At 72.4% G+C, this 54,677-nt stretch carries 53 protein-coding genes and 2 pseudogenes (2 of these 55 cut by a window edge); 23 read left to right on the top strand and 32 right to left on the bottom strand.

Annotation, left to right across the window (positions count from 1 at the left end):
* On the top strand, positions 1-384 hold the 3' portion of the coding sequence (locus tag ACFO3J_RS01940) for a nucleotidyltransferase family protein (RefSeq protein ID WP_386425343.1). 369 nt of this gene lie to the left of the window's left edge; only the last 384 of its 753 coding nucleotides appear in the window; the start codon falls outside the window, past its left edge; it ends in the stop codon at positions 382-384.
* Positions 385-498: 114 nt separating this feature from the next.
* Here ACFO3J_RS01940 and ACFO3J_RS01935 read toward each other — a convergent pair whose 3' ends face one another.
* The 7 genes from ACFO3J_RS01935 to ACFO3J_RS01905 all read right to left on the bottom strand — a co-directional run bounded on the left by ACFO3J_RS01935 (position 499) and on the right by ACFO3J_RS01905 (position 7,557).
* The gene (locus ACFO3J_RS01935) at positions 499-2,175 is read right to left on the bottom strand and encodes a DoxX family membrane protein (protein WP_449343635.1); all 1,677 of its coding nucleotides are present in this window, start codon (positions 2,173-2,175) and stop codon (positions 499-501) included.
* A gap of 150 nt (positions 2,176-2,325) precedes the next feature.
* A complete protein-coding gene (gene rlmB / locus ACFO3J_RS01930; protein ID WP_386425339.1) occupies positions 2,326-3,285 on the bottom strand; it encodes a 23S rRNA (guanosine(2251)-2'-O)-methyltransferase RlmB in 960 nt (319 codons plus the stop codon).
* A 168-nt stretch (positions 3,286-3,453) separates the two neighbouring features.
* Positions 3,454-4,845 carry a cysteine--tRNA ligase gene (cysS, locus tag ACFO3J_RS01925; protein ID WP_386425336.1) on the bottom strand — a complete coding sequence of 464 codons (1,392 nt, stop codon included), beginning with the start codon at positions 4,843-4,845 and terminating at the stop codon, positions 3,454-3,456.
* 179 nt (positions 4,846-5,024) lie between these two features.
* Positions 5,025-5,414, bottom strand: a complete 390-nt coding sequence (locus ACFO3J_RS01920; protein ID WP_386425333.1) for a PPOX class F420-dependent oxidoreductase — start codon at positions 5,412-5,414, stop codon at positions 5,025-5,027.
* 144 nt (positions 5,415-5,558) lie between these two features.
* Positions 5,559-6,113 (bottom strand): 2-C-methyl-D-erythritol 2,4-cyclodiphosphate synthase, encoded by a 555-nt coding sequence (gene ispF, locus ACFO3J_RS01915; protein WP_386425331.1) that lies wholly within the window; start codon positions 6,111-6,113, stop codon positions 5,559-5,561.
* Entirely contained in the window at positions 6,103-6,834 is a 732-nt protein-coding gene (gene ispD / locus ACFO3J_RS01910; RefSeq protein ID WP_386425367.1) for a 2-C-methyl-D-erythritol 4-phosphate cytidylyltransferase, read from the bottom strand. Before ispD ends, ispF begins: the two co-directional genes overlap by 11 nt.
* Positions 6,835-7,074: 240 nt before the next feature.
* A complete protein-coding gene (locus ACFO3J_RS01905) occupies positions 7,075-7,557 on the bottom strand; it encodes a CarD family transcriptional regulator (RefSeq protein WP_033174074.1) in 483 nt (160 codons plus the stop codon).
* A gap of 517 nt (positions 7,558-8,074) precedes the next feature.
* Between ACFO3J_RS01905 and ACFO3J_RS01900 the strand changes: the two genes are divergently transcribed.
* The gene (locus tag ACFO3J_RS01900) at positions 8,075-8,689 is read left to right on the top strand and encodes a DUF461 domain-containing protein (RefSeq protein ID WP_386425328.1); all 615 of its coding nucleotides are present in this window, start codon (positions 8,075-8,077) and stop codon (positions 8,687-8,689) included.
* Between the two features lie 130 nt (positions 8,690-8,819).
* On the opposite strand, the gene ACFO3J_RS01895 is transcribed toward ACFO3J_RS01900, so the two are convergent.
* Both ACFO3J_RS01895 and ACFO3J_RS01890 read right to left on the bottom strand, forming a co-directional pair.
* Entirely contained in the window at positions 8,820-9,500 is a 681-nt protein-coding gene (locus tag ACFO3J_RS01895; RefSeq protein WP_093716893.1) for a response regulator transcription factor, read from the bottom strand.
* A complete protein-coding gene (locus ACFO3J_RS01890) occupies positions 9,497-10,819 on the bottom strand; it encodes a sensor histidine kinase (protein WP_386425325.1) in 1,323 nt (440 codons plus the stop codon). The genes ACFO3J_RS01895 and ACFO3J_RS01890 overlap by 4 nt, the downstream gene beginning before the upstream one ends.
* Positions 10,820-11,001: 182 nt before the next feature.
* On the opposite strand from ACFO3J_RS01890, the gene phoU reads away from it, so the two are divergent.
* On the top strand, positions 11,002-11,682 hold the full coding sequence (gene phoU / locus ACFO3J_RS01885; protein WP_386425322.1) for a phosphate signaling complex protein PhoU: 681 nt from the start codon (positions 11,002-11,004) through the stop codon (positions 11,680-11,682).
* A 498-nt stretch (positions 11,683-12,180) separates the two neighbouring features.
* On the opposite strand, the gene ACFO3J_RS01880 is transcribed toward phoU, so the two are convergent.
* Positions 12,181-12,882: an LAETG motif-containing sortase-dependent surface protein gene (locus ACFO3J_RS01880; RefSeq protein ID WP_386425319.1), complete on the bottom strand. Its 702-nt coding sequence runs from the start codon at positions 12,880-12,882 to the stop codon at positions 12,181-12,183.
* Between the two features lie 242 nt (positions 12,883-13,124).
* Between ACFO3J_RS01880 and ACFO3J_RS01875 the strand changes: the two genes are divergently transcribed.
* Positions 13,125-13,682, top strand: a complete 558-nt coding sequence (locus ACFO3J_RS01875; protein ID WP_386425365.1) for an isochorismatase family cysteine hydrolase — start codon at positions 13,125-13,127, stop codon at positions 13,680-13,682.
* A 45-nt stretch (positions 13,683-13,727) separates the two neighbouring features.
* Here the strand turns inward: ACFO3J_RS01875 and ACFO3J_RS01870 are convergent, their stop codons facing one another.
* Together ACFO3J_RS01870 and ACFO3J_RS01865 are read right to left on the bottom strand one after the other, a co-directional pair.
* Positions 13,728-13,850: a hypothetical protein gene (locus tag ACFO3J_RS01870; RefSeq protein ID WP_386425317.1), complete on the bottom strand. Its 123-nt coding sequence runs from the start codon at positions 13,848-13,850 to the stop codon at positions 13,728-13,730.
* 261 nt (positions 13,851-14,111) lie between these two features.
* The gene (locus ACFO3J_RS01865; RefSeq protein ID WP_386425314.1) at positions 14,112-14,870 is read right to left on the bottom strand and encodes a phosphoglyceromutase; all 759 of its coding nucleotides are present in this window, start codon (positions 14,868-14,870) and stop codon (positions 14,112-14,114) included.
* Positions 14,871-14,962: 92 nt separating this feature from the next.
* Here ACFO3J_RS01865 and ACFO3J_RS01860 point away from each other — a divergent pair, with 92 nt between their 5' ends.
* The 3 genes from ACFO3J_RS01860 (at position 14,963) to ACFO3J_RS01850 (ending at position 18,277) form a co-directional block, all read left to right on the top strand.
* Positions 14,963-16,222 carry an MDR family MFS transporter gene (locus tag ACFO3J_RS01860; protein ID WP_386425311.1) on the top strand — a complete coding sequence of 420 codons (1,260 nt, stop codon included), beginning with the start codon at positions 14,963-14,965 and terminating at the stop codon, positions 16,220-16,222.
* 64 nt (positions 16,223-16,286) lie between these two features.
* Positions 16,287-17,630: an amidase gene (locus tag ACFO3J_RS01855; protein WP_386425308.1), complete on the top strand. Its 1,344-nt coding sequence runs from the start codon at positions 16,287-16,289 to the stop codon at positions 17,628-17,630.
* 338 nt (positions 17,631-17,968) lie between these two features.
* On the top strand, positions 17,969-18,277 hold the full coding sequence (locus tag ACFO3J_RS01850; protein WP_449343634.1) for a DUF7677 family protein: 309 nt from the start codon (positions 17,969-17,971) through the stop codon (positions 18,275-18,277).
* On the opposite strand, the pseudogene ACFO3J_RS01845 reads toward ACFO3J_RS01850, so the two are convergent.
* Together ACFO3J_RS01845 and ACFO3J_RS01840 are read right to left on the bottom strand one after the other, a co-directional pair.
* Positions 18,271-18,417, bottom strand: a pseudogene (locus ACFO3J_RS01845) (IS5/IS1182 family transposase); the annotation flags it as partial. The gene ACFO3J_RS01850 and the pseudogene ACFO3J_RS01845 sit on opposite strands and share 7 nt — an antisense overlap.
* A 1,087-nt stretch (positions 18,418-19,504) precedes the next feature.
* Positions 19,505-19,924: a GlcG/HbpS family heme-binding protein gene (locus tag ACFO3J_RS01840; RefSeq protein ID WP_386425303.1), complete on the bottom strand. Its 420-nt coding sequence runs from the start codon at positions 19,922-19,924 to the stop codon at positions 19,505-19,507.
* 160 nt (positions 19,925-20,084) lie between these two features.
* Here ACFO3J_RS01840 and ACFO3J_RS01835 point away from each other — a divergent pair, with 160 nt between their 5' ends.
* On the top strand, positions 20,085-20,819 hold the full coding sequence (locus ACFO3J_RS01835) for a DUF6348 family protein (protein ID WP_386425301.1): 735 nt from the start codon (positions 20,085-20,087) through the stop codon (positions 20,817-20,819).
* Between the two features lie 232 nt (positions 20,820-21,051).
* Complete coding sequence (locus ACFO3J_RS01830) at positions 21,052-22,095, top strand: extracellular catalytic domain type 2 short-chain-length polyhydroxyalkanoate depolymerase (RefSeq protein ID WP_386425299.1); 1,044 nt, start codon at positions 21,052-21,054, stop codon at positions 22,093-22,095.
* Positions 22,096-22,173: 78 nt separating this feature from the next.
* On the opposite strand, the gene ACFO3J_RS01825 is transcribed toward ACFO3J_RS01830, so the two are convergent.
* Entirely contained in the window at positions 22,174-23,013 is an 840-nt protein-coding gene (locus ACFO3J_RS01825) for a helix-turn-helix transcriptional regulator (RefSeq protein WP_386425296.1), read from the bottom strand.
* A 103-nt stretch (positions 23,014-23,116) separates the two neighbouring features.
* Between ACFO3J_RS01825 and ACFO3J_RS01820 the strand changes: the two genes are divergently transcribed.
* Positions 23,117-23,824, top strand: coding sequence for an SDR family NAD(P)-dependent oxidoreductase (locus tag ACFO3J_RS01820; protein ID WP_386425294.1), 708 nt, complete (start codon positions 23,117-23,119; stop codon positions 23,822-23,824).
* A gap of 18 nt (positions 23,825-23,842) precedes the next feature.
* On the opposite strand, the gene ACFO3J_RS01815 is transcribed toward ACFO3J_RS01820, so the two are convergent.
* Together ACFO3J_RS01815 and mshA are read right to left on the bottom strand one after the other, a co-directional pair.
* Positions 23,843-24,445 (bottom strand): type III secretion system chaperone family protein, encoded by a 603-nt coding sequence (locus tag ACFO3J_RS01815; protein ID WP_386425292.1) that lies wholly within the window; start codon positions 24,443-24,445, stop codon positions 23,843-23,845.
* Positions 24,438-25,781 carry a D-inositol-3-phosphate glycosyltransferase gene (gene mshA, locus ACFO3J_RS01810; RefSeq protein WP_386425290.1) on the bottom strand — a complete coding sequence of 448 codons (1,344 nt, stop codon included), beginning with the start codon at positions 25,779-25,781 and terminating at the stop codon, positions 24,438-24,440. Before mshA ends, ACFO3J_RS01815 begins: the two co-directional genes overlap by 8 nt.
* Positions 25,782-25,961: 180 nt before the next feature.
* On the opposite strand from mshA, the gene ACFO3J_RS01805 reads away from it, so the two are divergent.
* Together ACFO3J_RS01805 and ACFO3J_RS01800 are read left to right on the top strand one after the other, a co-directional pair.
* Positions 25,962-26,765, top strand: coding sequence for a class I SAM-dependent methyltransferase (locus ACFO3J_RS01805; RefSeq protein WP_386425287.1), 804 nt, complete (start codon positions 25,962-25,964; stop codon positions 26,763-26,765).
* A 911-nt stretch (positions 26,766-27,676) separates the two neighbouring features.
* Positions 27,677-28,981 carry a PP2C family protein-serine/threonine phosphatase gene (locus tag ACFO3J_RS01800; protein ID WP_386425285.1) on the top strand — a complete coding sequence of 435 codons (1,305 nt, stop codon included), beginning with the start codon at positions 27,677-27,679 and terminating at the stop codon, positions 28,979-28,981.
* A 45-nt stretch (positions 28,982-29,026) separates the two neighbouring features.
* On the opposite strand, the gene ACFO3J_RS01795 is transcribed toward ACFO3J_RS01800, so the two are convergent.
* The 4 genes from ACFO3J_RS01795 to rox form a co-directional block, all read right to left on the bottom strand.
* Complete coding sequence (locus tag ACFO3J_RS01795) at positions 29,027-29,392, bottom strand: DUF2516 family protein (RefSeq protein ID WP_386425282.1); 366 nt, start codon at positions 29,390-29,392, stop codon at positions 29,027-29,029.
* A gap of 183 nt (positions 29,393-29,575) precedes the next feature.
* Positions 29,576-30,151, bottom strand: coding sequence for a hypothetical protein (locus ACFO3J_RS01790; RefSeq protein ID WP_386425280.1), 576 nt, complete (start codon positions 30,149-30,151; stop codon positions 29,576-29,578).
* Positions 30,148-30,681, bottom strand: a complete 534-nt coding sequence (locus ACFO3J_RS01785; RefSeq protein ID WP_386425278.1) for a helix-turn-helix domain-containing protein — start codon at positions 30,679-30,681, stop codon at positions 30,148-30,150. The genes ACFO3J_RS01790 and ACFO3J_RS01785 overlap by 4 nt, the downstream gene beginning before the upstream one ends.
* Positions 30,682-30,808: 127 nt before the next feature.
* On the bottom strand, positions 30,809-32,245 hold the full coding sequence (rox, locus tag ACFO3J_RS01780) for a rifampin monooxygenase (RefSeq protein ID WP_386425362.1): 1,437 nt from the start codon (positions 32,243-32,245) through the stop codon (positions 30,809-30,811).
* Positions 32,246-32,799: 554 nt separating this feature from the next.
* Between rox and ACFO3J_RS01775 the strand changes: the two genes are divergently transcribed.
* From ACFO3J_RS01775 to ACFO3J_RS01750, 6 genes and pseudogenes are all read left to right on the top strand, one after another.
* Positions 32,800-33,156 carry a VOC family protein gene (locus ACFO3J_RS01775; RefSeq protein WP_386425275.1) on the top strand — a complete coding sequence of 119 codons (357 nt, stop codon included), beginning with the start codon at positions 32,800-32,802 and terminating at the stop codon, positions 33,154-33,156.
* A gap of 43 nt (positions 33,157-33,199) precedes the next feature.
* On the top strand, positions 33,200-35,629 hold the full coding sequence (locus ACFO3J_RS01770) for an ATP-binding cassette domain-containing protein (protein WP_386425272.1): 2,430 nt from the start codon (positions 33,200-33,202) through the stop codon (positions 35,627-35,629).
* A gap of 146 nt (positions 35,630-35,775) precedes the next feature.
* A complete protein-coding gene (locus ACFO3J_RS01765) occupies positions 35,776-36,204 on the top strand; it encodes a helix-turn-helix transcriptional regulator (protein WP_386425269.1) in 429 nt (142 codons plus the stop codon).
* Positions 36,205-36,214: 10 nt separating this feature from the next.
* Positions 36,215-36,631, top strand: a complete 417-nt coding sequence (locus ACFO3J_RS01760) for a VOC family protein (protein ID WP_386425266.1) — start codon at positions 36,215-36,217, stop codon at positions 36,629-36,631.
* A gap of 182 nt (positions 36,632-36,813) precedes the next feature.
* Positions 36,814-37,770, top strand: coding sequence for a sigma-70 family RNA polymerase sigma factor (locus tag ACFO3J_RS01755; protein ID WP_386425263.1), 957 nt, complete (start codon positions 36,814-36,816; stop codon positions 37,768-37,770).
* Between the two features lie 92 nt (positions 37,771-37,862).
* Positions 37,863-38,936: pseudogene (locus ACFO3J_RS01750) on the top strand (protein phosphatase 2C domain-containing protein); the annotation flags it as partial.
* A gap of 15 nt (positions 38,937-38,951) precedes the next feature.
* On the opposite strand, the gene ACFO3J_RS01745 reads toward ACFO3J_RS01750, so the two are convergent.
* Positions 38,952-39,845, bottom strand: coding sequence for an oxidoreductase (locus ACFO3J_RS01745; protein WP_386425261.1), 894 nt, complete (start codon positions 39,843-39,845; stop codon positions 38,952-38,954).
* Positions 39,846-40,506: 661 nt separating this feature from the next.
* Here ACFO3J_RS01745 and ACFO3J_RS01740 point away from each other — a divergent pair.
* Positions 40,507-41,796, top strand: coding sequence for a M14 family zinc carboxypeptidase (locus ACFO3J_RS01740; RefSeq protein ID WP_386425258.1), 1,290 nt, complete (start codon positions 40,507-40,509; stop codon positions 41,794-41,796).
* A 36-nt stretch (positions 41,797-41,832) separates the two neighbouring features.
* On the opposite strand, the gene ACFO3J_RS01735 is transcribed toward ACFO3J_RS01740, so the two are convergent.
* Positions 41,833-42,957, bottom strand: a complete 1,125-nt coding sequence (locus ACFO3J_RS01735) for a HesA/MoeB/ThiF family protein (protein WP_386425359.1) — start codon at positions 42,955-42,957, stop codon at positions 41,833-41,835.
* A 385-nt stretch (positions 42,958-43,342) separates the two neighbouring features.
* On the opposite strand from ACFO3J_RS01735, the gene ACFO3J_RS01730 reads away from it, so the two are divergent.
* Positions 43,343-44,719 (top strand): M14 family zinc carboxypeptidase, encoded by a 1,377-nt coding sequence (locus tag ACFO3J_RS01730; protein WP_386425255.1) that lies wholly within the window; start codon positions 43,343-43,345, stop codon positions 44,717-44,719.
* Between the two features lie 63 nt (positions 44,720-44,782).
* On the opposite strand, the gene ACFO3J_RS01725 is transcribed toward ACFO3J_RS01730, so the two are convergent.
* On the bottom strand, positions 44,783-45,838 hold the full coding sequence (locus ACFO3J_RS01725) for an aspartate-semialdehyde dehydrogenase (protein ID WP_386425252.1): 1,056 nt from the start codon (positions 45,836-45,838) through the stop codon (positions 44,783-44,785).
* A 330-nt stretch (positions 45,839-46,168) separates the two neighbouring features.
* Between ACFO3J_RS01725 and ACFO3J_RS01720 the strand changes: the two genes are divergently transcribed.
* Positions 46,169-46,579 (top strand): GNAT family N-acetyltransferase, encoded by a 411-nt coding sequence (locus ACFO3J_RS01720; RefSeq protein ID WP_386425249.1) that lies wholly within the window; start codon positions 46,169-46,171, stop codon positions 46,577-46,579.
* Positions 46,580-46,616: 37 nt separating this feature from the next.
* On the opposite strand, the gene ACFO3J_RS01715 is transcribed toward ACFO3J_RS01720, so the two are convergent.
* The 3 genes from ACFO3J_RS01715 to ACFO3J_RS01705 form a co-directional block, all read right to left on the bottom strand.
* Positions 46,617-47,339, bottom strand: a complete 723-nt coding sequence (locus ACFO3J_RS01715) for an HAD family hydrolase (protein ID WP_386425247.1) — start codon at positions 47,337-47,339, stop codon at positions 46,617-46,619.
* 69 nt (positions 47,340-47,408) lie between these two features.
* Complete coding sequence (locus tag ACFO3J_RS01710; RefSeq protein ID WP_386425244.1) at positions 47,409-48,476, bottom strand: phosphotransferase; 1,068 nt, start codon at positions 48,474-48,476, stop codon at positions 47,409-47,411.
* 182 nt (positions 48,477-48,658) lie between these two features.
* Positions 48,659-49,582: a GntR family transcriptional regulator gene (locus ACFO3J_RS01705; RefSeq protein WP_386425241.1), complete on the bottom strand. Its 924-nt coding sequence runs from the start codon at positions 49,580-49,582 to the stop codon at positions 48,659-48,661.
* Between the two features lie 238 nt (positions 49,583-49,820).
* Here ACFO3J_RS01705 and ACFO3J_RS01700 point away from each other — a divergent pair, with 238 nt between their 5' ends.
* Positions 49,821-49,988, top strand: coding sequence for a hypothetical protein (locus ACFO3J_RS01700; protein ID WP_386425238.1), 168 nt, complete (start codon positions 49,821-49,823; stop codon positions 49,986-49,988).
* Positions 49,989-50,035: 47 nt separating this feature from the next.
* Here the strand turns inward: ACFO3J_RS01700 and ACFO3J_RS01695 are convergent, their stop codons facing one another.
* Together ACFO3J_RS01695 and ACFO3J_RS01690 are read right to left on the bottom strand one after the other, a co-directional pair.
* A complete protein-coding gene (locus ACFO3J_RS01695) occupies positions 50,036-51,292 on the bottom strand; it encodes a GNAT family N-acetyltransferase (RefSeq protein ID WP_386425235.1) in 1,257 nt (418 codons plus the stop codon).
* Between the two features lie 111 nt (positions 51,293-51,403).
* Positions 51,404-52,129 carry an RsiG family protein gene (locus ACFO3J_RS01690; protein WP_386425232.1) on the bottom strand — a complete coding sequence of 242 codons (726 nt, stop codon included), beginning with the start codon at positions 52,127-52,129 and terminating at the stop codon, positions 51,404-51,406.
* Between the two features lie 198 nt (positions 52,130-52,327).
* On the opposite strand from ACFO3J_RS01690, the gene dtd reads away from it, so the two are divergent.
* The gene (gene dtd / locus ACFO3J_RS01685) at positions 52,328-52,753 is read left to right on the top strand and encodes a D-aminoacyl-tRNA deacylase (protein ID WP_386425229.1); all 426 of its coding nucleotides are present in this window, start codon (positions 52,328-52,330) and stop codon (positions 52,751-52,753) included.
* A 42-nt stretch (positions 52,754-52,795) separates the two neighbouring features.
* On the opposite strand, the gene ygfZ is transcribed toward dtd, so the two are convergent.
* From ygfZ to ACFO3J_RS01670, 3 genes are all read right to left on the bottom strand, one after another.
* Positions 52,796-53,764 (bottom strand): CAF17-like 4Fe-4S cluster assembly/insertion protein YgfZ, encoded by a 969-nt coding sequence (gene ygfZ / locus ACFO3J_RS01680; RefSeq protein WP_386425226.1) that lies wholly within the window; start codon positions 53,762-53,764, stop codon positions 52,796-52,798.
* A 20-nt stretch (positions 53,765-53,784) separates the two neighbouring features.
* On the bottom strand, positions 53,785-54,237 hold the full coding sequence (locus ACFO3J_RS01675; protein ID WP_386425223.1) for a Fur family transcriptional regulator: 453 nt from the start codon (positions 54,235-54,237) through the stop codon (positions 53,785-53,787).
* A gap of 81 nt (positions 54,238-54,318) precedes the next feature.
* Positions 54,319-54,677, bottom strand: partial view of an FABP family protein gene (locus tag ACFO3J_RS01670; protein WP_386425220.1) — the 3' portion only. The gene runs 205 nt beyond the window's last position; only the last 359 of its 564 coding nucleotides appear in the window; its start codon lies beyond the right edge, outside the window; its stop codon occupies positions 54,319-54,321.

Genomic DNA, 54,677 nt, shown 5'->3' with positions numbered 1-54,677 from the left:
ACCAACGGCGACATCTGGACGCGCTTCTCGCTGCGGGAGATGGCCGACTTCCATCGGGAGCGGGACGCCGTCGCGACGCTCGCGCTGGCCCGGCCGCGGATGCCGTGGGGCGCGGTGGAGACCAATGAGTTCGGGCAGGTGCTGGACTTCATCGAGTCCCCGCCGTCGCCGTATCTGATCAACGCCGGGGTGTACGTCTTCGCCCCCGCTTTCGCCGCTCTGCTGCCGGATCTCGGCGACCACGAGCGCACCACCTTCCCGCACTTGGCCCGCGAACGCCGGCTGGCCGGCTTCCCGATCCCTCAGGGCGCCTACTGGCGGGCGATCGACACGGCGAAGGACCTCAACGAGGCCGCGAAGGAACTGGACGCTCTCCGGGGCTGAGGCGCCCTTTCTCCTGCCCGGCGAAGCTCCCCCCGCACAAACGCGACCGCGACCCGCACCGGGGAAGGGCCGGTGCGGGCCGCGGTCGTCCTGCCGCGATGGTGCGCGGTGGTTCTAGGCCATGCCCCGCCCGCTGTGGGAGGCGGCGCCGCCCGGCTCCATGCCGAGCAGCAGGCCGGTCGGCGAGTGGCTGCCGAGCAGGCCGCCGATCGCCCCTTGGGTCGGCTTGGCGGTGGGCGGCGCAGGCGCCGGAGCCTCGGCGGTCGGCTGGGCCGGGGTCTGCGGGACCGACGAGCCGCCGCCCGAGGACGAGGAACCGGACTCCGAGCCGGACGACCCGGAACCGGACTCGGGGTTCGAGCCGGTGTGCGAGGGGGCGCTGCTCGCCGCGCCTCCGCCGGCGTCACCCGCCCCGCCCGTACCGCCGCCGGTCGCGTCGTGGTGGGTCGGCGCGGTGGTGGGCGCCTGGGTGGCCGGCTGCTGATGGCGCCCCTTCGCCTTCTGGGCGGCGGCGGTGGACTGGGACGGGCTCGGCGAGGGACCGCTGGTGGCGCCGGGCTCGCCGGACACCTCCGGCAGCGGGGCGCCGGGCAGGCTGTTGGTGGGTGTGACGCTCGGGCCCGGCGTCTCGTCGCGCACGGTGGTGGCGCGGACGGCCGCGCCCAGCACCGAGCCGATCAGCAGTGTCGACCCGGCGATCACCGCGGCCAGCACCGCGCCGCGCCGCAGCACCCGGCGGCGCAGGTCCCACAGCGAGGCCCGGGGGCCGAGCCGCCGCCAGGCGTCGCCCGCCAGGTGGGCGTCGATCGAGTAGACGGGGGCGCCGGCGATGATCAGCGGGCTCCACGCGGCCAGATAGATGAAGTCCGGGGCGTCGTAGACCGGGACGGTCCGCCAGCTCACCGTGACCAGCAGCGCGACCGACAGCGCCGCGCCGAACGCGCCGGCGACCCGCTGCCACAGGCCGCAGACGGTCAGCACGCCGACCACGACCTGGAGGAACGCGATGCTGAGTCCGGCGCCCACCGGATGGTTGAGCGCGGCGTCCCGCAGCGGCTCGGCGAGGGCCCAGGGGTGCAGCGAGGAGAGCCAGGTGACCATCGAGCCGCGCTTGCCGCCGTCGAAATAGACGCGGTCGGAGAGCTTGCCCATGCCGGCGTAGACGGAGATGAGGCCGAGGAAGACGCGCAGCGGCAGCAGCACGATGCCGAGATTGAGCCTGCGATCCGGATACCAGGCGTGCTTGGCGGAGTCGCGACGGTCCCGGGGCTTGCGGATCTCCGCGTCCTGATCGCCGTCACCGCCGGCCCAGCCGGTCGACGGGCCCCTGTCCGCCGGGTCGTACGCGCCCCTGGCCGGCCGCACGCCGCCGAGCGGCCCGGTCGACGAGGAGGCGGAACGCTGGCCCACGACGGTCGGCAGCACCGTCGTCTCCCCCACCCGGGGCAGGACCTGCGTAGCGGCGCCCGCGCCGGCCGGACCCGCGCCGCGGAGCGCCTGCATCAGCTCGCCCGCCAGCGTGTCGTCGGGGGCGGAGTTCCCGGACCAGACCAGGGGCGCGGGGCGCCGCCTCCCGGCGGCCGACCCGCCCGTCACCACGGGGATCTCCCTCGTGGCGTCCAGGCCGAGGGCACGCCCCGAAGTCGCCCCGAGCTGGACCCGGAAGCTCGCGTGATTGACGATGACCTGGGCGGGATCGCTCGGGACCCGTGCCATGGTCATCACACGCTCATCAAATCCCGGCGTGCCTCCCCCCGTGGGAGTGCGCGGTGTTCTGGTGTCCACACTCATCTAACCGAGTGACGCCCGATTAGGACACTGCCTGACGGTCCCCCGTCAGCGTCCCCCGCCGGGCAAGGGCCCGGACCAGCCCCGGACCCGCCCGGACCCGCCCCGCACACCTCCGCGCGCGCCCATATACGACGAGGCGCCCGCCGAAACCTAGCCCCGGCGCCGTGACGCCTCGTAGAGCACGACGCCCGCGGCCACGCCCGCGTTGAGTGATTCCGCGCCGCCGCCCGGCATCGGGATCCGTACCAGTACGTCGCAGGTCTCGCTGACCAGGCGGGACAGGCCCTTGCCCTCGCTGCCGGCCACGATGACGACCGGGCCGGCCAGGAGTTCGAGGTCCTGGAGCTCGATGTCGCCGTCGGCGGCGAGGCCGACGACGGTGAGCCCGGCCTTCTGGTACGTCTCCAAGGTGCGGGTGAGGTTGGTGGCGCGGGCCACCGAGACCCGGGCCGCGGTGCCCGCCGAGGTCTTCCAGGCGCCCGCGGTCATGCCCGCCGCGCGCCGCTCGGGCACGACGACGCCGTGGCCGCCGAAGGCCGCCACCGAACGGACGACCGCGCCGAGGTTGCGCGGGTCGGTGACGCCGTCGAGGGCCACGATCAGCGGGTCCTCGCGCTTCCTGGCGGCGTCGGCCACCAGATCGTCGGGGTGCGCGTACTCGTACGGCGGGATCTGCAGCACCAGTCCCTGGTGGTTGAGCCCAGCGGTGATCCGGTCCAGTTCCGGCCTGGGGGCCTCCAGCAGCGGCACCCCGCGGTCGCTGGCGAGCTTGATCGCCTCGCGGACGCGGTCGTCGTTGTCGATGAACTGCTGGACGTAGACCGCCGTCGCCGGGATCTCGGCGCGCAGCGCCTCCACCACCGGGTTGCGGCCGACGACCATCTCCGAGCTGGCCTTCGCGCCGCGGCCGGAGGGGCGGCGGGACTGCGACGAGACCGTGCGCTTGGCCTGCGCGGTGGCGACGCGGTTCTTCTTGTGGCCCTTGCGCGCCTCGGCGGGCGGTGTCGGGCCCCTGCCTTCGAGGGCCCTGCGCCGCTGCCCGCCGCTGCCGACCGTGGCGCCCTTCTTGTTGCTCGTACGGCGGTTCCTGCGCTGGCTGTTGCCGGCCATGGGACTCTCTCACTTCTTCAGTCGAACTCGACAAACGTCCAGGGGCGCGGGACAACGCGCCGTGCGGGTCGGCCTCCTACGGACCTCGTGGGAGCAGGCCCTCAGCCGTGGGCCGGCCACCGACCACCGGCCGTCAGCAGCCGACGGTCAGCAGCCGACAGTCAGCGGTCAACCGTGCAGGATCCACCGCGAGCCGGTCGGGGTGTCCTCGATCTCCAGGCCCGACTGCACCAGCCGGTCCCGGATCGCGTCGGCCGTCGCGTAGTCCTTGCGGGAGCGGGCCGACTGCCGCTGTTCCAGCACCAGCTGGACGAGCGAGTCCACCACGCCGTGCAGATCGTCACCGCGGTCGGTGCCCGCCCAGCGCGGGTCGAGCGGGTCGAGGCCCAGCACCCCGAGCATCGCACGGACCTCGGCCAGCCGGGCGACCGCCGTTTCCTTGTCGTCGGCGGTGAGCGCGCTGTTGCCCTGCCGGACGGTGGTGTGCACGACGGCGAGCGCCTGCGGGACGCTCAGGTCGTCGTCCATCGCCTCGGCGAAGGCGGGCGGCACCTCGGCGGCGGCGTCGACCGGGCCCGCCTTCTCGATGACCCGCTGGACGAAGCCCTCGATCCGGGCGAACGCGGATTCGGCCTCCCGCAGTGCCTCCTCGCTGTACTCGATCATCGACCGGTAGTGCGGGGTGCCCAGGTAGTAGCGCAGCACGATCGGCCGCCAGCGCTGCACCATCTCGGAGACCAGCACCGAATTGCCGAGCGACTTGCTCATCTTCTCGCCGCTCATGGTGACCCAGGCGTTGTGCACCCAGTAGCGGGCGAACTCGTCGCCGAATGCCTTGGCCTGCGCGATCTCGTTCTCGTGGTGCGGGAAGATCAGGTCGATGCCGCCGCCGTGGATGTCGAAGGCGCCGCCCAGGTACTTGTGGGCCATCGCCGAGCACTCCAGGTGCCAGCCGGGTCTGCCGCGTCCCCACGGGGTGTCCCAGGACGGCTCGTCGGGCTTGGCGCACTTCCACATCGCGAAGTCGCGCTGGTCGCGCTTGCCGGTCTCACCGTCGCCCTCGGGCTGGCGGAGGTTGTCCAGCTCCTGGTTGGAGAGCTTCAGATACTCCGGGTACGAGCGCACATCGAAGTAGACATTGCCGTCGGCGACGTAGGCGTGACCGCGTTCGATCAGCGCCTGCATCATCTCGATCATCTCCGGCACATGGCCGGTCGCCCGCGGTTCGTACGTGGGCGGCTCGCAGCCCAGCGCGTCATAGCCGGCGGTGAAGGCGCGCTCGTTCTCGTAACCGATGGCCCACCAGGGGCGACGCTGCTCGGCGGCCTTCTTGATGATCTTGTCGTCGATGTCCGTGACGTTGCGGATGAAGGTGACGTCGTAGCCGCGGTAGCGGAACCACCGCTGCATGATGTCGAAATTGAGGCCGGACCTGACGTGGCCGATGTGCGGGGCCGCCTGCACCGTGGCGCCGCACAGGTAGATCGAGACACAGCCCGGTGTGAGCGGGACGAAGTCACGGACCTGGCGTGCGTCGGTGTCGTACAGGCGAATAGTCACGCCTCAAGGGTAGTGGGCGCGAGCGTGTGCCCCACGCCCCAGGGCCCAGAGCACACACAGGCGTCACAATCCGGCGGGGTTCAGCCTTTCGGGGGAGCCACCGCGGCTCCGGTTCCCGCTGCCGTACGGCCGCGCCAGCCGCCCCCGGGAGCCGCCCCGGCCGCCTCGGCCGCCGCCGCTCAGCCGTGCTCGACGATGTGGTTCGCGCTCACCCGGACGACGACCCGGACGGCGCCGGGGAGGTCGCTGTCGTACGGCTTCCCGGTGTACTTGAGGCTGAGGGTGTTTATCAGCTCGTCGCCGCCCTCGGTGTCCAGGGTGGCGGTGCCGCGGATCTCCAGGTAGGAGTACGGGGTCTCCGGCAGCGTGATCAGCACGGTGATCCGGGGGTCGCGGACCAGGTTGGTGTGCTTGCGGCGGCTGGCCAGGGTGGAGAACAGCACGTCGTCACCGTCACGGGTCACCCACACGAGGGACAGTTGCGGCTGGCCGTCAGGCTGGATGGTGCCGACGGTCGCGTAGCTGTTGGCGTCGATCAGCGCGCGGGCGGAGTCGGAGAGGGCGGCCATGGTGGTCCTTTCGCGGGGCTCAGAAGTCAGGGTCCAAGATCGCAACACCCGGACCCGGTGCTGAATTCCCCACCGGGGCGGCGGAGTCGGACGATGAACTCCCGTCCCTCGCCGCACTCCGCCACCAGGCATCCCGCCGGCCGCTCAGGCCCCTACCCGCACCACCAGCGCCGTGGCGATCGCCGCCAGGCCCTCGCCACGCCCCGGGAAACCGAGTCCGTCCGTGGTCGCGCCGCTGACCGCGACGGGCGCGCCGACCGCGGCCGACAGCACCCGCTGCGCCTCGTCGCGCCGCTTGCCGACCTTGGGCCGCTGCCCGACCACCTGCACCGCGACGTTGCCGATGACGTAGCCCGCCGTACGGACGATCCTGGCCGTCTCGGTGAGCAGCGTCAGACCGGAGGCGCCGGACCACTCGGGGCGGCCGGTGCCGAAGTGGGCGCCGAGGTCGCCGAGGCCCGCCGCCGAGAACAGCGCGTTGCAGGCGGCGTGGGCCACCACGTCGGCGTCGGAGTGCCCGGCGAGGCCGGGACCCTCGCCCTCCCAGCGCAGGCCCGCGCACCACAGCTCACGGCCCTCCTCGAAGGCGTGGATGTCGGTGCCGATGCCGACCTGGGGCAGGACGTATCCGGCCGGCAGCCCGGCGGCGGGCTCGGCAGGGGGCTGCGCGGCGGGTTCCGGGGGCGGCTCAGTAGCCATCGGTGGCCCTCCTGCGGGCGAGTACGGCCTCGGCGAGCACCAGGTCCAGCGGCCGGGTCACCTTGAAGGCCTCTTCGTGCCCCGGCACGACCAGTACCGGCACACCGAGCTGCTCGACCATGCTCGCGTCGTCGGTGACGTCCTGGGTGACGGTGGCGTGCGCCTTGGCCAGGGTGGCCCGGTCGAAGCCCTGCGGGGTCTGTACGGCCCGCAGCAGGGCTCGCTGGGGGGTGCCGGTCACCTCGCAGGTCTCCGGGTCGACGCTCTTGACGGTGTCGGCGAGCGGCAGACCGGGGACGACGGCGAGCGCGCCGGCCCGTACCGCCTCGACGACCGCTTCCACGGTCTCGACCGGTACGAGCGGCCGGGCCGCGTCGTGGACCAGCACCACATCGACGTCCTCGGGCAGGACGGCGATTCCCAGCCGTACCGAGTCCTGGCGGACGTCACCGCCGGCCACGACCATGATGTCGGTCGAATCCGGCAGGCCGTGGGTGTCGAGCAGCGCTCTGACCTCGGCGACTCCCTCGGGGGGAGCCACCACGACGATCACCTGTACGGCGCGGGCGCGGGCCATGGCGCGCACCGCGTGGACGAGGATCGGGACCCCGCCCAGGGTGCGCAGCGCCTTGGGCGCGCCGGGGCCGAGCCGGAGACCACGTCCGGCGGCGGGAATGACGGCTGCGGTACGCAGGTTTGTGTCCTTGTGTGAGGTGGGTATCGCATTCAAGGTGCCGGGCGTGGCGTTCTTCCGGACCCCTTCCGTGAAGTCCGGGGGGCCGCGCCCTGGCAAGGCATAAGCATGCCGCAGCACCCGGTCATGGCGCTCAACCGGGTGCCGCGGCAAGGACCCCCGAGTATGTCCGGGGGATGCGTCTTCGTAGGTCGGGTACGTCACATCGGCGCAGGTTGTTGTGCCGTCGGTCGTCGCGATTACGAGAACGTCCGAAAGGGGACGGTCTTACGACGCGAGGACTTCGTCGAGCAGCGCCTCTGCCTTGTCCTCGTTGGTGTTCTCCGCCAGGGCCAGCTCGCTGACCAGGATCTGCCGTGCCTTGGCGAGCATGCGCTTCTCGCCGGCCGACAGGCCGCGCTCACGCTCCCGACGCCACAGGTCACGGACGACTTCCGCGACCTTGATGACATCACCTGAGGCGAGCTTCTCCAGATTTGCCTTGTATCGGCGGGACCAGTTGGTGGGCTCCTCGGTGTACGGCGCGCGCAGCACCTCGAAGACCCGGTCCAGACCCTCCTGACCGACCACGTCGCGTACTCCGACGAACTCCGCATTGTCCGCGGGCACGCGTACCGTCAAGTCGCCCTGGGCGACCTTGAGCACCAAGTAGGTCTTGTCCACGCCTTTGATCTGGCGAATTTCGATAGCCTCGATCAGCGCGGCCCCGTGATGGGGATAGACCACGGTGTCGCCAACCTTGAACGTCATGTGACAGGTACCCCTTCCGTGGCTATCCAGAGTAACACGGGAACGGCCTCATCTGAATGGCGTTTTCGCAGGTCAGGGCACATCTCGGGGCTTGACAAGGGCCCCTGGGACGTGCTGGAGGGGGCGGCCCGGAAGGGGTATTCGCAGGTCGGAGCGGGTATACGGCAGGGTCGAAACGTGCCCGTTACAGCCCCCGAAGCCCAGGAACAAGGGGCCATACGTCCGCATTTGTCTCTCCCGGACGAGTGGCTCTTCGCTACTCCGTTCGGGTTCTCGATGGTTGAAGATCCAATTTTGCCGAGTCGTGGAAATCGGCGTAGTGATCAGGACGGGATCAGTGCGGGATCAGCGGGTGATCAGTGCGGCGATCAGTACGGGATCACCGCGGTGATCAGTGCCGGAGAGCCGCTTCTGATGTGGTCACGTAAAGGCGGGCCCGGTGCGCGGACCGCTGGGCGGCTCGGTAATCTAAGGCCGCCAGAAGATCTTCCCTTCCTGCCCAAGGAGATGCGCCGCCGTGGTCCGCAGCTTCCGTCGCGCCGCTTTCCCCGTCCTCGTCGCGCTCTCGCTCGCCCCGCTGGCCGCCTGCGGCGCCGGGGAAGGCGCCAGGACGCTGGAAGTCCACCCGGACAGCGAAGCGGTCAGCGTCGGCGTCATCAAGGTGCAGAACGCCTTCGTCCTCACCCAGTCCAGCGGTCCGGCCACCGTCTCGGCCCGGCTGTTCAACAACGGCACCACCGCCCAGACGCTCCAGTCGCTGCGGCTGTCCGGCTCCCTGACCGCGCGGCTGACCGGCGCGAAGGGCGGGTCCTCCATCACCGTCCCGGCGAACGGCTCCGTACTGCTGGGCGGCAAGGGCAACCCGACGGCGGTCATCGACAGCGGCGCGGAGGCGCTGCGGGACGGCGACGTACAGACCGCGGTGTTCCTCTTCAGCGGCACCGGGCCGGTCTCCCTGCCGGTCAATGTGACCCCGGCCAGGGGCTACTTCGAGGCGTACGGTCCCGGTTCGCTGCCGGCCAGCGCCACCCCGTCACCGAGCGCGAGCCCGAGCACGACGGCGACCCCGGGCTCCACCGACACCGCGACGCCGACGGGCACGCCGACCGACACGACCACCACCACTCCGTAAGCGGAAGCGGAAGCGTCAGCAGCACCGTGAGCGGCGCCGTGGGCGCGCATGCGAAGGGGGCCCGGCGGACCGCCGGGCCCCCTTTCGCGGCAGCTCACCGCGGCCGCCGCGCTCATACCGCGGCGGGTGTTTACGGCTCGAACTTGTAGCCGAGCCCGCGGACCGTCACCAGATAGCGCGGCGCGCCCGGGTCCGGCTCGATCTTGGCGCGCAGGCGCTTGACGTGCACGTCGAGGGTCTTGGTGTCGCCCACGTAGTCGGCGCCCCAGACCCGGTCGATGAGCTGCATCCGGGTCAGCACCCGGCCGGCGTTGCGCAGCAGCATCTCCAGCAGGTCGAACTCCTTGAGCGGGAGGTCCACCTTGCCACCGCTGACGGTGACCACGTGCCGGTCGACGTCCATCCGGACCGGGCCCGCCTCCAGCGCGGCCGGGGAGATCTCCTCGGGCTCGCCGCGCCGGCGCAGTACGGCACGGATGCGGGCGACCAGCTCCCGCGAGGAGAACGGCTTGGTCACATAGTCGTCCGCGCCTATTTCGAGGCCGACGACCTTGTCGATTTCGCTGTCCTTGGCGGTGACCATGATCACCGGGACATTGGACTTGAGACGCAGCTGACGGCATACCTCGGTGCCGGGCAGACCCGGCAGCATCAGGTCGAGCAGTACCAGGTCGGCGCCATTGCGCTCGAACTCGTCCAGCGCGTCGGGCCCGGTCGCGGAGATGGCGACCTCGAAGCCCTCCTTGCGGAGCATGTACGACAGCGCGTCGCTGAAGGACTCTTCGTCCTCTACGACGAGTACGCGGGTCACGGAAGGACCTCCGGGGCGGGGATGTGTTCGGGCAGGGTCTGGAAAAGCTGGTCGTCCGACGGCTCGTCGGCCGGGTCTGCGTCCGCTTCGGCCTCGGGATCGGTGCCTGGCGGAAGCGCGCGGTCGCGGGCGATCCCGGCCTCGGGAAGCCGCAGTGTGAAAGTGGAGCCCTGGCCTTCGGCGCTCCACACCGTGACCTCCCCGCCGTGCGAGGCGGCCACGTGCTTGACGATGGACAAACCGAGCCCGGTGCCACCGGTCGCCCGCGAGCGCGCCGGGTCCACCCGGTAGAAGCGCTCGAAGACCCGGTCGCGGTCCTTCTCGGAGATGCCGATGCCCTGGTCGGTGACGGAGATCTCAATGAGATCGCCTCCCCCGGAGCCTGCGGCCCGGGAGGTGCCCCCAGTGGCGGGGATCCGGCGTCCGGCGATCCCGACCCGGGTGCGGGCCGGGCTGTAATTGACGGCGTTCTCCACCAGGTTGCCCAGTGCGGCGGCGAGCTGGCCCCGGTTTCCCCAGATGAACAGATCCGGGGTGGTCCCGGTGGCCATGGTGATCTGCTTGGTGTTGGCCTGGTGCCGGCACCGGTCGACGGCCTCGGTCACCAGGTCTTCGACGGCGACGGGTTCGGCGTCGTCGAGCAGGTCGTCGTTCTGCACCCGGGACAGGTCGATGATCTCCTGGACCAGGCTGGTCAGCCGGGTGGCCTCGATCTGCATCCGCCCGGCGAACCGGTTGACGGCCTCGGGGTCGTCGGCCGCGTCCATCACGGCCTCGGAGAGGAGCGAGAGCGCGCCGACCGGGGTCTTGAGCTCATGGCTGACATTGGCCACGAAGTCACGGCGCACGGCTTCGATCCGCCGGGCCTCGGTGAGGTCCTCGACCAGCAGCAGCACCAGCCGCGAGCCCAGCGGCGCGACCCGGGCCGAGACCGCGAGCCCTTCGCCGCGGCCGGCGCCACGGCGCGGCAGGTCGAGTTCCACCTGCCGTATCTCGCCGTCCCGCCGGGTTTCACGGGCCATCTGCAGCATCTGGTCGACGGCCAGCCGTCCGCCGCGTACCAGTCCGAGGGCATATGCCGCCGAGCTGGCCTTGACCACTATGTCACCCTCGTCCAGGACGACAGCCGACGAGCGCAGAACCGACAATACGGTGTCCACGCCCGGGGGCAATACTGCAGTCATATGATCCGGTCTCAATGCGGTTCGGGTGGGGCGGGCTTGTTCCCGCTCGCTCCAGCGGAACGCGAGCACGGCGATCACACCGGTCAGCAGACCGGCTATCGCACTGGCTGCGGCGACTGCCGCGTTCACGTCCATGGCTCCAGATTAGGTGGCTCGCTCAAACACTCCACAAGCCTGAGAGATACCTCTCGGATGTACGTTGCCAAGAGTTCACCTTCACGTAGGTGCCGATTCACTCTGGGTGCGCGGCCGGTACGCGTACGCCCGAGAGCGTGGCAGCGTGGAGGAGAAGCCTCTGTTCGGACGGAAGGAACGCGATGCGGGACGCATACCACGAGGAGCTGGACTCGATCGGTGACAGGCTGGTCGAGATGGCCCGCCTCGTCGGCTCCGCGATCGGCCGGGCCACCACCGCACTGCTCGACGCCGACCTGAACGTCGCGGAGAGCGTCATCGCGGCGGACGAGAAGGTGGACGCCCTGCAGCGTGAGCTGGAGAACCGGGCGATCACCCTGCTGGCCCGGCAGCAGCCGGTCGCCACCGACCTGCGGATCGTCGTCACCAGCCTGCGGATGAGCGCGGACCTGGAGCGCTCCGGCGACCTGGCCCGCCATGTCGCCAAGCTCGCCCGGTTGCGCTTCCCCAACTCGGCGGTGCCCGGCGATCTGCACGCGACCATCCTGGAGATGGGCCAGCTCGCCCAGCGGCTGATGGTGAAGTGCGCCGAGGTCATCGTCACCAAGGACGTCGACGAGGCGCTCCAGCTGGAGGCGGACGACGACCGCATGGACGAGCTGCACCGCAGCCTCTTCCAGCACCTGCTGGACGACCGGTGGAAGCACGGCATAGAGACCGCGGTGGACGTCACCCTGGTCGGCCGCTACTACGAGCGGTTCGCCGACCACGCGGTATCGGTCGCCAAGCGGGTCGTCTACCTGGTCACCGGCGAGCACGCGGACGAGATGACGCCGGCGCCGACGGTGGTCGAGGGGGCGTAGCCCCGCGGGGGCCCTCGCGGGCCGGGCGGGCTCGTACGGGTGCGGCGCGGGGCGTGCCGGACGGGGCGTGCCGGACGGGGGCGTGACGGGTCGGGCGGGAGGCGCGCCGGCAGGCGGACGGCGCATCGCGCAACGGGGCGTAAGCGAAACGCCCTTGTGCGCCCTTGAAGCTCCGGTTCGTGGCGGGGTTCACTGACGTGAGGCAAGTCCGAGGAGGCTGCACTGATGTCGGAATCTCCCACGCCACCGCCCGCCCGCCGCGCCCGTCCCGTACCGGCCGACACCGCCCCGGCCGCGCTGCGTACGCCGCTCCCCCTGATAGCCGCCTGCGGCTGCGGCTCGGGTTGCGGCTGCGGCTGCCAGTCCGGCGCCCCCTGCCAGTGCAGCGGCTGCTCGCATTAGAGCCCTGCCATCGGGCCCTGCCGCCGGGGCCTCCGACGAAGCGGGCCCCACCCGGAACACCCCGGGTGGGGCCCGCTTCTCGCTGCGGAGCCGGGATCAGTGGCGGCCGGCCGCGGTGCGGCGGCGTAGCGCGACCAGCGTGCCGGCTCCCGCGAGGACGACCACCGCCGCCGCGCCCGTGATGAGCCCGGTATCGGACCCACCGCCGCTCTCCGCCAGCGTCGATCCCCCGGTCGCGGTGGCGGACGCGGACGGCTCGGAGGGGGCCGACATCGTGGGCGCCGCGTCAGCCGGGGCCGACGGGGAGGTGGAGGTGGAGCCGGACCCGGTCGGCGAGGGAGCGCCGGCGCCGCCCGCGGGCGTGGTCGCCGACGGAGTGGAGGAAGCGGGCACCGAGCAAACGGTGTCGTCGGAGATCGGCAGCGGGCTCAACAGCGCTTCGTCGAGGCCGTCGCCGGTCGCTCTGACGTTCCACTGGTAGCCGGTTTCCCAGTCCACCAGCAGCGTGACGCTCACCCCGGCGGCGGTCGGGTGCTCGATGTGCGCCGTGGCCAGGTCCCCGCCGACGTCCCTTCCGTCGGCCAGCCTGATCCGCACCACGATGTCGGCCGGGGCGCCCGAGGCGTCCTTGTCCGTGACGGTGATGGCCGCCTTCGGAGCACCTGTGCTGGTGTCGCACACCGCCCGCGGATTGACGACGAAGTCACTGGTACTGGTGGCGAAGGCCGTACCGCTGCCCATCATGACCACGCCCACGGCGGCCGTACCGGCAGCCGCCACACCGAACTTGAGCAACACGAGCTTCCCCCACCGGAACACCGGAACACTTGCCGACCGGACCGCTCCGGTCGAAGGCCGCCCATCATCAAGGTCCGGCGAAAACCCTGTCAACTCGGCGTCGGGGCCGGTGAACAGCGCGGCGGGCGCGGGCGGACAACACGGACGGAGGAATCCTGTAGGCCGGGCCGCCGTCCGGCGAGCGGCGTGACGTAAAGTACGGGCGCGCGACCGGCGCGGCGGCGAGGAGAAGCACGGTGAAGGTGAACGACCCGGCCACCACGGCTCTGCTGCTCATGGACTTCCAGCAGGGCATCGTCGAACGCCTCGGCGACCCCGGCGTGCTGGCGGCCGCCGGCAGCGCGCTGGCCGCCGCCCGTGAGGCGGGGTTGCTCGTGGTGCACGTACGGGTCGCGTTCCGGCCCGGCTATCCGGAAGTGTCCCCGGCCAACGCGTCCTTCGCCGCGCTCGCAGGCTCCGGGGCCGACTTCACCGAGTCCGCGGCGCCGACCCAGGTGCACGCCGACCTCGCCCCCCGCGCGGGCGAACCGGTCGTCGTCAAGCGCCGGGTGAGTGCCTTCACCGGCAGCGACCTGGAGGTGATCCTGCGCTCGCGCGGTATCCGCGCCCTCGTGCTGGCCGGCCTCTCCACCAGCGGTGTGGTGCTCTCCACCCTCCGCGAGGCCGCCGACCGCGACTACGCCCTCACCGTCCTGGCCGACGCGTGCGGTGACGGCGACCCCGAGGTGCACCGCGTGCTGACCGAGAAGGTCTTCCCCCGCCAGGCCGGCGTCACGACGGTCGCGGCCTGGACAGCCTGAGCCGCCGCGCCCGGGCGGGGCGAGGCGGTGACGCGGGGCGCCGGCTCAGCGGAAGGCGTAGGTGACGTGAGTGAGGCGCTCGGACAGCTCCCACAGGGCGCGGCCGACGCTCTCGTCCGCCGCCCCGCGGGGCAGCCTCACCGGGCCCGGCGCGCCGCGGGTCTCCATCCGCCTGGTGGGACCGATGAACGCGGCGGCCTCTACGCCGGGCTTCGTGGCGGCGTAGAGCGTGGTTCGTGCCGGGGTCGTCCAGGCCGCCCGCCGCGTGGTCCCGCGGCAGCCGTCCCCCCCGGCGCCCCGATCCTGCCCTGCTCGGCGGCCGGGTCCGGCGAGGGACACAAGGGCCCGTCCACGGCCGGCCCAGCACGACACGATGCCCCCGGCTCGCGGGAGAACCCGCGGGCGGGGGGCATGGGTCGGAGAAGAGGGCTACTTCTTGCCCTGGTTCTTCACGGCCTCGATGGACGCCGCCGCGGCGTCCGGGTCCAGGTAGGTGCCGCCGGAGATCAACGGGTGGAAGTCCGCGTCGAGTTCGTAGGCGAGCGGGACGCCGGTGGGGATGTTGAGGCCGGCGATGTCGGCGTCGGAGACGTTGTCGAGGTGCTTGACCAGGGCGCGCAGGGAGTTGCCGTGGGCGGCGATCAGGACGGTGTGGCCGGAGATCAGGTCGGGGACGATGCCGTCGTACCAGTAGGGCAGCATCCGGTCGACGACGTCCTTGAGGCACTCGGTGCGGGGGCGCAGCTCCGGGGGGATCGCGGCGTAGCGCGGGTCGTCGGACTGGGAGAAGTCGGCGCCGTCCTGGAGGACCGGCGGCGGGGTGTCGTAGGAGCGGCGCCACAGCATGAACTGCTCCTCGCCGAATTCCGCGAGGGTCTGCGCCTTGTCCTTGCCCTGGAGCGCGCCGTAGTGCCGCTCGTTCAGCCGCCAGGAGCGCCGGACCGGGATCCAGAGGCGGTCGGCGGCGTCCAGCGCGATCTGGGAGGTGCGGATCGCCCGCTTGAGGACCGAGGTGTGCACCACGTCGGGGAGCAGGCCGGCGTCCTTGAGCAGCTCGCCGCCGCGGACCGCTTCCTTCTCCCCCTTCTCGTTGAGGTTGACGTCCACCCAGCCGGTGAACAGGTTCTTCGCGTTCCACTCGCTCTCGCCGTGGCGGAGCAGGATCAGCTTGTACGCAGCAGCAGCCATGGGACCGAGCCTAATCGAAATGCGGTGGCGCCCAGCGACCGCCCTCTGTAACCTGCGCGAGGCATCAGAGGGCATTACCGGGAGGGCATCGTATGAGGGCGGCCGCACAGGCGGGTCAAGCGGTACGGGAAACGGTCTCCGGTCTCCCCCGCCAGTTCTGGTGGCTGTGGACGAGCACCCTCATCAACCGTCTGGGCGCCTTCGTCGTCACCTTCCTGGCCCTCTATCTGACCGTGCGGCGCGGCTACTCCCCCTCGTACGCCGGCCTGGTCGCCGCCCTCTACGGGCTCGGCGGCGCGGGCGGCGCCATGCTCGGCGGGGTGCTGGCCGACCGGGTCGGCCGCCGCCGGACGCAGCTGGTCGCCCAGGTCACCGCCGCCCTCATCACCGCCGCGCTCGGCTTCGTCGCCGATCCGCTGGGCATCGCCGCGGGAGCCGCGCTGCTGGGCCTGGCCAGCAACTCCTCCCGGCCGGCCCTCCAGGCGATGATCGCCGACCTCGTACCCGGCCGGGACCGGGTCCGCGCCTTCTCGCTCAACTACTGGGCGGCCAATATCGGCTTCGGCGTGTCGGCGGCGGCGGCCGGCTTCATCGCCGCCGAGGGATACGTATGGCTCTTCCTCGGCGACGCCTTCACCACGCTGCTGTGCGCGGTGGTCGTCTTCGCCAAGGCCGAGGAGACGCTTGCGGCGCCCGCGCCCCGGAGCGCTACGGAGAAGGCACCCGCCGCCGTGACCCTCCGCGATGTGCTGCGCGACCGCCGCTTCATGGCCGTGGTCGCGCTGACCTTCCTGCTCAGCAGCGTGACCCAGCAGGGCAGCTCGACCCTCGCCATCGACATGGGCGCGCACGGTCTGTCGGCCCGTCAGTTCGGCCTGGTCGCCGCCATCAACGGTGTGGTGATCGTGCTGCTGCAGATTCCGGTGACCCGCGCCCTGCGCGGCCACGGCAGCGGCGCGCTGCTCGCCGCTGGTTCCTGCCTGCTCGCCTGGGGCTTCGGGCTGACCGTCTTCGCCGGCACGGTCGGCTTCTACGCGCTCACCGTCTTCGTGTGGACCCTCGGCGAGATCGTGCACGCGCCCGCCGCGATGTCGGTGGTCGCCAGCCTCGCGCCTGCCACCGCCCGTGGCCGCTACCAGGGGATGTACACCCTGTCCTGGTCCGCCGCCGCCTTCGCCGGCCCGCTGGCCGGCGGCCTCACCCTGGACCACCTGGGCCGCGGCGCCCTGTGGACCGGCTGCGCGGCCGTCGGTACGGCGGCCGGCGCCGGCTACTACCTGCTGCTGCGCCCGCGTCCGCTGCCCGAGCCGACGGCCGAGCCCGCGCCGAGCGCGATGTCGCTGCCCTCCTGACGCCGCGTCATGCCGGGCCGTGTGCCCCGGGATCGCGGAGTGCGGACCGCCTACGCTGACATTTATGGACACAGCTACGCATATCGGAGAAGCCGTCCGTGCGGGGAAGCTCGACCCGGTCACCGTCGTGGCGGACGTACTGGCCAGGATCTCGGCCGGCGACGGAGCGGTCGGGGCCTTCCGGCGGGTGCGGGCCGAACAGGCCCTGGCCGAGGCGCGATCGGTCGCCGAACGGCCCGATCTGGCGCGACTCCCGCTGGCGGGAGTGCCGATCGCGGTGAAGGACGTGATCGCGGTGGCCGGTGAGCACGCCGAGTGGGGCTCGGCGGCCGGCACACGGCTGCCCTTCGCCGCCGACGGCGGTATCGCCGCCCGGCTGCGGGCGGCCGGCGCGGTGATCGTCGGGCTGACCCGGGTGCCGGAGCTGTGTCTGTGGCCGACGACCGACACGCCCGGCGCCGTCGTACGGAACCCGTGGCGGCCCGACTACACGCCGGGCGGCTCCTCGGGCGGCAGCGCCGCCGCCGTCGCGGCGGGCCTCGTACCGCTGGCCCACGGCACCGACGCGCTCGCCTCGGTACGTTCCCCGGCGGCGATCTGCGGACTGGTCGGCGTCTGTCCGGGCACCGGGACCGTACGGGCCGGGGACGCGTCGGTCTTCTCGGGCATGTACACGCACGGCCCGCTCGCCACCACGGTCGCCGACGCGGCCCTGCTCCTGTCCGTGCTCGCCGAGCGGCCCGCGCTGGCGGAGGTCTCCGCTCCCGCGTCCCCGCTGCGGATCGCGACCTCGACCCGGCTGCCGATGGCCGGGCGGCACATCCCCGAGGAGTTCGTCACGGCGGTCGACCGTACGGCGGACGTGCTGCGCGACGCCGGCCACACCGTCGAGGAGGCCACCCCGCGCTACGGCAATCTCGCGCCGCCGCTGCTCGCCCGCTGGCTGGCCGCCCCCGGGGAACCTGCGCAGGGCCTCAGCCGCCGGCAGCTCCAGCCGCGCACCCGCACCCACTTGCGGGGCGGCACCCTGGTCCGCAGGGCCGGCCTGGTCCGCGAGGGCGCGAAACGCGCGTGGATCGCCCGGGCGGAGGAGTTCTTCACCCACCACGACATCCTGATCACCCCCACACTGGCCACCCTGCCGCCCAAGGCCCGGCACTGGAGCGAGAAGAGCTGGCTGTCCAACGCCCTGCCGGCCATCGCCCTCAGCAGCTTCCTCGGCCCCTGGGACCTCGCGGGCTACCCCGCCCTCTCCCTCCCGGCCGGCCAGCACCCGTCCGGCCTGCCCATCGGCGTCCAGATCATCACCTCCCCCGGCGGCGAGCCCCTGCTGCTGTCGCTGGCCGCCCAACTGGAGTCGCTCCAGCCATGGCAGCGGACCGCGCCGCCGGGGCGGGCCGGGGCGTAGGCCCGCTATCGCCGACCGCCGGCTTGCAGCTGCCGCAGGGTCAGCAGCGGGAGGAGCCGGGCGGCGCCGTCTCCCCAACGGAGGGTCGAACCGCAGCATGTCGTGACCCCCACGGACCGCACGTTCGCCGACCAGTGGGCCCAGAAGAACACCGGGCGACGGGCCATGCTCATAGAAGCGGGAGTCAGGTCGGAGGTTCGGCGCGGCACACGTGGCGGGGTGGCGACGGCTTGACACAGGCTGTCCCGTAACTATCGGTATCACCCCCTGAGGGGGCTGTCACTCCTGCGGTGGGAGGACGACGAACGGCCAGGGAAGGCTGGGGATAGATTCTTCGCATGCCTTCGCATCTCAGTCATGGTGCCTCCGGAGCCCTCCGGCGCTTCGCTGGATGGCTTGCCCGGGGGTCGGTAGGTCACCCGATGCTGGAAGGAGTCGACTACTGGGAGGAGTTGCGCCAGTCGCCCTCCCAGATGGAGATCTGTGTCGCGATCTTCGCCAACGTCCTCGAACTGGATGAGCAGGGAGAACCGGTCAACGAGAAGCACGCAGCACGCCGGGCCGCAGCCTGGCTCCACCGGTACTGCACCGGGGAGCTACCCCCGGGGGAGCCGGACATCGAGCCGTGGGAATGCCGACTCTATTGACCGGTGAGGGCGAGGTTGTGCAGGCGGGCGATGCACTGCGTCGCGTGGTGCACGCCGTCGCCTCATAGGCGGCAGCCGCACAGGATCTTCCAGGTCTCCATCCGGGCGAAAGCGTGCTCGACGCGGGCACGAACCTGTTCAACGCAGTGAGGGAGCAACCAGCCGCGAATGCCCTGGGTACGGGGGCCGGGAATTCGCTGCTCCCCACAACACAACGAGAGGGAGTCCGGGACTACCGGCGCACCCAACCGCAAGACGGAGCGGCGGACCGAGTGCCCGGCCTGATCGAACATCGGCCGCCATCGGGCGCCGCCTATGCTGTGGTCCGCGGCCAGCGCCTGATCATCATGAGTCCGCGCAACCCTTGATGATCACGCCGTGGCCGTTCTCGTTCCCGTAATCGACGAGCACCTCAACCCCGCCATCTGTCACGGACCAACCAGAGCAATCGTTGGCCGGCGTGGTACCGCCAAAGCCACCACGGCAGCATCCGGTGATCCACAAAGGACCACAGGTCATCGTCGGCTTCGTTGCTCGACCCATCGCAGCGTTGACCGTCCTGCCAGTTCAGGGCAGATGCTCCTTTCGCAGAGCCGCTCTCCCCGGTGTCCATGGCCCGACCCTACCGAGCGTTGGCCAGCAGTCTCACCGTTGGTCACTCAACCCACCGACCTACAAGATCGCGAAGTCACACTGGAGTACTAGCTGTCGTCGCCGCTGGTACGGCGGTCTCTCCGCGGCGACCATGCGTAGATCGACATTGCTCCGAGGATGGTCACCGGGACCGCGACAGTGAGGCTCAGTTGTGCGCGCTCGGAGATGTTCGTCATCTCCCAACGCACCTTCCATAGGCGGAGTTTGAAGGAAGTTGCCGGGGCGGAAGCCGGTTCGTCGTTCGTGCTCTCAGTCATGGACGCAGGACACAGCGTCTCGGGGCAAGCCGTCAAATCTGACGCACACACCACAGATACCAAGGCACTCAAGGGATCAGCAACGAAAGCACCCGCCCGCATTGCCCCTTATACCCCCCGGTTGGAGGTGATCCCCCACGCCATGCAGACCCCGCCCCCTGTGCTCGGTACCCGGGTGCCCGGAGCTGACCGAGCGGGGCGGACGGCTGCCCGAAGCATGAACGCGAGGATCACGCTCGACTGGTGATCCGGAGCGGACGGCCTGCCGCGGGCCGGGCGGCCCGCCGGGATGAGAGCAACAGCCGAGCGCGACCGCTCACTTGCCGTTGATCGCCGCCGCGGCGGCCTCCGCCACGCTCTGGTCCTGCTCGCCGGAGCCGCCGCTGACGCCGACGGCACCGACGACCTGGCCGCCGCGCCGCAGTGGGATGCCGCCGGCGAAGATCATGATCCGGCCCTGGTTGGAGCCGTGGATGCCGAAGAACTGGTCGCCGGGGCCCGCGTTCGCCGCGAGGTCCTTGGTGGTGATGTCGAAGGCGCGCGAGGTGAAGGCCTTGTTGATCGAGACGTCGATGCTGCCGATCCAGGCGCCGTCCATCCGGACGTGGGCGATGAGGTTGCCGCCGTGGTCGACCACGGCGATGTTGCTGGGCTGACCGTTCTCCTGGGCCTTCTGCTCGCCCGCCGCGATCACCGCGCGGGCGTCGTCCAGTGACAGGCTCTCGACGCTGACCATGCTTTTCCTCCTGGTCCGACCCCGCGGTGGTTGCTTCCCACCCTCGCAGCGGCGCCCCGCTTGTCAACCGGAGTCCGGGGCAGGGGTGAACACCGGGGCCATCCGGGTGACACCCGGCCGTACATCCGGCTGACCATGTGATCCCGTACCGTGTCGGCTCATGAGATGGGGACCCTGGCACAAGAAGAAACCCGAGATCGAGCCCGCGCAGGCCCGGTTACCGGAGAACGAGACACTGCGGATCATCGCGGACCACCTCACCGAGCTGAGCGGGGAGCCGTGGCACGTGGAGGAGAACCGCGTACGGGGTCCCGGGCGGACGGCGGTCACCCTCGGGGACGACCACCCGGCGGCGGAAGGCCATCTCGACCTCGTCTTCGTCCTGGACACCGAGCGGCCCGACGAGACGTCGATCCCGGACTGCGTCACCGGCCACGGCGACACCACCCACGAGAAGATCGAGATCGCCGCGGGGATCTGGTCGAGCACTTCGGCCGGCGCCCTGCTCGAACTGCGGGACCAGAAGGGCACGTTCGCCGACCACTATGTCGCGCACGACCCCGACGGCTTTCCCGGCCGGCACGCCATCCACGGCGCGATCATCGGCTGGGGCGAGGGCCCCGAGCACGAGGCGGCCCAGCAGTGGGCGCTCGATCACCCGCTCCTCCCGGTCATCGCACCGGCCCTGACCGCGGCCGGTCTCGACCGCGACCGCCTCGTCGGCGTGAAGATCTTCTTCGGCTCGTCCGACGGCAGGGCCACCGCCGAGGTCCGGGTGAACGGCCGGGCCTGTGAGCCGGCCGCGGACGCCCTGCTCGCCCTGGACTGGCCCCGCCCGTACCCGGGCAGCGCCTACGCCCGTACGTTCGCGGTCCTGGTGCACCCGGGGGAGTGAGGGTCTCTTCCCGCCCGGCACGGGTCTGAGCCCGCCCCCACCGATCCATGCTGTCTGTGTGCGTGTCTGCCATAGCGGCCGCGGACCGGTGGGGGCGCCGCACATCGTCCGGTCGCCGCCCTTGTCCCTAGCGTGCTCCCTGCTGAGCCGGGGTGCGCGCCCGACGACCCGGGCCCGGCGCGGTCCGGTCCGCCGGGCGGGCCGCGGGACGAGGCGTGGGAGGAAACAGGCGATGAAGAAGCGTCGACCCATGGGCTGGTGGTCGCCGGCCGCAGTGCTCGCGTTCGTGCTGGCGCTGCTCGTGCCGGGCGGGAGCGCGCAGGCCGCGACCCTGTACACGGTGGCTCCGGTGGCCGGGAGCCTGAGCGACTACAACATCTCCGGGGTCTATGTCTCCGGGGTGTCGTCCGGCGGGTACATGGCGGGTCAGCTCCAGGTGGCGTACTCGCGGACGATCAAGGGGATGGGGGTGTTCGGGACCGGGCCGTACTACTGCGCGCAGAACAACGCGGCGCAGGCGGTGTACGGGTGCGGGGACAACACCTCCCCCGACTATCTCCCCACCCTGGAGGCGGACGCCTCGCTGTGGTCGGCCTACGGCTGGACCGATCCGGTCGGCAGTCTGTCCGGCCGCCCGGTGTACTGGTTCCACGGCGGCAACGACACCACCGTGAAGGCCTCGGTCAGCAACGACGGCGTCAGCTTCTTCAAGCACTTCGGCGCCAACGTGACCTATGACAGCGGCTCTTCGGCGGGGCACGGCTGGGTCACGCCCTACGGGACCCTGGCGTGCACGGCCACCGGCTCGCCGTATCTGGACAATTGCGGCACGGACCCGGAGAACGCCCTGCTCGGCAAGCTCTTCGGCTCGGTCGCGGCGCCCAACACCGGCCCCCTGACCGGCAGTCTGATCAAGTTCGACCAGGACAGCTACGCGGTGGGCGGGCGGGCCGGCAGCCTGAGCATGGGCGGTTCGGGCTTCGCGTACGTGCCCAGCGCCTGCTCGTCGGGGGCGAGTTGCCGGCTGATGGTGGCGCTGCACGGCTGCGCCCAGGGTTACGACGCGGTCGGTACGTCCTTCGTCGACCGGGCCAACCTCGACCAGTACGGCGACACCAACCACATGATCGTCCTCTACCCGCAGGCGACCGCCAACGCGGCCAATCCGTACGGCTGCTGGGACTGGTGGGGCTATCTCGGCGCGACCAACTACCCGATCAAGGGCGGCCGGCAGATCGAGACCATCATGAACATGGTCCACGCGCTGGGTGGTTGAACCCGGCCGGTGTCCCTGGCCCCGCTCCCGCCCCCGCCGGTCGGCCCGGCGGGGGCGGGGAGGTCCGAACGACAGGCCCTAACCGACCAGGGACTGGGTGCCGAGCACCGTGACCAGCGCCAGCCGCTCGGCGTCCTCGGTGCCGGGCTCGGCGGTGTAGACCATGATGCGCAGGTCGCTGCCCGTCACGGTGAGCACGTCGCAGTCCAGGGTGAGCGCGCCCACCCGGGGGTGGTCGATGGTCTTGCGGGCGGCCTCGTGCCGGCCGACGGCGCCGGAGTCCCACAGTTCGGCGAACCGCTCGCTGCTCGCGCACAGCTCCGCGACCAGTCGCCGCAGCCGCTGGTCGGCCGGGTAGCGGGCGGCGGCGGCGCGCAGGTCGGCGACCTCGGCGGCCTCCAGCGCGCGGCGGGACTCCGAGGTGTGCCGGACCCGGCTGCCCGGGCCGACGAAGTGGCGCCACACGCCGTTGCGCTCGTTGCCGCGCCAGCCGGACGGATCGCCCATCAGCGCGGTGTACGGCGGGTTGGCCACGAGCAGTGTCCAGGAAGCGTCGTAGACCGCGACGGGGGTCCCGGTCAGCCGGTCCAGCAGCCGCTGGACGCTCGGGGTGATGTACGCGGGGACCGTGTCCGGGCCGGGCGGGGCCAGCCCGGCCAGCCGGAAGAGGTGGGACCGCTCCTCGCCCGACAGCCGCAGGGCTCTGGCCAGGGCTTCGACGATCTGCGCCGAGGGATGGGCCGCGCGGCCCTGTTCGAGGCGGGTGACGTAGTCGACGGAGATCCCGGCCAGCAGGGCCAGCTCCTCGCGGCGCAGCCCGGCCGCCCGCCGGTGTCCGCCCGCGGCCAGTCCGGCCGCGTCGGGCGGCACCCGGTCGCGCCACCGGCGCATCGCTCTGCCGAATTCCGTGGTCGCCATGCTCTTCAGTGTGCACCGCGGGCCGCGTACGAGCCTGGTACGGGCAGTCCCAGGAAGACAGGGGCACTGGCAGGCCGCACCCGCCCGGGCGGACTCTTCGGGCATGACGACAACACTGATCACCGGAGCGAACAAGGGTCTCGGCTTCGAGACCGCCCGCCGGCTCGTCGCGGCCGGCCACACCGTCTACATCGGCAGCAGGGACGCGGAACGCGGCCGGCTGGCCGCCGAGCGGCTCGGCGCGCGGACCGTGCTCATCGACGTCACCGACGACACCTCGGTCGCCGCGGCGGCGAAGGCCGTCGAGGCCGACGGCGGCCTCGACGTGCTCATCAACAACGCCGGCATCGAGGAGCGGTCACCGGACGGAGGCGTCCTGGGCCCCGAGGAGGAGTCCGCCGACATGATGCGCCGGCTGTTCGACACGAATGTCTTCGGCGTGGTGCGGGTCACCCTCGCGTTCCTGCCGCTGCTGCGGCGGTCCGCCGCGCCGGTCGTGGTGAATCTGAGCAGCGGCCTGGGCTCGATGACCCGCGTCACCACCCCCGGCACCCCGACCTGGGGATACCCGGGGCTCATCTACCCGGCCTCGAAGACCGCGGTCAACATGATCACCGTGCAGTACGCGAAGGCGTTCCCCGGGATACGGATCAACGCGGTGGAGCCCGGCTACACCAGGACCGACCTGAACGCGAACACGGGCACGCAGACGGTCGAGGAGGGCGCGGAGATCATCGTCCGCATGGCGCAGGTGGGCCCCGACGGGCCGACCGGCGGGTATTTCGACGTCAACGGCCCGCTGCCCTGGTAGCCCAACGGTCCTTGACCGTCAGGGCTGTTCACCCGTCAGGTGGCTGAACGCCTCAAGATTCCGGGTGGGTTCGCCGCGCGCCGCCCGCCAGGCGTACTCCTTGCGGATGGCGGTCGCGAACCCCAGCTCCAGCAGGGTGTTGAAGGAACCGTCGGCGTTCTCCAGCACCGCGCCGAGCAGCCGGTCGATCTCCTCGACGCTCACCGCGGCCAGCGGCAGGCGTCCGCTGAGATAGACGTCGCCGAGCCGGTCGACCGCGTAACCGACGCCGTACGTCCGCAGGTTGCGTTTCAGCAGCCAGCGGTAGAAGGCCTCGTGGTTCTCGTCGGGGTGGCGGACGACGAAGGCGTTGAGGGAGACGGTGTGCCGGCCGACGATGAACTGGCAGGTGGTGGAGAGCTTGCGGGTGCCGGGGAGTTGGACGACATAGGTGCCGGGCGTCGGTGACTCCCAGGTCAACTCGGCGTCGCGCAGAGCCTCTTCGAGGGTGCCGGCGGCGGCGCGCTCGGCATCGGACCGGGAGTCGGGCTCGGACGCGGGACCGGCCCCCGGTTCGGAGGCGGTGGCCGGCTCCGTACCCGGGTCGCGCTCCCGCGCGTCCCCCCGCTGCTGCTCAGGCATGGGCCGATCGTAGGTGACGCCGGTGCGCGGACCCGGCTTCCGCGTACGCCTTGGCCGTGTCCGCCGCCGCCGTGCCCCAGCCGAAGTCGCGGGCGTGCTTGGCCGCCGCGGCGCCCAGGGTCTCGCCCAGCCGCGGCTGGTCCACGAAGCGGCGCAGCGTCGCCGCGTAGTCGCGCGGGTCGTGCCCGGAGACGAGGAAGCCGGTGTGCCCGTCGCGCACCGCGACCGGCAGCCCGCCGACCGCCGCCGCGATCACCGGGGTGCCGCAGGCCTGCGCCTCGATGGCCACCAGCCCGAAGGACTCGCTGTGCGACGGCATGACCAGCACCGTCGCCGCCCGATACCAGTCGGCGAGCCGGTCCTGGTCCACCGGCGGCTGGAACCGTACGACATCGGCCACCCCGAGCTGGGCGGCCAGCTTGTGCAGCGCCTCCGGCTTGGCCAGGCCGCTGCCGCTCGGGCCGCCGACCACCGGTACGACGATCCGCTCGCGCAGCGAGGGGTCCTCGTCCAGCAGGACCGCGACCGCGCGGATCAGCACGTCGGGGGCCTTGAGCGGTTGTATGCGGCCGGCGAAGAGCGGGATCAGCGCGTCCTGCGGCAGGCTGAGCCGGGCCCGGGCGGCGGCGCGGCCGCCCCGGTCGGGGCGGAAGCGGTCGAGATTGACGCCGGGGTGCACGACGGAGACCTTGCCGGGAGCCGCGCCGTAGTGCCGGATCAGCTCGCCGGCCTCCTCGACGGTGTTGGCGATCAGCCGGTCGGCGGCGGAGACGATCTGGCTCTCGCCGATCACCCGGGCCGACGGCTCGGGGCAGTCGCCCTCGGCGAGCGCGGCGTTCTTGACCTTGGCCATGGTGTGCATGGCGTGCACCAGCGGCACGCCCCAGCGCTGGGCGGCCAGCCAGCCGACCTGCCCGGACAGCCAGTAGTGCGAGTGGACCAGGTCGTAGTAGCCGGGGCGGTGGCCGGCCCAGGCCTGCATCACCCCATGGGTGAACGCGCAGAGCTGCGCGGGCAGATCCTCCTTGGCCAGCCCCTCGTACGGCCCGGCGCTCACATGCCGTACGGACACCCCGGGGGCCAGCTCCACCTTGCAGGGCAGCGCGCCGGCGGTGGCCCGGGTGAAGATCTCCACCTCGATGTCCCGCTCGGCCAGCCGCCTGGCCAGCTCCACCATGTACACGTTCATACCGCCGGCGTCGCCGGTGCCGGGCTGATGCAGCGGTGAGGTGTGCACGCTCAGCATCGCCACCCGGCGCACCCGCCGGCCCCCGGTCCACCGCTTGTGCGCGCCGCCGACGCGCAGGGCGCTGAGCCGGGACGTGTACGTCGTCACCATGTGTTCCTTCCGGCAGCCGTACGTCGTCAACCGTGCTCAACGCCGGAATCCTGTATTCCATTTCCACGTTGCCGAACCGATACGTGGGGGCCGCCGGCCCGCAACCGGTCCGCAACCGGTCTGCCGGGGCGCGCTCCCTGTCCGCGCCCGCCCCATCCGCGCCCTTACTCTCGTCGTATGAGCGGGGTGCGCGCGGTCGGCGCGGTGGGCGTGGTGACCAGGGGCACCACCAACCCGAACCGGCTGCGCCGGATGGACCGCTGGATCGCCGACCGGCACGCCTGGCAACTGCGCGGCGCGGCCGACCCGCTGGTGGTCGACCTCGGTTACGGCGCGGCGCCCTGGACGGCGGTCGAACTGCTGGGCCGGCTGCGGCGGGTCCGGCCGGACGCCGAGGTGATCGGCATCGAGATCGACCCGGCCCGCGTGGCGGCGGCCCAGGCCTACGCCCGCGACGGCCTCACCTTCCGGCACGGCGGCTTCGAGGTCCCGCTGCCCGGCGGGCGCCGCCCGGTGCTGATCCGCGCGGCGAACGTGCTGCGGCAGTACGGGGAGGCCGAGGTCGCCGCCGTCTGGGACCGGCTACGGGCCCGGCTCGCGCCCGGCGGCCTGCTCGTCGAGGGCACCTGCGACGAGATCGGCCGCCGCCACGTCTGGGTGGCGCTGGGCCCCGACGGCCCGCGCACACTCACCTTCGCCACCCGCCTCGCGTCCCTCGACCGCCCCTCCGACCTGGCCGAACGGCTCCCGAAGGCCCTCATCCACCGCAATGTGCCGGGCGAGCCGGTCCACGCTTTCCTCTCCGCTTTCGACCGCACCTGGGCCGCCGCCGCCCCCCTCTCCTCCCTGAGCGCCCGCCAACGCTGGACCCACGCGGTCCGCGAACTGCGCGCCACCGGTTGGCCCGTCCTGGACGGCCCGACCCGCTGGCGCCAGGGAGAGGTCACGGTGACGTGGTCGGCGGTGGCACCGCGGGAGTAGGCGGCGCGAGCCGCCTGGCGGCGGGCGAGCGGGTGAGTCCGGCGGGGCCGGGGGCCGGGAGGCCGGGCGACGGCGCGCGGCGGTGGCCTGCGGCAGGCGGGCGCGAGCGAGTCCGGCGGGGCGCGGCGGCCGGGCGGCGGCCTGCGGCAACCGCCCGGGCGGACAGGCGGGTTCGGAGGCAGTGCGGCCGCACCGCCAGCAGGCACTCGAGTTCGGCGGACCGGGCGACAGCGCCCGGTTGGCAGGCCAGGGATTCCACGGCCCGCCACCGCGCGGCAAGCAGCCAGGCGAGTTCGGCAGCGCGCGATGGCGCGCAGCTGTCGGGCATGGGGGCCAGCAGCCGGGCAGCGGCGCGTAGGCACGAGTAGACAGGTTCTGCGGCAAGCAGTCAGACCGGCTCCGCGGCCAGTGGCAGGCGCGGAGGCGGGGCCGGCCCTCGGCCCGCACGGCGGCCCGCGGCCGGCGGAAGGCCCGGGCACCGCCCGCAGGCGAGGCCGCGCCCCGACCCGGGTCGGCGACGGCCCGCGGCCAGCGGGCACGAGCCAGCCCAGCAGAGCCGGGCGACCCGGCGCAGCCAGCGGCAAGCAGTCAGGCGGGCTCCGCGGCCCCCGGTCGGCGGGCAGCCCGCGCGCCGCGCGACGCCGGGGGCACCCCCGGCCCGGTTCGGCGGCGCCCCGCCGTCCCCCTCCGCCTCGCGCGAGCGAGACGCTTGAGGCGGGGCAAGGTTGCGGCCTCGCGGCGTGATGTTTGTCATGCGCGTATCCGGACATGGATGGCGAAATCCCGCTCTGAACTCGGCTTATGACGCTGCCGAGCGACCTGCCGCCCTCCCGTGACAGCCTCCCCTGCCACTAGGGTCACCTGACTGAGCCCTCCGGGGGAGCGTGATCGGAGGACGGAAGGAGGCTGGGATGTCCGCTGCCGAGCGCGACACCGAACAGCCCTCGGCCACCGTTTCCGGAGCGGGGGCCGGGGGTGGCGGCGGCCTGCCCGCGGGCCCGTCCGCCGTGCTGCTCCCCCGCCAGCGCCAGGACTCGGCCGGCGCCGGCGCCCTCACCCTGCTGGTGGTCGGCGACGACCCGACCGGCGCCTTCACCGCCCCCTGGTTCCAGGAGGGCAACGGCCCGCGCATCCGCATCCTGCGGGCCCGCAACCTCACCGCGGCCGGCCGCCTGCTCACCGACGACGTGCACTGCGTCCTGCTCGACCTCCCGGACCAGCCCGGCACCGCCGAGACCGGCGCCGACACGGACGCCCTGCGGCAGGTGCTGCGGCTCGCGCCCGGCACCGCCGTCCTGGTCGTCACCGACGGCACCGACGAGAGCCGAGCCGCCGAGGTCGTACGGGTCGGGGCGCAGGACCACCTGTCCCGGGGCGAGATCGACGCGGCCACCGTCATCCGCGCGGTGCGCTACGCCGTGGAGCGCAAGCGCGCCGACCTCGCGCAGCGCCAGCTCACCGAGACCCGGCTGCTCGCCCAGGAGAACTCCCGGCTGGAGCGCGGCCTGCTGCCGACCCCGCTGCTGGAGGGCGCCACCGGCCTGCGGTTCGCCGCGCGTTACCGGCCCGGCCGCAGCCGAGCCCTGCTCGGCGGCGACTTCTACGACACGGTGCGCACCCCGGACGGCACCGTGCACGCCATGATCGGCGATGTCTGCGGGCACGGCCCGGACGCCGCCGCGCTCGGCGTCGAACTGCGGATCGCCTGGCGCGCGCTGACCTTCGCCGGCATCGGCGGCGAGATGCTGCTGCGCACACTCCAGGAAGTGCTGGAACACGAACGGGACGACGAGGAGACCTTCGCGACGCTGTCCGTGGTGGACATCGCCCCGGACGGGCGCTCGGCCGACCTCTTCCTGGCCGGCCATCCGGCGCCGCTGCTCACCGGGTCGGCCCACGTACCGGAACTGCTGCCCTACGAGGAGGGCGGCCCGGCGCTGGGCCTGCTGCCGGACGCCACCTGGGCCCGCATCCCGGTCCGGCTGGACGAGGCCTGGAGTCTGATGCTCTACACCGACGGCCTGATCGAGGGCCGCATCGGCGAGGGCAGGCAGCGGCTGGGCCAGGACGGGATGGTCGGGATCGTCGCCGGGCTGCTGGCCGCCGGACTGGGCGGCGAGGAACTGCTGGACGCGACGGTCACGCGGGTGCGGGAACTGAACGGCGGCGAGCTGACGGACGACGTCGCGGTCGTCCTGCTGGAGCGGCGCGGCTGAATGCCCGTGCGTGCCGGTGTCAGCGCCGGCACGCCGTCGCGGGCGTCAGCGGCGGCCGTTGTACGGACCGTAGGGGCCGTCGCTGCTGCTGCCGCCGCCACCGCGCCGGAAGAGCCGGGGCCGGACACCTCCGCCACCACCGGTGATCCCGCGCACGGCGGGACGTACATCCACCATGTACACGATCACCGCGACCAGGGCGATCAGCGGCAGGAACGAGACGAGCGACAGGAACCACAGCACCGCCGCCGAAATGCCGAGCACGACCAGCCAGAAGGTCTTGGACTTCTTCTCCATCGCGCGGTACGCGTCCGGACGACGGATCGCCGCGTCGACGAACGCGAAGAGCGCGAAGAGGAAAAGCGCCCGCGAGACCAGGTCGAGCACTGAATAGAACCCGTTGATCAGCACGCCGTCACCGCCCTTTTTCGTCCCCGGTCGTCGCCGCTCGGCGCACCCACCGTCCACTCACCGTACCGGTCCTACCCCCACAACGGGCCGGGCGCACCATGTGTGCCCGACCCGTTCGGGTGTCGCGTCAAGGTCCCGTCAGGGACCCCGCCCTGCCCGTGATCGTCTACTGCTCGTGATCGTCTACTGCTCGTCGCCGGTGTCCGCCGACTTCTTCGGCGTACCCCTGCGGCCGGCCGGCTTCTTCGGCGCGGCCGGCTTCGCCTCGTCCTCGGCCGGCTGCTCGGCGGACTCCTCGGCCGCCGGGCCGGGCTCGACGGCGGCGGCGATCTCCACCACCTCGTCGGCGGCCTCACCACGCCAGGTCGCCACCGCGCCCTTGCCGCGCTCGGCCAGCTCGTCGTACGTCTCGCGCGCCTTGACCGCGTACTCGGCGGCGCGGCCGACGCCCTGCAGCGTGAGGTCCTGCACCGACTCGCCGAGCCGCTTGAAGTCGCGCAGCGCCTTCAGGTCCAGTTCGGCGAAGGTGCCGTTCAGCCTGGTCTGGGCGTCCTTGGCCTGCGCGGAGACCCGCTCCTGCACGGTCTTGGGGTCGGTGGCGCGCAGCTTCACGATGTGGTCCGGCGCCTGCTCCCGGAGCCGGCCGATCAGCGCCGGCACCTCACGCAGCTTCTCCGCGGCGAGATCCGCCGTGCCGGCGACCGCGTAGAGCGGTGTCGGGTTGCGGAGGCTCTTCACGATGTCATCGGTGATCGTCATCTCTGGTTTCCTCCCGTACGGGGGCGCCGTGCCGCAGCGCGGCCGGCCGTCCCCGTCACGTCGTCGTTGTCTTCCCCGTCGGCGCCGCTGCCGCCATTGCCGCCGTCGCCGTCCGCCCGGTCGCCGACCGCACTGTCGGCCCCGCTGCCGTCGCCGCTGTGGTCACTGCCGCCGTCACCGGCAGCCGCGGCGTTCTCCTTGCGGAAGGACTCGTAGATCTGGATGAGCACCTGCTTCTGCCGCTCATTGATCGACGGATCGGTCAAGATCGCCGCAGGTACCTCCAGCTCGTCCCGCTCCCGCGCGTCGAGGATCCCCGCCTGCACGTAGAGCGTCTCCGCCGATATCCGCAACGCCTTGGCCAACTGCTGCAGGATCTCCGCGCTGGGCTTGCGCAGCCCCCGCTCGATCTGGCTCAGATACGGATTCGACACCCCGGCCGCCTCCGCGAGCTGCCGCAGACTCAGCTGCGCACCGCGCCGCTGCTCCCGCAGATACTCCCCGAGCCCTCCCACCTTCAGCGCACCCATGTCCCCCACCATGCTCCACCCCGCTAACTTTTGCAAGCACCTTGCTTGCAACCGCTCGCACGGGGCGGTGTGCCGCGCGCCGCACTCTTCCTGGCCGCGACGGCCGCGAACGCCACGACCGCCGCCTTCAGGCTGCCGCGGCGCCGAACCATCTGGGCAGCGCGGCGAGCAGATCCTGCTGGTCGTCGCCGGTCCAGGCCACGTGGCCGTCCGGACGCAGCAGGAGCGCGGGGATGTCCAGGTCCTCGGTGGGATCGATGAGGTCGACGACGTGGTCGACACGGTCCGCCCAGCCGGTGACCGAGAGCCGGCCGGTCTGATCGAGCAGCAGGCCGCGGCCGGTGTGCGTCAACTCGTAGAGGCGTCCCCGCTTCAGCCGCAGGTCCCGCAGGCGCCGGCCGAGCAGGTCGTCGCCCTCGCCGAAGTCGTAGCGGACGGAGACCGCGGTGATGAGCCCCGTCACATAGCGGTTCGCCTCCTCGAACTCCATCAGCTCCGAGAGCAGCCCCCGCAGCGCGACCGCACCCGGATCGGTGCCCAGCAGCGTGATCTGCGCGCGGGTGTTGGCCAGCACGCGGGCGCCCACCGGGTGCCGTTCGGCGTGGTAGCTGTCCAGCAGTCCCTCCGGCGCCCAGCCGTCGACGGCGGCGGCCAGCTTCCAGCCGAGGTTGAAGGCGTCCTGCACTCCGAGGTTGAGCCCCTGGCCGCCCGTCGGCGGGTGGATGTGCGCCGCGTCGCCCGCCAGCAGCACCCGGCCGACCCGGTAGCGCTCGGCCTGCCGGGTGGCGTCGCCGAAGCGGGACAGCCAGCGCGGCGAGTGCGCGCCGAAGTCGGTGCCCGCGACGGCCCGCAGCCGCCGCTTGAACTCGTCGAGGGTCGGCGCGGCCGTACGGTCCTCGGCCACCCCTGCGGCGGGCACGATGACGCGGTACCCCCCGTCCCCGACGGGGGCGGCGCCGAAGCGCAGTTGGGTCTTGCGGACCTCCTCGACGACGGCGATGACCGTCGCCGGGTCCTCGGACAGTTCCATATGGCCCAGCAACGTCTCGACCTTGCTGGGCTCGCCGGGGAAACCGACGCCGAGCAGCTTGCGCACGGCGCTGCGACCGCCGTCGCACCCCACGACGTAGCGCGAGCGCAGCCGCGTGCCCTCCCGTAGCTCGACAGTCACGCCGTCCTCGTCCTGGCTCAGCCCGACCACTTCGCAGCCGCGCCGGATCTCCGTACCGACTTCGAGCGCACGCTCCTCCAACAGCCGCTCGGTGACCGGCTGCGGGGTCGCGAGGCCGTACGGGTGGGCGGTGTCCAGCCGGTCCGGCCACGGCTTGAGGATGCCGCCGAAGAATCCGCCGACCTGGAATTTCTTGCTGACCGCGAGGAATTGGTCCAGCAGGCCGCGCTGGTCCATGATCTCGACGCTGCGCGTGTGCAGGCCCTGGCCGCGGGACTCCCCGGTCGGCTCGGTCAGCTTCTCCAGCACGAGCGTCCGCACACCGTGCAGCCGCAACTCGGCGGCCAGCATCAAGCCGGTCGGTCCGCCACCGACCACGATCACGTCCATCATCGAAACGCCCATTCAACGAGATTGGATTTCGGCCGACCGCTCCGCGCGACCTGGCCGACCCGCGCAAGGCGCGGGGCATCCGGCGCAGGCCCTCCGGCGGCAGCGAACACGTACGCCGCGAATCCCCGATTTCCGCAGGTAGCGGCCTCGGCCGATGATTCTGCGGCACGACCTGGGTCTTGCCGCAAGGCCCCCCGTGCGCTATATCTTGAGCATGGCAAGGAGTGGGTAGACCTCCTTCCCGCCATCACGAGCAGCCCCGGACAATCCCCGGATGGGACGAGTTGCGGCGCTGCGCGGATATCCGGTGAAATCCATGCTCGGCGGGGATTCGACCGCGGTCCGTGTCACCGAGCCCACGCCGGTGACGCGCTCGCGAGGCGGCGCGGGTGAGCGGATCGATCAGGAATCGAGAAGCACGGACGCCCGGGCCGCGGCTAGCGTGACGGTCACGGGCATTACGGACTTCCCGTTCGTCCTCGTCCAGCCCCGTCCCGCCCAGTCCGTCGTCGAGGCAGACCGTCCCGACCGGACCCATCTCTTCAGGAGCGACCATGACCGGCTCTTCCACCCAGGGGATCAAGACCGTCCTGCACCCCGTTTCCGATCTGGCGAAGGCCAAGGCGGTGTACGCCGCGCTGCTCGGTGTGGCGCCGCAGACCGACGAGTCCTACTACGTCGGCTTCGAGGTCGAGGGCCAGCACATCGGGCTGGTGCCGGCCGGCGGACCGCAGGGGATGACCTCGCCGGTGGCCTATTGGCACGTGCCGGACATCGAGGCGAAGCTGGCCGAGGTCACGGCCGCGGGCGCGGTCGTGAAGGAGCCCGCGCACGATGTCGGCGGCGGCCGGCTGGTGGCCACCGTCACCGACCCCGACGGCAATGTCCTCGGGCTGCTTCAGGACCGCTGAGTCCCGCTGCGATCCGTTCGGCGGGGCTGGAGATGGGGAGACGATGAGCACGGCCGGAGAGACGGATGCGCCGGTGCCCGCGCCGCCGCACATCGCGGACAGCCATGAGCTGATCCGGGTGCGGGGCGCGCGCGTGAACAATCTCAAGAACCTCAGCGTCGTGATCCCGAAGCGCCGGCTGACGGTGTTCACCGGTGTGTCCGGCTCGGGCAAGAGCTCACTCGTGTTCGGCACGATCGCCGCCGAGTCGCAGCGGATGATCAACGAGACGTACAGCGCCTTCGTGCAGGGCTTCATGCCGACGCTGGGCCGGCCCGAGGTGGACGTACTCGAAGGGCTGACCACGGCGATCATCGTGGACCAGCAGCGGATGGGCGCTGACCCCCGCTCCACGGTCGGCACCGCCACCGACGCCAACGCGATGCTGCGGATCCTCTTCAGCCGGCTCGGGCAGCCGCACATCGGCTCGCCCAACGCCTTCTCCTTCAACGTCCCCTCGGTCCGGGCCAGCGGTGCGATCACCGTCGAGCGCGGCGGCGGCCGGACCGTGCGGCAGACCTTCACCCGTACCGGCGGCATGTGTCCGCACTGCGAAGGCCGGGGCACGGTCTCCGACATCGACCTCGGCCAGCTCTACGACGACTCCAAGTCGCTCGCCGAGGGCGCGATCACCATCCCCGGCTACAAGGTCGACGGCTGGTGGACGGTGGGGATCTTCATCGAGTCGGGCTTCCTCGACCCGGACAAGCCGATCCGCGACTACACCGCGACCGAACTGCACGACTTCCTGCACCGCGAGCCGACCAAGGTGAAGGTCAACGGCGTCAACCTCACCTACGAGGGGCTGATCCCCAAGGTGCGGAAGTCGTTCCTCGCCAAGGACCGGGAGGCGATGCAGCCGCACATCCGGGCGTTCGTGGACCGGGCGGTCACCTTCACCGCCTGCCCCGAGTGCGGCGGTACCCGGCTCAGCGAGGCGGCCCGGTCGTCGCGGATCGGGGGGAGGAAGGGAGCCGGGGCGAGGAAGGGAGCCGGCGCCATCAACATCGCCGAGGCGTGCGCGATGCAGATCAGCGACCTGGCCGCATGGGTCGGCGGCCTCGACGAGCCCTCGGTGGCGCCGCTGCTCGCCACGCTGCGGCACACGCTCGACTCGTTCGACGAGATCGGGCTCGGCTATCTCTCCCTCGACCGGCCGACGGGCACGCTCTCGGGCGGCGAGGCCCAGCGCGTCAAGATGATCCGCCACCTCGGCTCCTCGCTCACCGACGTCACCTATGTCTTCGACGAGCCGACCACCGGCCTGCACCCGCACGACATCCAGCGGATGAACGACCTGCTGCTGCGGCTGCGCGACAAGGGCAACACGGTGCTGGTGGTGGAGCACAAGCCGGAGACGATCGCGATCGCGGACCATGTCATCGACCTCGGGCCCGGCGCCGGCACGGCGGGCGGAACCGTCTGCTTCGAGGGCGGTGTCGAGGGGCTGCGGGCCAGCGGCACGATCACCGGCCGCCACTTCGACGACCGGGCCGCGGTCAAGGCGACGGTCAGGACACCCACCGGCACCCTGGAGATCCGGGGCGCGACGACGCACAACCTGCGCGAGGTCGACGTCGACATCCCGCTCGGGGTGCTCGCCGTCGTGACCGGGGTGGCCGGCTCCGGCAAGAGTTCGCTCGTGCACGGGTCCGTCCCGGCCGGCTCGGGCGTGGTGTCGGTCGATCAGAGCGCGATCCGTGGCTCGCGGCGGAGCAACCCGGCGACGTACACCGGACTGCTGGACCCGATCCGCAAGGCGTTCGCCAAGGCCAACGGCGTGAAGCCGGCCCTGTTCAGCGCCAATTCCGAGGGTGCCTGCCCCACCTGCGACGGCGCCGGGGTCGTCTACACCGACCTGGCGATGATGGCCGGTGTGGCCACCACCTGCGAGGAGTGCGAGGGGAAGCGGTTCCAGGCGGCGGTGCTGGACTACCGGCTCGGCGGCCGCGACATCAGCGAGGTGCTCGCGATGCCGGTGAGCGAGGCCCAGGAGTTCTTCGGCGCCGGCGAGGCGCGTACGCCGGCCGCGCACACGATCCTCGTCCGGCTGGCCGATGTGGGGCTCGGCTATCTCAGCCTCGGCCAGCCGCTCACCACGCTGTCCGGCGGCGAGCGGCAGCGGCTCAAGCTGGCCACCCACATGGCCGAGAAGGGCGGTGTCTACGTCCTCGACGAGCCGACGGCCGGTCTGCACCTGGCCGATGTCGAACAACTGCTCGGCCTGCTCGACCGGCTCGTGGACTCCGGCAAGTCCGTCATCGTGGTGGAGCATCACCAGGCGGTCATGGCGCACGCCGACTGGATCATCGACCTCGGCCCGGGCGCGGGCCACGACGGCGGCCGGATCGTCTTCGAGGGCACGCCCGCCGACCTCGTCGCCGCGCGCTCCACCCTCACCGGCGAGCACCTCGCGGCCTACGTCGGCGGCTGATCATGTCGGTGCGGCGGCCCGTCCCTGGCCCGTCCTCCTCCGGTACGGGTTCCGGGTGCGGTGCCGGTCCCGGTCCCGGTTCCCGCACGGCGGGCGTCGTCGGCGCTCCCGATCGGCGGCCCGGCACTCCGTGCGAGACTGACCGGGTGAGACGGCAGGATCTGGACGACCTCGTCCGGCTGCGGCGGGCCCGCGACCGGATGGACCGCGACTACGCCGATCCGCTGGACGTCCCGGCGCTGGCGCGGGACGCGCTGATGTCGCCGGGCCATTTCTCCCGCAGCTTCCGCGCCGCCTTCGACGAGTCGCCGTACAGCTACCTGATGACCCGCCGCATCGAACGGGCCAAGGCACTGCTGCGGCGCGGCGACCTCACGGTGACCGAGGTCTGCTGGGCGGTCGGCTGTACGTCACTGGGGTCCTTCAGCTCCCGCTTCACCGAACTGGTCGGCGAGAGCCCGAGCGCCTACCGGGCCCGGAGCCATGACGACGGCGCGGCCATCCCGGCCTGCATGGCCAAGATCCACACCCGGCCGCCCAGGAAAGGAGCGGCGGGTCCCGCCGCCCGGCCGTAGCGTGAGCGGCATGGACATCAGGCTCTCCCAATGCTTCATCGCCGTCGACGACCACGACAAGGCGATCGCCTTCTACCGCGATGTGCTCGGCCTCGAAGTACGCAACGACGTCGGCTTCGAGGGGATGCGCTGGGTGACCGTCGGGGCGCCCTCGCAGCCGGACGTGAACATCGTGCTGGAACCGCCGGACGCCGACCCGAACGCCTCGCGGGCCGACAAGCAGGCCATGGCGGAGCTGATGGCCAAGGGTCTGCTGCGCGGCGTCATCTTCGCCACGGACGACTGCGACGGCACCTTCGAGCGGGTGAGCGCGGCGGGCGGCGAGGTGCTCCAGGAGCCGATGGACCAGCCCTACGGCGTCCGCGACTGCGCGTTCCGCGACCCGGCCGGCAATCTGCTGCGCTTCACGCAGCCGCTGGGGATGTGAAGACCTCCTGGGCGGGGCCTGTCGCGGGCGGCGGCGGGCCCGGCCCGCTGTCCCGGCGGGCGGCGGCGGGCCCGGCCCGGCGACCGGCCCCTCCGGTCCGGCCGGACCCTCCCGCTCCCGTCACATCGGCGGGCTCTCGCGGGTCTTCCGCTAGGACACCCGGCGAACGAGGAATGTGACCGATGGACCCGAGCGGCCGGCCGCTGGAGCAGTTCGAGGAACACCGCGTCCGGCTGCGGGCGGTGGCCTATCGGATGCTCGGCTCGGCGAGTGAGGCGGACGACGCCGTCCAGGAGGCCTGGCTGCGGCTCAGCCGCGCCGACACCTCGGCGGTGGAGAACCTCGGCGGGTGGCTGACCACCGTGGTGGCGCGGCTGTGCCTGAACATGCTGCGCACCCGGCGGTCGCGGCGCGAGGAACCCCTGGACGTAGAAGAGCCCGCGGCGGTCCTCGGCGGCAAGGACGGGGGCGGCCCCGAGCAGGAAGCCCTGCTGGCCGACTCGGTCGGGCTGGCGCTGCTGGTGGTGCTCGACACACTGACACCGGCCGAGCGGATCGCCTTCGTGCTGCACGACCTCTTCGCCGTGCCCTTCGACGCGATCGGGCCGATGGTCGAGCGCACCCCGGCCGCCGCCCGGCAGCTCGCCAGCCGCGCCCGCCGCCGGGTCAAAGGGGTGGCCCGCGTCCCCGAGGCCGATCTGGCCCGGCAGCGCCGCGTGGTGGACGCCTTCCTGGCCGCCTCCCGCGAAGGCGACTTCGAGGCGCTGGTCGCCCTGCTCGACCCCGACATCGTGCTCCGCGCCGACGCGGCGGCCGGTCCCACCGCCCTCCCCGTCACCCTCCGGGGCGCCCGCATCGTGGCCAACGGCGCCTCCGCCGCCTCGGCCCGGGCGCGTTTCAGCGAACCGGCCCTGGTCAACGGCTCGGTCGGCCTCGTCACGGCCCCGCTCGGCCGGCTCCATGTGGTCCTCGGCTTCACGGTCGTCGGCGACCGGATCACCGCGATCGAGGTGATCGGGGACCCGGACCGCCTCCGGAGCCTCGACATCGGCGTGCTCGACGTTTCCCGGGCGATGGCACCGACCCGGAAACTGTCGCCGGCGGAGAGTCCCAGCGGCTCGGCCGAGACGCTTCCTTGACCTTGACCTTGACCTTGGGGAAAGGCTGAGCATCGGTGGGGCCGGGCGCCGTTCCCGGTGCGAGGAGACGGTCCGGGCGGAAGGAGACGGCTGTGGAACAGCTGAGCATCGGCGCCTTCGCCAAGGCGTCACGGCTGTCGCCGAAGGCCCTGCGGCTGTACGACGAGCTGGGGCTGCTGACGCCCGCGCGGGTCGATCCGGTGAACGGTTACCGGTTCTACGCCGTCGGGCAGTTGGAACGGGCCCGGCTGGTGGCGTGGCTGCGGCGGCTCGGGATGCCGCTGGCCCTGATCCGGGAGGTCTGCGCGCTGGACGCGGCGGCCGCCGCCCGGGAGGTCCGGGCGTACTGGGTCCGGGTCGAGGCCGATACCGCGGCCCGGCGCGACCTGGCCGCCTTCCTCGTCACGCATCTGTCACGGAAGGACAACCCCGCCATGTCATCGACCACCGCACCCCTGGCCATCCGTTACGCCGCCCTCTCGGACGCGGGCCTGGTCCGCGAGAGCAACCAGGACACCGCCTATGCCGACTCCCGCCTGCTGGCCGTCGCCGACGGCTTCGGGGAGGGCGGGGGGAGGGCCGCCGCCGGGGCGGTGGACGCGCTCAGGCGGCTGGAGACCGACGGCATCCAGGCCGGCGGACTGCTGAACGTCCTGGAGGACGCGGTGGAGCTGGCTGGCCTCGCGGTACGGCAGGCGGCCGCCGACGTACCGGCGCCGCGAGAGGTGGGGACGACTCTTACCGCCATGCTGTGGACCGGTTCCCAGCTGGCCCTGGTGCACATCGGCGACTCCCGGGCCTATCTGCTGCGCGACGGCGAGCTGTTCCGGATCACCGACGACCACACCCTCGTGCAGTCGATGATCGACGAGGGCCGGCTGACCCCGGCGGAAGCCGCCTCGCATCCGCAGCGCTCGCTGCTGGCACGGGCGCTGAACGGCTCCTCGGAGGCGACGGCGGCCGATCTGCGTCTGCACGACGCCCGGGCGGGCGACCGCTACCTGCTCTGCTCCGACGGGCTGTCCACAGTGGTGCCGGAGGACGAGGTGCGCCGGGTGATCCGTACGGTCGCCGGGCCGGACGAGGCGGTACGGGAGCTGGTCGCGCTGGCCAACCGGGCCGGCGGGCCGGACAACGTCAGCTGCGTGGTGGCGGACGTCGTCGAGAACCAGGGTCTGCCGTCAGCCGGCGAAGGCATCCAGCCGGGCCGTTTCCGCCGGGGTGAGCCGGATCGCGCCGGCGGCCACGTTCGCCTCCAGGTGGGCGGGGTCGCCGGTGCCGGGGATGGCCAGGACGTGGGGGCCGCGGTGGAGGGTCCAGGCAAGGCGGATCTGGGCCGGGGTGGCGTCGTGGGCGCGGGCGACTTCGGCCACCGCGTCGGTCTCGTCCCCGGAGGCGGGTGTCCTGCCGCCTTCACCGCGCGCCCCGGCTATGGCGAAGAACGGGACGAAGGCGATCCCGAGGCGGCCGCACTCCGCCAGCAGTTCGTCGTCGCCGTGCACGCCGAGCCCGTAGCGGTTCTGCACGCACACCACGGGGGCGATGGCGAGGGCCTCGGTGAGCTGCTGGGAGGTGACGTTGGAGACGCCGAGGTGCCGGATCAGTCCGGCCCGGCGCAGCTCGGCGAGGACGCCGAAGCGTTCGGCGAGTGAGTCGGGCTTGTGCACCCGCAGGTTGACCACGTCGAGGTGGTCGCGGCCGAGTTGGCGCAGATTCTCCTCGACCTGGCCGCGCAGCTGGTCGGGGCGGGCGGCGGGCGTCCACTCGCCGTTGCTGTCCTTGCCGGGTCCGACCTTGGTGGTGATGACCAGCCCGTCCGGATACGGGCCGCCCAGCGCGCTGTTGATCAGCTCGTTCGCCGACCGCAGCGCCGAGAGGTAGAAGCTGGCGGTGTCGATGTGGTCGACGCCCAGCTCCACCGCCCGGCGCAGCACGCCGATCACCCGGGCCCGGTCGCTCGGCCCGCCGCCGGGCGCCGAGGTCAGCCGCATCGCCCCGAAACCCAGCCGGTTGACCGTGAGGTCACCGAGCTGCCATGTCCCCGCTGCCGCCGCACCAACCGTCTCGTCCCTCATCCGGCCGAGTCTCCCACGGCCCTGGCGGCCCCCTCCGCCGGGCCCGCCATCGAACCTCCGGCCCGTCCCCGACCACCCGCCGGTGGTGGCTGGTCGCGCAGTTCCCCGCGCCCCTGCGGGGCTTGGGCCTGGGGCTTCGCCGTCCGGGCGGTCGGGGACAAGGGTCAGTGGAATCGGGCCCCGTAGGGGCGCGGGGAACTGCGCGGGCAACCCCCACCGGCCCGCAGCCGGGAAAACAACCGACACGTCAGCGGCGAGTCCGGACCGCCCGGGCACCCAAGCCCCGCAGGGGGACGCGAGGAACTGCGCGACCAGCCACCACCGGCCCGCGGCCGGGAAATCGCGCAACCCGCGGGCGGCGGCCGCCCCCGGTCGGGCCGTCCACCGGCGGGCACGTGCTCTTGACACAAGGTGAGGACCCGCACACTCTGAGCAGTGCGCGCGCCGCGACACCGCCGCCATCTGCTCTGCCCTGCCCACTCCCTCATATGCCAGAGGGATTGACCGGGCGGAGCGGAAGGACTGCGTCCGGCGGGAGATGAACAGGACCGGGGCGGGCCGCTGGTTGAGCGAACCGGCGAGTCAACGCGGTGCGGAGGGAAGCCGGTCGGCCGTTGCCGTCGGGCCGGATGGTGCCGACAGGCGCCGAGGAGGAGTCGTCATGCGCGGGCCAGACGCGTATCCGACCGTGTCAGGTGTCGCGGCGGCGGCCCGCGTCCTCACCCAGCGGCACCCGGACCTGTGCCGGATGCGGCTGGCCGGCGAGTCGCGGGCCGGGCGCCCGCTGTGGCTGCTGTCGGTGGGGCACGGCGCCCGCCATGTGCTGGTGGTGGCCGGGCCGCGCCCGGACGGGGCGGCCGGCGGCCGGGCCGTGCTGTGCCTGGCCGAGCAGGCCGTGTGGGACCGGCAGCGGCTGGCCGACGAGGATCTGACCTGGGACTTCCTGCTCTGCCTCGACCCGGACGGCGCGGTGCTCAACGAGACGGGGCCGGCCGGTGAGCGACCGCCCGCGGTGCACTTCCGGCACACCTTCCGCCCGGCCGTCGCCGAACAGCCGGAGTGGGCGGGGTCCTTCCGCCGTCCCGACGCCGAACTGGCCGAGACCTACGCTCTGCTGGCCGTCATCGACGAGCTGCGGCCGGTGCTCCAGTGCTCGCTGCACGGCTCGGACGTCGGCGGCGCCCGGGTGCGGCTGACCGCCGATCTGCCGGGCCTGGCCGAGCCGTTCGGGAAGTACGCCGCCGAACTCGACGTACCGGTGCAGCTCGGCACCCGGGACCGGCTGAACTGGGAGAACCCGGGTCCCGGTGTGTACGTGGCTCCGTCCTGCGGGTCGCGGCGCCTGCTGGCCGGTGAGCCCTCGGGCGTCGAGGACTCCACCTGGCTGCGCCCGCACCGCCACGGCGGGAGCACCGCCGTGGTCGAGACGCCGATGTGGGCCACGCGGCGGATCGCCGACCCCGCGCCGCATCCGGACGCCGCCGGCACACTCGCCGTACTCGCGGCCCGGCTGCGCAAGGAGAGCGCCGCCACCGCCGTCGCGCTGGACTGGGCGGTCACGCTGCTCGGCCGGGTGGACGACCCGCTGCTGCGCGGGGCCGAGCAGGCCGCGGGGGCCTTCGAGGGCCTCGCCGACGCGTGCGACGAACTCGCCGACCACTCCCCCGTGCCGCTGACCATGGCCCATGTCGCCGCCCTGGACATCGCCGCGCGCCGCCTCCCGCTGCGCGCCACCGGCATGCTGCTGCGGCTGCTGGACGAGAGCCGTCTGACGCGCTGCGAGGAGCCGCAGGCCGACGCGGCCCAGCTCCGCTCCCGCCTGGAACGCCGGCTGGACGCGAGCGCCCGGGACCTGATCGCGGCGCTGGACGCGCGCTGGGTGCCGGTGGGCACGCAGGTGGAACTCCAGGCCAGGACGGTGCTGGCTGCGGTGGAAAGGCTCGGCCGATAAGGCTCTCCGGGGGCCGGAATCACCAAGCCCCGGGCGTCAGTTGAGGTTCGGCGCGTGCGCGGGCCGGCCGCCGCACGCCGGGCAGTCCGGCCGCCGCGGATGGCGCTGGAGCACGGGGTCGCCGAGCGCCATCAGGTTCACCCCGTAGCGGAACCCGGGCTCCATCGGCGGCACCCCGCTGAGCAGCGCCAGCGCCACATGCGCGACCAGGGTGCCGGACAGGGCCGCGGTGACCGCGCTGGCCGGATTCCACGGCATCCGCGGCGAGGCGGCGTCCTCGCTCTGCCCCGGGCCCAGCCGCAGATCGCGCCGCTCGACCTCGCCCGCCCGCTGGCACTCCCAGCAGGGCCCGTCGCCGGGGACGTACACACCCGCGGTCACCAGCGGCCCCCGGTAGCCGCCCTCCACCCAGGGCACGCCCAGCGCGAGACAGACCCGGTTGGCCCAGCGGCGGATCTCCGGGGGCCGGTCCGCGCCGAGCACCAGCAGGTCGTAGGGACCGCCTTCGCCGTACGCCAGCAGCGTGGCGAGATCCTCCGGGCCGCTGACCTCGCGCGGCTCGCCGGTCACCGTCACATCGGAGTTCAGCGACCGCAGCGCGGCCACCGCCGCGTCGGACTTCATACTGCCGATGTCCGTCTCGCGGTAGAGTAACTGCCGGTTGAGATTGGACAGTTCGACCACATCGGGGTCCACCGCGTGCACATGCCCGACCCCGGAAGCGACCAGGAGCTGCGCGGCGACCCCGCCCGTACCACCGACGCCCAGGACCACCACCCGGGCGCGGCGTAATCGCAGTTGGGCGTGCCACGGGCTGGCCTGCGGGCTCAGGTCCATCCAGCGCAGCAGCGCCACACCGCGGGCGTGCCGGATCGGGTCCCGGTCGCCGAGCCCGGCCGGCAGCGGGGCCGCCGCGTCGTCCACGAAGCCGGCCTCGCGCAGATCGGCCATCGCCGATCTGACGGTGGCCGACCCGATCGCCGGGTGCCGTACGGTCACCTCGGCGGCGATCTGGGCGGTGGTGCGGCTGCCGTCCATCATCTGGGTGAGGGTCCAGATCCAGCCGTCCGGGTCGGCGATCTCCGCGCCGATGCCGTAGATGACGCTGCCGATACGGATGTTGCCGTCGATCGTGCGGTACGGGCGGTGCTCCGGTTTGATGCGCGGGCGGCGCAGCGGCGGTCCGGCGCCCTGCCCGCCGCCGAGCGCGTCCCCCGGAGGTGATCCGGGGCCCGCCCCGGGTCCCGGCTGCGCCCCCTGCCCTGTCCCGGCGCCCGCCCCGGCGCTTCCGCCAGCGCCCGCGCCCGGGTCGTCGGTCCCGGTTCCATGAAGTGCGCCCACGTCAACCTCCCCCGTCAACGTCTGCCCCTTGACACTGTCGCGGGCCCGTCGCAGCCTTGGCAAGGCATAGGGCGACCGGGGGTAATCCGCCAACTACCCTATGCGGCAACCGACTTGGACAGAGAGGAGATCTCGTGGCGACCACGATCGTCATCCGCCCACTGGACAAGAAGGAGACCACCGGCGACAGCAACTCCAACGGCACGTGACGTCGGCGATGGCCGACGCGTATCCGAGCGTCGCGGGGGTCGCGGCTGCGGCCTCCGCGTTCGCGCGTTTCCACCCGCGGCTGTGTGCCCTGCGGGAGATCGGCCAGTCGCGTGAGGGCCGGCCACTGCATCTGCTCAGTTACGGCCGGGGTCGCCGTAACGTGCTGGTGGTGGCCGGTCCGCACTCCGACGAACGGATCGGTTCGGCGACCGCGCTGCGGCTGGCCGAACGTGTCGCGGCCGACCCCTGGCTGCACGCCCGCGCCGACGCCACCTGGCACTTCCTGCTCTGCCTCGACCCGGACGGCACCGTCCGCAGCGAGGCGGGGCCGGCGGTCCGGCGTACCCCGGCGGAGCACTTCCGGCACTCCTACCGGCCGCCCGCCGACGAACAGCCGGAGTGGGCGCCGTCGATCCGCCCGGCCGACGACCAACTCCCCGAATCCCGGGTGCTGGTCGACCTGATCGACGAGCTGCGGCCCTTCCTCCAGTGCTCGTTGCACGGCAACGACCTCGGCGGCTCCTGGATCCAGCTGACCCGCGACCTGCCGGGGCTGGCGGAGCCGCTCGGCAAGCTGTCCGCGGAACGCGATGTGCCGGTGCAGACCGGGACCTACGACGCCCTGTACTGGACCGTGTCGGGCCCCGGCGTCTATGTGATGCCCGAGCCGGGCCGCCCCGCGCAGTTCGACAGCCTGCCGGAGGACGTCAGCCGCTCGACCTGGATCAGACCGCACGCGTACGGCGGGATGACCGCGCTGTTCGAGGTCCCGATGTGGGCCAGCCGCAAGGTCGCCGACACCGATCCGCACCCGGACCCGGCCCGCGCGCTGGCCGGGCTGTCCGGGCTGCTGCGCCACCAGTCGGACCGGGCCAGGACGCTGCTGGAGCAGGTACGGCCGCTGCTGCCGGAGGCCGCGGCGGGGCCGGTCGGCCGGGCGGCGCGGGCGGCCCGGATCGCCTCGCCCGGCAGCGGCCCCGGCGAGCGCGCGACGCTGCTGCGGATCGTGGAGGACCTCACCGCGATCTGCCCGGAGGTCGCCGACGACTGGGACCGGCTGCACCCCTCGCCCGTACCGCTCACCCGCGCCCACATCACCGCGCTGGACATCGCGGCCCGCCGGATCTCGCTGCGCGGCACCGGGACGCTGCTGCGGCTGCTGGACAGCCTGCCGGACGAGGGGATGCTGCCGAGCGAGCACCTGCCGGGCACCGCCCGGAGCCGGGTGCGCGCGCTGTGCGAGCGGCAGCTGGCCCAGTGGGCCGACGAGCTGACCGTCGGGCACGACCTGGCGTGGGTGCCGGTCGCCGACCAGGTGGATCTGCAGTCGGAGACCGTGCTCGCGGCGTTCCGGCTGCTCAGCGAGGAGTGAGGGCGGGCCGCCGGTCCCCCTGCTGTCGCCGGCCGGCGGAAGCGGGGGACCGGCGGCGGGCGGTCAGACCGTGGCCGCGCTGAGTTCCGCCGCGACCAGCTCGGCGATCTGCACCGCGTTGAGCGCGGCGCCCTTGCGCAGGTTGTCGCTGGACAGGAAGAGGGCCAGCCCGTTCTCCACCGTCTCGTCCACTCTGATCCGGCCGACGTACGACGCGTCCCGGCCGGCCGCCTGGAGCGGGGTGGGGATCTCCGAGAGCTCGACGCCGGGCGCGACCGAGAGCAGCTCGTAGGCCCGCTCGACGCTGACCGGGCGGGCGAAGCGGGCGTTGACCTGGATCGAGTGCCCGGAGAAGACCGGGACGCGGACACAGGTGCCGGACACCTTGAGGTCCGGGATCTCCAGGATCTTGCGGGACTCGTTGCGGAGCTTCTGCTCCTCGTCGGTCTCGAAGCTGCCGTCGTCCACGATCGAGCCGGCCAGCGGCAGCACGTTGAAGGCGATCGGACGGGCGTAGACGGCCGGCTCGGGGAAGTCGACGGCGTCGCCGTCGAAGGTCAGCCGGTCGGCGTGCTCGGTGACCTTGGTGGCCTGGCCGTGCAGCTCGGCGACGCCGGCCAGTCCGGAGCCGGAGACCGCCTGGTAGGTGGTGGCGACCAGCGCGACCAGCCCGGCCTCCTCGTGCAGCGGGCGGAGCACCGGCATGGCGGCCATGGTGGTGCAGTTCGGATTGGCGACGATGCCCTTGGGGCGGTCGGCCAGCGCGTGCGGATTGACCTCGGAGACCACCAGCGGCACCTCGGGGTCCCGGCGCCAGGCGGACGAGTTGTCGATCACGACCGGGCCCTGCCCGGCGACCTTCTCGGCCAGCTCGCGGGAGGTGCCGCCGCCGGCCGAGAACAGCACGATGTCCAGGCCGGTGTAGTCCGCGGTGGCCGCGTCCTCAACGGTGATCTCGCCGGCCGGCACGCTCCCGGACCCCTCCCACGCCACGCTGCGCCCGGCGGAGCGCGCGGAGGCGAACAGCCGCAGCTCCGTCACCGGGAACTTCCGCTCGGCCAGCACCTTGCGCATGACCCCGCCGACCTGTCCGGTCGCGCCGACGATTCCGATCCTCATCCGGTCTCTCTCCGATCTGGTCCCATCGTCCCGCGCACGGTCCGATGGCGCTGTGTGCGTGCCCGCCGCTTCGAGTATCCCCCGGGGGTGCCTCCGGCGGCGTCAGGTGGGTACCGCCCGGGGGCGGCCCCCCGGGGTCCCTCCCGTGCCGCGGCCCTCGGCGGGGGCCGGTCGCGCGGTTCCCCGCGCCCCCGAAAACGCGCGGCACCGAGCCGCGCGGGGTGCCCACCGCCGAGACGTACATCATGGGGAGGAGTCTGGACCGGGCCTGCGGCAAGGTCCAGTTAATTGTTCTGCGCCGGACCGTTAAGCGGTCCTACACTCCCGGCCATGTACGAGATCTCTACCGACCCGGCCCGCCTCGACATCCCCCGCGTCCACGGGTGGCTGTCCACCGACGCCTACTGGGCCCTGGGCCGCCCACTGGCCACCCAGCAGGCCGCGATAGCCCAGTCCCTGAACTTCGGCGCCTACCACCCCACCACCGGCGAGCAGCACGCCTACGCCCGCGTCGTCACCGACCTCACCACCTTCGCCTGGCTCTGCGACGTCTACGTCGCCCCCGCCGCCCGCGGCAACGGCCTCGGCACCCGCCTCGTCACCGCCGTCCGCGACCACCTCACCCCCTACGGCGTGCGCCGCATCCTGCTCGCCACCGCCGACGCCCACGGCGTCTACGCCAAGATCGGCTTCGAGCCACTGGCCGAGCCCGACAAGTGGATGGCGCTGGTGCGCCGATAGCGGCGCGGCGGGCGGGTCACCGCCCGCGTTGAGGCATTCAGGCGGTCGGCCGCGCGGCCCCCTCGATCGCGGCGACCAGGCCGGGCATGCCGATGACCACCGGGTGCGGATCGACGGTGCGCAGCCGGGCCACCCGGTCGGCGCTGCGGGCGTAGCCGAGGAAGGGGACGTGGGCGGCCTTGGCGGCGGCCGCGTCCGCCGCCGAGTCGCCGATCATCAGGCAGTCCCCCGGCCGTACGCCGAGGGTCTCGATCGCCCGCAGCAGGCAGTCGGGGTGCGGCTTCATCAAGGCGGGGTCCCTGGTGCTGCGCCCGAAGATCCGCTGCCCGAAGAAGCCCTCCAGCCCGTGTTCCTTGAGGTAGACCGCGACTGCGGCGGGTGCGTTGTTCGTCGTGATGGCGAGCACCCGCCCGCTGCCGGCCGCGGTCCGGATGAAGCGGGCGGCCAGCGGAGTGGGTTCGGCCGAGTGCGCGGCCACCTCCTCCGCTTCCGCCAGCAGCAGTTCGAGGCCCGCCGCCAACTCGCCGTTCGTGGTGGCCCGCAGGATCTCGTGCGGATTGGTACCGGTGATCAGGCCGGGGTCCTTGACCGGACTCCCCCGCTCGGCCAGGTACGCCCGCAGGTCCGCCGCGATGTCACCGGACGGATATCCCTGGAAGAGGCGGCAGACCGGTCCGTCGAAGTCGAGCAGCAGACAGGCCGCCCTCGCCAGCAGGGCTTGCAGCCGCGCCGCGGAGGGTCCGTTGTACGCAGAAGTCACCTCACGAGTCTCAGCGGACCGAAGATCGTTGGCCAGAGCGACACGGTGCGCTTGTTGTGGCGAGTATCCTCACCCGATCTGCGGGGTGTCCGCGGTCGCCCGGCTCGCGGGCCCCGGGTGCGACGCGCACCAGGCGCTGAACGCCGCTTCCATCGCGGGCAGCGGGGGGACCTTCTCGATCCCGAGCGACTCCTTCGCCACGGTCATCGCCTTGTGCGCCAGCGCCGCCGTACCGCGCAGCCGCCGTTCGCCGCCCTCCTCCCGCAGCCGGGCCGCGCCGCGGACGATGTCCGTGTACACCGATTGCAGTCTCTTGTAGGTCCGGTAGAGCGGCAGGTCCTCGTCGGCGCCGAGCGAGGCTTCCGCCCCGACCGCCCGTTTCCAGCGGAGGATCATCTCCTCCTCCTGGTCCGGCCGGTAGGCCATCAGGTGCAGATGCGTCGCCAGGTCGTACAACGGGTCGCCGAACAAGGCGAGTTCCCAGTCGATCGTCCAGAGCCCACCGGACCGGTCCACCACGAGGTTCTTGCGGTGCAGGTCTGCGTGCAGCAACTGGGGCCTGCGGTCGGTGAGTCGGGGCAGCCGCCGGCCGAAGTCCCGCAATGTGTCGGCGTCCATGCCCAGTTCGCCCAGGAGGTCCCGCAGGGACACCAACTCAGCGGCGTAGGCGTGCTCGACGCTGTAGTGCACCAGCCCGCGCAGGAAGGCGGAGGACCCGGCGCTGTCGGCCGGGTCCGGACAGTCGGCCGGTTCCGCGCACCCCCATTCCAGCGCCCCGTCGCGCGGCAGCGGTGGCCGGTCGACGGCGGCCAGGGCGCGGAAGAGTTCCTCGATCTGGTCCATGAAGCGCTCGGCGACCCGGCCGACCGGCCCCGGCACCCGGTCCAGGGTGGTGCCCTCGATGAAGCCGGTGAACGTCATCCAGCCCGCGCCGACCGGCAGCCGGCTCACCCGGGGAATCCGGGGCACTCGTCCGTCCAGCGCCTGGAGCAGCCGCTCCTCGGAGCGGAAACGCCGCATGTCGTACCAGAGGACATCGGACCGCGGCTCCCGCAGCTTGAGCCACCGGAAGTCACCGGCAAGCGGCGATCCGGAAGGGACGCGCACCGCGTAGGCGTGGTGGTGATAGCCCTTCAAGGGGCCTTCCACCCGGTCCGCCCGGAGGCCGGCCGCTCCTGCCGCGATGGTGGCGGTCAGCGAATGTCCTCGACTGCGGTGCTCGATGCCTGCCGCCCCTCGGTGTCGTCCGGGCCGATCGCAGCAGGGTACTGGGGATCATGGCCGACGCGCCGCAGGAGAAGGGTGCGCCGGGACTCCGGTCACTCGAAGAGAGTCATCGGCTCGGCGATGTTCGTCCACAGCGCGTCGAACCACGCCTGCAACTCCGCGACGAACTGTGTGTCGCGCGAATGCGGGCGGTCCGGGTCGAGGCGGTGCGCGAAGAGCATGGTGTTGACGCCGAGCACATCGAAGATCTCCTCCTGCTGGCCGTCGCCGAAGGTGACCTGCCGCCGGATCACCCGGTAGTAACCGGACAGTGCCGTCCGGGTGTTGAGCACATAGAGCTTCTGCATCGGAGTGACCGGCACCGTCTTGAACTCAATGACGTTGGTGATGTCCGGCCGAACGTCCGACAGACGGGTGAACATGCTGCGCAGTGCGATCGTGTGTCCACGGGCCAGTTGGCGCAGGCGGCGCAGCGGCCGGGGGTCCTCGGGGTCCGACACCAGGAGCGGCAGGGCGAGGGTCACGTCGAGGGCGGGGAGCAGCAGGCGGACGCGGATGGAAGAGGGGTTCAACTCGCCGCGCATGACGCTCTGGACGGGTGCGGCGAGAGCGCCGGCAAGGGTCTCGGTGGTGAGCGTGTACACGTCGATCGTCACCTCCGGCTCCTCGAACGCCGCGGCCACGTGGGTGGTCAGGGACTCCAGGGCCCGTTCGGGCTCCTCCGAGAAGGCCGTGGTGCGGCCGTCGGCGAACCGCCCCCGGTCCAGCACCTCCGCCGCGCGCCCCCTGCGGTTGTCGATCCAGCCCTCCTTGCGCAGTTCGCGCAGCGCGCGCTGGACGGTGGGGCGGGAGACGCCGAAGCGGTCTTCCAGCTGGGCCTGGGAGGGGATGCGGTGGCCGACCGGGAAGCGGCCGTCCGCGATCTCGGCGCGCAGGGTGTCGGCGATGCGCCGGTACGGGGGGAGGGGGTCGTTGCCGGTGAAGGGTGCCTCGTCGTCCTCATCGTCCGCGTCCACGGGGCAACGTTACAACTCCCGGAACGTACACACCGCTTGACTGAACCGAGTTTATCGATCTGAGCCCAGCGGGCACATTCTTGAATGAGGGTAACTCTTTCAACTTCTGATGTGGCTAGGAAAGTTGAATGAGGCAACCTCGCGGGGGTCGCACTCATCCCGTCCGAGGATGTACGGGACGCAACGCAACCACCCTGCCTTCAGCTTCGCTCAGCGCTACGAAGGAGGGATCGGTCTCATGCTCGCTCTCAGTTTGTGCGCGTACACGTTCGAACAGCTGGTTCAGTGGCGGTACGGGGCGGCGGGAATGCTCGCGCTCGGATTCGTCACCCTGGGGCACAAGTCGCGGAACACCACCTGCACGGCCATCGGGCTCACCGCGCTCGCGGTGCTGCTCGCGCAGTGAGCGCCGCGCGTCCCGCCCGGGAGCCGGAATGAGGAGAGGCGCGGGCGTCAGAAGACGTCGGGGCACCAGGGGCGGCGAGGAGTGCGGAAGAGGGTGTCCGCGGTCCGCGCCGCTTCGTCGCGGTGTTCGGTGAGCCGGCCGAGCGCCGCCAGCCGGGTCGGGGACTCGTCGCCGAGGTAGAGGCAGCCCAGGTCGCGGACCGACAGGGTGAGGTCGGGATCCGCCGCGGTGGGTGTACAGCGCGCGGCGCCCTTGGCGTCGGTCTCCAGCCGGAAGCGCCCGCCCGCCAAGCCGGCCAGGTCCCGGACATCGAGCACGAGTGAGGCCGGGCCGCCGCCGTAGGTGCGGGCGGACAGCGCCGCCGGGGTGTCCAGCAGCCGCAGCCACATGAAGTCGGCGAGGGTCTCGATCCGGGCCGCCCGCGGGTCGCCGAGCAGCAGCGGGAGGACGTCGTCCGGCGGGCGGAGGCCGGAGTTGAGCCGGTTCACCCAGTCCAGGGAGAGCAGGAAGAGCCACAGGGCGCGCTCGGCGGCCGGGGTGGCGGCGACCAGCTGCTCGACACGCGCCTCGACTTCGGGCAGCTTGCCGGTCCAGTGGTTGTCCTTGATCCGCCAGGAGGCCATGCCGTCGATCCGGCCCTCGGCATCACGGTGGAAGGCGAAGAAGGGCTCTGTCCAGGGGCCTTCGAAGGCGAACCGCACCTCGCCGGTGATCCGCTCCCACCACCAGGGCAGCCGCCTGATCGCGCCCGGCGTCAGCGGCCGCACCCGCTCGAACATCTCCGGTCCGGAGGCGCGCACCTCGGCGAGCGTGGCCAGGTCCACCCGGCCGCCGTCGTCCGGCCCGGCGTAGCGGCGGTCCAGCGCGGCGCGCGGTACGTCGACCTCCCAGTCGGTCACCCAGGTCGCCGGGCCGAAGCCGTACCGCCCGTAGATCGGGTACTCCGCCGCGATCAGGATCGACACCGCCTCCCCGCGCTCCTTGGCGGCGGCGAGATCCGCGGTCATCATCCGGCCGGCCAGCCCCCGGCGCCGATGGGTCGCGGTCACCGAGACATTGGTGACCGCCGAGGCGGCCACCACCGCGCCGCCGGGCACCGTCAGCTCCTGCGCCATGCTGCGGAGCGTCCCCACGCAGCGGCCCTGGTCGTACGCGCCCCAGGTCCGGTCGAGGTCGAACGCGGACAGCCGCCGCGCCACCTCGGTCGCGGCCACCTCGGTGGGCGGACGGTGGAAGCCGATGTTCAACGCCCGCAGCCACTCGGCGACATCGGACTCGTCCAGGGTGCGGATCTCAAGGCTCATGCCCGCACGCTAAGGGCACCCTCCCGAACCCGCACGTGAATAAACGGCTCACCCGCACGGGCCGGCCGCGCAGGCCGCTCGACCCGGTCGCTCGCCGGGCGCGCCGGCCCCTCACTCCTCCGTCAGCAGGTCCTCGACACGCGCCTCACCCGCGCGGTACCGCCGGGTGATCTCCGCCGAGCAGCCGTCCACCGTCTGCTGGAGCGTGTGCCGCCGCCGCGAGACCCGCTGCTCGTACCGTACGAGGCGGCCCTTCGCGGCGAGCAGCTCCGCGTCGGTGCGCGCTTCGAGGTCGGACAGCTCCACCTCGGACAGCATCTCCTCGGCGAGCTGCCGCACCCGCTCGGTCAGCGGGGTGCCGAGCGTGACGTGCCGGGCCGAGGACCGCACCCGCGACGGACCGTCGGTCAGGATCTCGGACAGCCGGTCCACGACCGGGGATTCGGGCTCGGCGGGATGCTCCCCGTCCGCCGTACGGGGGCCGGGTCCGCCCCGGCGGGCCAGCTCCGCCTGGAGGATGTCGATCCGGCCGTGCAGCATCCGCCGCAGATAGGAGAGGTCGGCCTCCTCCTGCCGCGCGTCGCGGCGCAGCGCGCGCACGGTGCCCAGATCCAGCGTGACCAGGTCCGGCGTGCCCAGGTCCGGCGTGCCCGGTTCGGGCTCGGGGGTGTCCGCGAGCGGGCCGCGGGGTGCGGGCGGTCGCAGCGGACCCAACGCGTCGGCCTTCAGCATGCGGTGGCCCTTCCTGGTGCGCGCCGTCGGTACGGCAGTGCCGGACGCCGTGGTGGATGGTGGTAAGGCGGTGCCGGGATTCTCTCCAGCGCCGGGTGTGGTCATGCCTGTCGTCCCCTCCTCGCGGCGCGGGCGCCGCCCGGATTCGATGCTGCCACCTGCCCCGCGCACCCCGCAGCGACACTGCACCCGAACGGCCGTCACGACAGATGTGCGAGGCCGCCGACCGGGCGTACGCGGCGGCCGCCGCGCGCGCCCTCACCCGCCCGGGGCGCGCCGGGCGGCTCCGGCCACAATGGGCGCATGCGAACGGTGGTCCAGCGGGTGAGCGAAGCGAAGGTCGTCGTCGACGGGAAGACCGTCGGCGCCATCGGGGAGCCGGGGCTGTGCGTCCTGGTCGGGGTGACGCACGACGACACCAAGGAGAAGGCGGCGGCGCTGGCGCGCAAGGTGTGGACGCTGCGCGTCCTGCCCGAGGAGCGGTCCTGCTCGGACATCGGCGCACCGCTGCTCGTCATCAGCCAGTTCACGCTTTACGGTGACGCCCGGAAGGGGCGCCGCCCCACCTGGAACGCCGCCGCGCCCGGTCCGCTCGCCGAGCCGCTGGTGGACGAGGTCGTCGCCCAGCTGCGTGCGCTGGGCGCGACCGTCGAGACGGGTGTGTTCGGCGCCGACATGAAGGTGACGCTGACCAACGACGGTCCCTTCACCGTCGTGATCGACCTGTAGGAGGAGCTGTAGGAGGGCCTGTAGGCGGCGGGGAGGGCGCCCTTACGGGGCCACCACCGTCTCCTGCGCCGCCGCCGTGTCCTCGGCGAGCAGGGGCGCCTGCTCCGGGGTGTTCCGCTTCACCAGGGCGAGCGCGATCGGGCCCAGCTCCCAGTGCCGCGCCGACGAGGTGATGAAGCCCACCGCGCGGGCGTCCTCACCCTCCCCGGCGATCCGCACCGGGGCGCCGTGCGCGGGCAGGTGCACATCGCTGCCGTCCAGGTGCAGAAAGACCAGCCGACGCGGCGGCCGGCCCAGGTTGTGCACCCGGGCGACCGTCTCCTGCCCGCGGTAGCAGCCCTTGGACAGATGCACGGCCGACTCCAGCCAGCCCAGCTCGTGCGGGATCGTCCGATGATCGGTCTCCAGGCCCAGCCGCGGCCGGTGTGCCTCGATGCGCAGCGCCTCATAGGCGAGCGCCCCGATCGGCGGGCCCGACTCGGCGGCGAAGGACTCCAGCCGGTCGCGGGGCACGAACACGTCCCGGCCGTACGGCGTCTCCCGTACCGCCCACTCGGCCGGCACGGCGGTGATGGACCCGGCCGGCAGGAAGACCAGCGCGTAGTGGTCGGTGGCGTCGGTGATGTCCACCCGGTAGAAGAACTTCATGCTCTCCAGGTAGGCGATCAGCGCTTCCTGCGTGCCGGGCTCGACGTGCATCCAGGTGGTGGCCCCGTCGTCCACCAGATACAGGGCGTGCTCGATATGGCCGTGCGCCGACAGGATCAGCGACTCCGTCGCCGTCCGCGGCGCCAGGCTCTCCACATGCTGGGTGAGCAGCAGATGCAGCCAGGACAACCGGTCGGCGCCGCTGACCGTCACCACACCGCGGTGCGAGAGGTCAACGAAACCGGAGCCGTTCGCGAGCGAGCGCTGCTCGCGGAAGAGGTCGCCGTAGTGCGCGGCGACCCCCTCGTCGGGGCCTTCCGCGGGGACGGCGCCGGGCAGCGACAGCAAGGGGCTCTTCGTCATGCCGTCAAGCGTACGACTCGTCACCCTCGCGGCTCGTGGCCAGGAGCCTGTTCTGCCTTGCGCGCGCAGTCCTTGCAGCGGCCGAAGATGGCGAAGTGCTTCATATCGGTCTCGAAGCCGAACTCCGCCCGCAGCCCGTCCTTCAGCGGGGCGGCCAGCACCACTTCCGCCTCGGTGACCGAGTCGCAGTCCCGGCACACCAGGTGCATGTGGTCGTGCCGCTCCGCCAGGTGGTAGGTGGGGGCGCCGTGCCCGAGGTGGGCATGGGTGACCAGGCCCAGCTCCTCCAGCAGCTCAAGGGTGCGGTAGACGGTGGAGATGTTCACGCCGGAGGCGGTCTTGCGCACCTCGCACAGGATGCCGTCGGGGGTCGCGTGCTCCAGGGAGCCGACAGCCTCCAGGACCAGTTGCCGCTGCGGCGTCAGCCGGTAGCCGCGCTGCCGCAGATCGCTCTTCCAGTCGGTGGTCGCCACAGAGCCAGTGTAGGTCCGCGGCCCGCCGGCCGACCGGAAGGAGACAGCGGCCCCCGGTGGTCACCCACCGCGCCGGCCCGGTCACTTGAAGAAGGCGATCCCGTCGTCGGGCAGGTCCTTGAGGTCGGCGACCCACTCCCGCGGGTCCACCACCTTCTTCAGATGAGCCGACATGTAAGGCCGCAGCGGGACCTTCGGGGTGCTCTTCTCGCCCACCCACATCAGGTCGCTGTTGACATAGCCGTACAGCCGCTTGCCGCCGCTGTAGTCCGGGGCGAAGGGCAGCCGGGCCACCGCGTCGGTCACCAGGTCGATCTGCGGCTTGCCCTCGGCGAGCACACCGGTCCAGATCTCGACCACGCCCTCGTCCCGGGTGGTGGTCACATCGACCTTGCGCTCGGCGTCGATCCGCCAGTAGCCGCTCTCGTTCTCCAGCGGGC

Origin of the sequence: Streptomyces polygonati, from assembly GCF_042650325.1 — a bacterium.
GTDB classification, from domain to species: domain Bacteria; phylum Actinomycetota; class Actinomycetes; order Streptomycetales; family Streptomycetaceae; genus Actinacidiphila; species Actinacidiphila polygonati.
Note: the sequence above shows the minus strand (reverse complement) of the source record. Positions and strands in the feature narration are given on the sequence as shown.

Excerpts from the sequence above, each read along its gene's own strand:
- ACFO3J_RS01760 (WP_386425266.1), top strand. The coding sequence starts at position 36,215 with ATGGACATCAGGCTCTCCCAATGCTTCATCGCCGTCGACGACCACGAC.
- ACFO3J_RS01700 (WP_386425238.1), top strand. The coding sequence starts at position 49,821 with ATGCTCGCTCTCAGTTTGTGCGCGTACACGTTCGAACAGCTGGTTCAG.
- ACFO3J_RS01905 (WP_033174074.1), bottom strand. The coding sequence starts at position 7,557 with ATGACGTTCAAGGTTGGCGACACCGTGGTCTATCCCCATCACGGGGCC.
- ACFO3J_RS01790 (WP_386425280.1), bottom strand. The coding sequence starts at position 30,151 with ATGACGATCACCGATGACATCGTGAAGAGCCTCCGCAACCCGACACCG.
- ACFO3J_RS01785 (WP_386425278.1), bottom strand. The coding sequence starts at position 30,681 with ATGGGTGCGCTGAAGGTGGGAGGGCTCGGGGAGTATCTGCGGGAGCAG.
- ACFO3J_RS01935 (WP_449343635.1), bottom strand. The coding sequence starts at position 2,175 with ATGAGTGTGGACACCAGAACACCGCGCACTCCCACGGGGGGAGGCACG.
- ACFO3J_RS01835 (WP_386425301.1), top strand. The coding sequence starts at position 20,085 with ATGAGATGGGGACCCTGGCACAAGAAGAAACCCGAGATCGAGCCCGCG.
- ACFO3J_RS01720 (WP_386425249.1), top strand. The coding sequence starts at position 46,169 with ATGTACGAGATCTCTACCGACCCGGCCCGCCTCGACATCCCCCGCGTC.
- ACFO3J_RS01825 (WP_386425296.1), bottom strand. The coding sequence starts at position 23,013 with ATGGCGACCACGGAATTCGGCAGAGCGATGCGCCGGTGGCGCGACCGG.
- phoU (WP_386425322.1), top strand. The coding sequence starts at position 11,002 with ATGCGGGACGCATACCACGAGGAGCTGGACTCGATCGGTGACAGGCTG.
- ACFO3J_RS01775 (WP_386425275.1), top strand. The coding sequence starts at position 32,800 with ATGACCGGCTCTTCCACCCAGGGGATCAAGACCGTCCTGCACCCCGTT.
- ACFO3J_RS01920 (WP_386425333.1), bottom strand. The coding sequence starts at position 5,414 with ATGGCCGCCCTCTCCGACTCCGCCCGCGCGCTGATCGACGCCAACAGC.
- ygfZ (WP_386425226.1), bottom strand. The coding sequence starts at position 53,764 with ATGACGAAGAGCCCCTTGCTGTCGCTGCCCGGCGCCGTCCCCGCGGAA.
- ACFO3J_RS01690 (WP_386425232.1), bottom strand. The coding sequence starts at position 52,129 with ATGACCACACCCGGCGCTGGAGAGAATCCCGGCACCGCCTTACCACCA.
- rox (WP_386425362.1), bottom strand. The coding sequence starts at position 32,245 with ATGATGGACGTGATCGTGGTCGGTGGCGGACCGACCGGCTTGATGCTG.
- ACFO3J_RS01860 (WP_386425311.1), top strand. The coding sequence starts at position 14,963 with ATGAGGGCGGCCGCACAGGCGGGTCAAGCGGTACGGGAAACGGTCTCC.
- ACFO3J_RS01820 (WP_386425294.1), top strand. The coding sequence starts at position 23,117 with ATGACGACAACACTGATCACCGGAGCGAACAAGGGTCTCGGCTTCGAG.
- ACFO3J_RS01740 (WP_386425258.1), top strand. The coding sequence starts at position 40,507 with ATGCGCGGGCCAGACGCGTATCCGACCGTGTCAGGTGTCGCGGCGGCG.
- ACFO3J_RS01850 (WP_449343634.1), top strand. The coding sequence starts at position 17,969 with ATGCCTTCGCATCTCAGTCATGGTGCCTCCGGAGCCCTCCGGCGCTTC.
- ACFO3J_RS01865 (WP_386425314.1), bottom strand. The coding sequence starts at position 14,870 with ATGGCTGCTGCTGCGTACAAGCTGATCCTGCTCCGCCACGGCGAGAGC.
- ACFO3J_RS01800 (WP_386425285.1), top strand. The coding sequence starts at position 27,677 with ATGTCCGCTGCCGAGCGCGACACCGAACAGCCCTCGGCCACCGTTTCC.
- ACFO3J_RS01725 (WP_386425252.1), bottom strand. The coding sequence starts at position 45,838 with ATGAGGATCGGAATCGTCGGCGCGACCGGACAGGTCGGCGGGGTCATG.
- ACFO3J_RS01770 (WP_386425272.1), top strand. The coding sequence starts at position 33,200 with ATGAGCACGGCCGGAGAGACGGATGCGCCGGTGCCCGCGCCGCCGCAC.
- ACFO3J_RS01855 (WP_386425308.1), top strand. The coding sequence starts at position 16,287 with ATGGACACAGCTACGCATATCGGAGAAGCCGTCCGTGCGGGGAAGCTC.
- ACFO3J_RS01745 (WP_386425261.1), bottom strand. The coding sequence starts at position 39,845 with ATGAGGGACGAGACGGTTGGTGCGGCGGCAGCGGGGACATGGCAGCTC.
- ispF (WP_386425331.1), bottom strand. The coding sequence starts at position 6,113 with ATGGCTACTGAGCCGCCCCCGGAACCCGCCGCGCAGCCCCCTGCCGAG.
- ACFO3J_RS01815 (WP_386425292.1), bottom strand. The coding sequence starts at position 24,445 with ATGCCTGAGCAGCAGCGGGGGGACGCGCGGGAGCGCGACCCGGGTACG.
- ACFO3J_RS01890 (WP_386425325.1), bottom strand. The coding sequence starts at position 10,819 with ATGGACGTGAACGCGGCAGTCGCCGCAGCCAGTGCGATAGCCGGTCTG.
- ACFO3J_RS01870 (WP_386425317.1), bottom strand. The coding sequence starts at position 13,850 with ATGGAGACCCGCGGCGCGCCGGGCCCGGTGAGGCTGCCCCGCGGGGCG.
- ACFO3J_RS01755 (WP_386425263.1), top strand. The coding sequence starts at position 36,814 with ATGGACCCGAGCGGCCGGCCGCTGGAGCAGTTCGAGGAACACCGCGTC.
- ACFO3J_RS01830 (WP_386425299.1), top strand. The coding sequence starts at position 21,052 with ATGAAGAAGCGTCGACCCATGGGCTGGTGGTCGCCGGCCGCAGTGCTC.
- dtd (WP_386425229.1), top strand. The coding sequence starts at position 52,328 with ATGCGAACGGTGGTCCAGCGGGTGAGCGAAGCGAAGGTCGTCGTCGAC.
- ACFO3J_RS01840 (WP_386425303.1), bottom strand. The coding sequence starts at position 19,924 with ATGGTCAGCGTCGAGAGCCTGTCACTGGACGACGCCCGCGCGGTGATC.
- rlmB (WP_386425339.1), bottom strand. The coding sequence starts at position 3,285 with ATGGCCGGCAACAGCCAGCGCAGGAACCGCCGTACGAGCAACAAGAAG.
- ACFO3J_RS01695 (WP_386425235.1), bottom strand. The coding sequence starts at position 51,292 with ATGAGCCTTGAGATCCGCACCCTGGACGAGTCCGATGTCGCCGAGTGG.
- ACFO3J_RS01805 (WP_386425287.1), top strand. The coding sequence starts at position 25,962 with ATGAGCGGGGTGCGCGCGGTCGGCGCGGTGGGCGTGGTGACCAGGGGC.